57 protein-coding genes and 1 other RNA gene (1 of these 58 running past the window's edge) are annotated in these 57671 nt (G+C 41.5%); 34 read left to right on the forward strand and 24 right to left on the reverse strand.

Annotation, left to right across the window (positions count from 1 at the left end):
* The first annotated feature begins 356 nt into the window (after positions 1-356).
* Positions 357-1577, forward strand: coding sequence for an OmpP1/FadL family transporter (locus FTT71_RS10025; RefSeq protein ID WP_004975428.1), 1221 nt, complete (start codon positions 357-359; stop codon positions 1575-1577).
* Between the two features lie 72 nt (positions 1578-1649).
* On the opposite strand, the gene thrH is transcribed toward FTT71_RS10025, so the two are convergent.
* Complete coding sequence (gene thrH / locus FTT71_RS10030) at positions 1650-2267, reverse strand: bifunctional phosphoserine phosphatase/homoserine phosphotransferase ThrH (protein WP_136143847.1); 618 nt, start codon at positions 2265-2267, stop codon at positions 1650-1652.
* 193 nt (positions 2268-2460) lie between these two features.
* On the opposite strand from thrH, the gene FTT71_RS10035 reads away from it, so the two are divergent.
* Together FTT71_RS10035 and FTT71_RS10040 are read left to right on the forward strand one after the other, a co-directional pair.
* Entirely contained in the window at positions 2461-3192 is a 732-nt protein-coding gene (locus tag FTT71_RS10035; RefSeq protein WP_136143848.1) for a phosphoadenylyl-sulfate reductase, read from the forward strand.
* A 191-nt stretch (positions 3193-3383) separates the two neighbouring features.
* Positions 3384-4763 carry a wax ester/triacylglycerol synthase family O-acyltransferase gene (locus FTT71_RS10040; protein ID WP_179994820.1) on the forward strand — a complete coding sequence of 460 codons (1380 nt, stop codon included), beginning with the start codon at positions 3384-3386 and terminating at the stop codon, positions 4761-4763.
* Positions 4764-4822: 59 nt separating this feature from the next.
* Here FTT71_RS10040 and FTT71_RS10045 read toward each other — a convergent pair whose 3' ends face one another.
* The 6 genes from FTT71_RS10045 to FTT71_RS10070 all read right to left on the reverse strand — a co-directional run bounded on the left by FTT71_RS10045 (position 4823) and on the right by FTT71_RS10070 (position 9584).
* Complete coding sequence (locus tag FTT71_RS10045) at positions 4823-4993, reverse strand: PA1571 family protein (protein ID WP_004975418.1); 171 nt, start codon at positions 4991-4993, stop codon at positions 4823-4825.
* Positions 4994-5122: 129 nt separating this feature from the next.
* On the reverse strand, positions 5123-6577 hold the full coding sequence (gene rng / locus FTT71_RS10050) for a ribonuclease G (RefSeq protein WP_104852376.1): 1455 nt from the start codon (positions 6575-6577) through the stop codon (positions 5123-5125).
* 39 nt (positions 6578-6616) lie between these two features.
* Complete coding sequence (locus FTT71_RS10055; RefSeq protein WP_004975413.1) at positions 6617-7183, reverse strand: Maf-like protein; 567 nt, start codon at positions 7181-7183, stop codon at positions 6617-6619.
* Positions 7171-7677, reverse strand: a complete 507-nt coding sequence (mreD, locus tag FTT71_RS10060; protein ID WP_154320436.1) for a rod shape-determining protein MreD — start codon at positions 7675-7677, stop codon at positions 7171-7173. Before mreD ends, FTT71_RS10055 begins: the two co-directional genes overlap by 13 nt.
* Entirely contained in the window at positions 7664-8521 is an 858-nt protein-coding gene (mreC, locus tag FTT71_RS10065) for a rod shape-determining protein MreC (protein ID WP_167846190.1), read from the reverse strand. Before mreC ends, mreD begins: the two co-directional genes overlap by 14 nt.
* A 16-nt stretch (positions 8522-8537) precedes the next feature.
* The gene (locus FTT71_RS10070) at positions 8538-9584 is read right to left on the reverse strand and encodes a rod shape-determining protein (RefSeq protein ID WP_004975408.1); all 1047 of its coding nucleotides are present in this window, start codon (positions 9582-9584) and stop codon (positions 8538-8540) included.
* A gap of 137 nt (positions 9585-9721) precedes the next feature.
* Between FTT71_RS10070 and gatC the strand changes: the two genes are divergently transcribed.
* The 5 genes from gatC to FTT71_RS10095 all read left to right on the forward strand — a co-directional run bounded on the left by gatC (position 9722) and on the right by FTT71_RS10095 (position 14827).
* Positions 9722-10036: an Asp-tRNA(Asn)/Glu-tRNA(Gln) amidotransferase subunit GatC gene (gene gatC / locus FTT71_RS10075; protein ID WP_004975405.1), complete on the forward strand. Its 315-nt coding sequence runs from the start codon at positions 9722-9724 to the stop codon at positions 10034-10036.
* A gap of 52 nt (positions 10037-10088) precedes the next feature.
* Positions 10089-11567 (forward strand): Asp-tRNA(Asn)/Glu-tRNA(Gln) amidotransferase subunit GatA, encoded by a 1479-nt coding sequence (gatA, locus tag FTT71_RS10080; protein WP_180060373.1) that lies wholly within the window; start codon positions 10089-10091, stop codon positions 11565-11567.
* On the forward strand, positions 11567-13042 hold the full coding sequence (gatB, locus tag FTT71_RS10085) for an Asp-tRNA(Asn)/Glu-tRNA(Gln) amidotransferase subunit GatB (protein ID WP_180160923.1): 1476 nt from the start codon (positions 11567-11569) through the stop codon (positions 13040-13042). The genes gatA and gatB overlap by 1 nt, the downstream gene beginning before the upstream one ends.
* A gap of 72 nt (positions 13043-13114) precedes the next feature.
* Positions 13115-13897: a hypothetical protein gene (locus tag FTT71_RS10090; RefSeq protein ID WP_019838362.1), complete on the forward strand. Its 783-nt coding sequence runs from the start codon at positions 13115-13117 to the stop codon at positions 13895-13897.
* Positions 13898-14026: 129 nt separating this feature from the next.
* Positions 14027-14827, forward strand: a complete 801-nt coding sequence (locus FTT71_RS10095; RefSeq protein WP_019838361.1) for an NYN domain-containing protein — start codon at positions 14027-14029, stop codon at positions 14825-14827.
* A gap of 34 nt (positions 14828-14861) precedes the next feature.
* Here the strand turns inward: FTT71_RS10095 and FTT71_RS10100 are convergent, their stop codons facing one another.
* Entirely contained in the window at positions 14862-15827 is a 966-nt protein-coding gene (locus FTT71_RS10100) for a hypothetical protein (RefSeq protein WP_154320431.1), read from the reverse strand.
* A 279-nt stretch (positions 15828-16106) separates the two neighbouring features.
* Positions 16107-17303: a peptide antibiotic transporter SbmA gene (gene sbmA / locus FTT71_RS10105; RefSeq protein WP_180160924.1), complete on the reverse strand. Its 1197-nt coding sequence runs from the start codon at positions 17301-17303 to the stop codon at positions 16107-16109.
* 395 nt (positions 17304-17698) lie between these two features.
* Here sbmA and FTT71_RS10110 point away from each other — a divergent pair, with 395 nt between their 5' ends.
* Both FTT71_RS10110 and FTT71_RS10115 read left to right on the forward strand, forming a co-directional pair.
* On the forward strand, positions 17699-17905 hold the full coding sequence (locus tag FTT71_RS10110; protein ID WP_004975391.1) for a hypothetical protein: 207 nt from the start codon (positions 17699-17701) through the stop codon (positions 17903-17905).
* Between the two features lie 664 nt (positions 17906-18569).
* On the forward strand, positions 18570-19928 hold the full coding sequence (locus FTT71_RS10115) for an NAD(P)-binding domain-containing protein (RefSeq protein ID WP_136144449.1): 1359 nt from the start codon (positions 18570-18572) through the stop codon (positions 19926-19928).
* A 119-nt stretch (positions 19929-20047) separates the two neighbouring features.
* On the opposite strand, the gene glpK is transcribed toward FTT71_RS10115, so the two are convergent.
* Positions 20048-21532 carry a glycerol kinase GlpK gene (glpK, locus tag FTT71_RS10120; RefSeq protein ID WP_180160925.1) on the reverse strand — a complete coding sequence of 495 codons (1485 nt, stop codon included), beginning with the start codon at positions 21530-21532 and terminating at the stop codon, positions 20048-20050.
* Between the two features lie 130 nt (positions 21533-21662).
* On the opposite strand from glpK, the gene ssrA reads away from it, so the two are divergent.
* The 15 genes from ssrA to FTT71_RS10190 all read left to right on the forward strand — a co-directional run bounded on the left by ssrA (position 21663) and on the right by FTT71_RS10190 (position 34448).
* Positions 21663-22022: a transfer-messenger RNA gene (gene ssrA / locus FTT71_RS10125) on the forward strand.
* 179 nt (positions 22023-22201) lie between these two features.
* Positions 22202-23431 carry a tyrosine-type recombinase/integrase gene (locus FTT71_RS10130; protein ID WP_180044283.1) on the forward strand — a complete coding sequence of 410 codons (1230 nt, stop codon included), beginning with the start codon at positions 22202-22204 and terminating at the stop codon, positions 23429-23431.
* Between the two features lie 158 nt (positions 23432-23589).
* The gene (locus FTT71_RS10135; protein ID WP_180044281.1) at positions 23590-24534 is read left to right on the forward strand and encodes a hypothetical protein; all 945 of its coding nucleotides are present in this window, start codon (positions 23590-23592) and stop codon (positions 24532-24534) included.
* Between the two features lie 102 nt (positions 24535-24636).
* Positions 24637-24852: a transcriptional regulator gene (locus FTT71_RS10140; RefSeq protein WP_180044279.1), complete on the forward strand. Its 216-nt coding sequence runs from the start codon at positions 24637-24639 to the stop codon at positions 24850-24852.
* A gap of 3 nt (positions 24853-24855) precedes the next feature.
* Complete coding sequence (locus tag FTT71_RS10145; protein ID WP_019837972.1) at positions 24856-25074, forward strand: helix-turn-helix domain-containing protein; 219 nt, start codon at positions 24856-24858, stop codon at positions 25072-25074.
* Complete coding sequence (locus tag FTT71_RS10150; protein WP_180044277.1) at positions 25071-25439, forward strand: hypothetical protein; 369 nt, start codon at positions 25071-25073, stop codon at positions 25437-25439. The genes FTT71_RS10145 and FTT71_RS10150 overlap by 4 nt, the downstream gene beginning before the upstream one ends.
* 8 nt (positions 25440-25447) lie before the next feature.
* Complete coding sequence (locus tag FTT71_RS10155; protein ID WP_257221927.1) at positions 25448-25834, forward strand: hypothetical protein; 387 nt, start codon at positions 25448-25450, stop codon at positions 25832-25834.
* Complete coding sequence (locus tag FTT71_RS10160; RefSeq protein ID WP_180044275.1) at positions 25827-26132, forward strand: hypothetical protein; 306 nt, start codon at positions 25827-25829, stop codon at positions 26130-26132. Before FTT71_RS10155 ends, FTT71_RS10160 begins: the two co-directional genes overlap by 8 nt.
* Positions 26129-28225, forward strand: a complete 2097-nt coding sequence (locus FTT71_RS10165; protein ID WP_257221926.1) for a YfjI family protein — start codon at positions 26129-26131, stop codon at positions 28223-28225. The genes FTT71_RS10160 and FTT71_RS10165 overlap by 4 nt, the downstream gene beginning before the upstream one ends.
* Positions 28226-28463: 238 nt before the next feature.
* Entirely contained in the window at positions 28464-28790 is a 327-nt protein-coding gene (ssb, locus tag FTT71_RS10170; RefSeq protein ID WP_180044273.1) for a single-stranded DNA-binding protein, read from the forward strand.
* A 545-nt stretch (positions 28791-29335) separates the two neighbouring features.
* On the forward strand, positions 29336-29464 hold the full coding sequence (locus FTT71_RS13355) for a hypothetical protein (protein WP_257221924.1): 129 nt from the start codon (positions 29336-29338) through the stop codon (positions 29462-29464).
* A 1490-nt stretch (positions 29465-30954) separates the two neighbouring features.
* Positions 30955-31197 (forward strand): hypothetical protein, encoded by a 243-nt coding sequence (locus FTT71_RS10175; RefSeq protein ID WP_004975383.1) that lies wholly within the window; start codon positions 30955-30957, stop codon positions 31195-31197.
* 185 nt (positions 31198-31382) lie between these two features.
* Positions 31383-32534, forward strand: a complete 1152-nt coding sequence (locus tag FTT71_RS10180) for an efflux RND transporter periplasmic adaptor subunit (RefSeq protein WP_019383618.1) — start codon at positions 31383-31385, stop codon at positions 32532-32534.
* Positions 32531-33739: an ABC transporter permease gene (locus FTT71_RS10185; protein WP_180044271.1), complete on the forward strand. Its 1209-nt coding sequence runs from the start codon at positions 32531-32533 to the stop codon at positions 33737-33739. Before FTT71_RS10180 ends, FTT71_RS10185 begins: the two co-directional genes overlap by 4 nt.
* Before the next feature lies 1 nt (position 33740).
* Positions 33741-34448 carry an ABC transporter ATP-binding protein gene (locus FTT71_RS10190; RefSeq protein WP_179996024.1) on the forward strand — a complete coding sequence of 236 codons (708 nt, stop codon included), beginning with the start codon at positions 33741-33743 and terminating at the stop codon, positions 34446-34448.
* Between the two features lie 139 nt (positions 34449-34587).
* On the opposite strand, the gene FTT71_RS10195 is transcribed toward FTT71_RS10190, so the two are convergent.
* From FTT71_RS10195 to FTT71_RS10205, 3 genes are all read right to left on the reverse strand, one after another.
* Positions 34588-34905, reverse strand: coding sequence for a hypothetical protein (locus FTT71_RS10195; RefSeq protein ID WP_004975369.1), 318 nt, complete (start codon positions 34903-34905; stop codon positions 34588-34590).
* 140 nt (positions 34906-35045) lie between these two features.
* The gene (locus FTT71_RS10200; protein ID WP_154320426.1) at positions 35046-35828 is read right to left on the reverse strand and encodes a sulfite exporter TauE/SafE family protein; all 783 of its coding nucleotides are present in this window, start codon (positions 35826-35828) and stop codon (positions 35046-35048) included.
* 44 nt (positions 35829-35872) lie between these two features.
* A complete protein-coding gene (locus FTT71_RS10205; RefSeq protein ID WP_136144181.1) occupies positions 35873-36556 on the reverse strand; it encodes an MBL fold metallo-hydrolase in 684 nt (227 codons plus the stop codon).
* A 193-nt stretch (positions 36557-36749) separates the two neighbouring features.
* On the opposite strand from FTT71_RS10205, the gene FTT71_RS10210 reads away from it, so the two are divergent.
* Positions 36750-38087 (forward strand): sigma-54-dependent Fis family transcriptional regulator, encoded by a 1338-nt coding sequence (locus FTT71_RS10210; protein ID WP_096902278.1) that lies wholly within the window; start codon positions 36750-36752, stop codon positions 38085-38087.
* On the opposite strand, the gene FTT71_RS10215 is transcribed toward FTT71_RS10210, so the two are convergent.
* From FTT71_RS10215 to FTT71_RS10235, 5 genes are all read right to left on the reverse strand, one after another.
* Positions 38082-38915 (reverse strand): SDR family oxidoreductase, encoded by an 834-nt coding sequence (locus FTT71_RS10215; protein ID WP_096902277.1) that lies wholly within the window; start codon positions 38913-38915, stop codon positions 38082-38084. The genes FTT71_RS10210 and FTT71_RS10215 overlap by 6 nt on opposite strands.
* A gap of 40 nt (positions 38916-38955) precedes the next feature.
* Positions 38956-39810 carry a TauD/TfdA family dioxygenase gene (locus tag FTT71_RS10220; RefSeq protein ID WP_180061206.1) on the reverse strand — a complete coding sequence of 285 codons (855 nt, stop codon included), beginning with the start codon at positions 39808-39810 and terminating at the stop codon, positions 38956-38958.
* On the reverse strand, positions 39764-41455 hold the full coding sequence (locus FTT71_RS10225) for an AMP-binding protein (protein ID WP_180160926.1): 1692 nt from the start codon (positions 41453-41455) through the stop codon (positions 39764-39766). Before FTT71_RS10225 ends, FTT71_RS10220 begins: the two co-directional genes overlap by 47 nt.
* A gap of 28 nt (positions 41456-41483) precedes the next feature.
* Complete coding sequence (locus FTT71_RS10230) at positions 41484-42278, reverse strand: thermostable hemolysin (RefSeq protein WP_180044265.1); 795 nt, start codon at positions 42276-42278, stop codon at positions 41484-41486.
* Positions 42279-42498: 220 nt separating this feature from the next.
* Positions 42499-42996, reverse strand: coding sequence for a thioesterase family protein (locus FTT71_RS10235; RefSeq protein WP_096902274.1), 498 nt, complete (start codon positions 42994-42996; stop codon positions 42499-42501).
* A gap of 120 nt (positions 42997-43116) precedes the next feature.
* On the opposite strand from FTT71_RS10235, the gene hemB reads away from it, so the two are divergent.
* Both hemB and thiO read left to right on the forward strand, forming a co-directional pair.
* Positions 43117-44130, forward strand: a complete 1014-nt coding sequence (gene hemB / locus FTT71_RS10240) for a porphobilinogen synthase (protein WP_004975342.1) — start codon at positions 43117-43119, stop codon at positions 44128-44130.
* Positions 44131-44143: 13 nt separating this feature from the next.
* Positions 44144-45262, forward strand: a complete 1119-nt coding sequence (gene thiO, locus FTT71_RS10245; RefSeq protein ID WP_180160927.1) for a glycine oxidase ThiO — start codon at positions 44144-44146, stop codon at positions 45260-45262.
* A 32-nt stretch (positions 45263-45294) separates the two neighbouring features.
* On the opposite strand, the gene FTT71_RS10250 is transcribed toward thiO, so the two are convergent.
* Entirely contained in the window at positions 45295-46200 is a 906-nt protein-coding gene (locus FTT71_RS10250; RefSeq protein WP_180061203.1) for a TIGR01777 family oxidoreductase, read from the reverse strand.
* A 136-nt stretch (positions 46201-46336) separates the two neighbouring features.
* The gene (locus FTT71_RS10255; protein ID WP_004975337.1) at positions 46337-46783 is read right to left on the reverse strand and encodes an ABZJ_00895 family protein; all 447 of its coding nucleotides are present in this window, start codon (positions 46781-46783) and stop codon (positions 46337-46339) included.
* A 481-nt stretch (positions 46784-47264) separates the two neighbouring features.
* Between FTT71_RS10255 and FTT71_RS10260 the strand changes: the two genes are divergently transcribed.
* The 3 genes from FTT71_RS10260 to FTT71_RS10270 all read left to right on the forward strand — a co-directional run bounded on the left by FTT71_RS10260 (position 47265) and on the right by FTT71_RS10270 (position 52551).
* On the forward strand, positions 47265-48515 hold the full coding sequence (locus FTT71_RS10260) for an exonuclease SbcCD subunit D C-terminal domain-containing protein (protein ID WP_154320420.1): 1251 nt from the start codon (positions 47265-47267) through the stop codon (positions 48513-48515).
* A gap of 9 nt (positions 48516-48524) precedes the next feature.
* The gene (locus FTT71_RS10265) at positions 48525-52136 is read left to right on the forward strand and encodes an AAA family ATPase (protein WP_180044260.1); all 3612 of its coding nucleotides are present in this window, start codon (positions 48525-48527) and stop codon (positions 52134-52136) included.
* A gap of 139 nt (positions 52137-52275) precedes the next feature.
* Positions 52276-52551: a hypothetical protein gene (locus tag FTT71_RS10270; RefSeq protein WP_004975329.1), complete on the forward strand. Its 276-nt coding sequence runs from the start codon at positions 52276-52278 to the stop codon at positions 52549-52551.
* Positions 52552-52911: 360 nt separating this feature from the next.
* Here FTT71_RS10270 and FTT71_RS10275 read toward each other — a convergent pair whose 3' ends face one another.
* Positions 52912-53601 carry a YggS family pyridoxal phosphate-dependent enzyme gene (locus tag FTT71_RS10275; protein ID WP_180044258.1) on the reverse strand — a complete coding sequence of 230 codons (690 nt, stop codon included), beginning with the start codon at positions 53599-53601 and terminating at the stop codon, positions 52912-52914.
* A 124-nt stretch (positions 53602-53725) separates the two neighbouring features.
* Here FTT71_RS10275 and FTT71_RS10280 point away from each other — a divergent pair, with 124 nt between their 5' ends.
* Together FTT71_RS10280 and FTT71_RS10285 are read left to right on the forward strand one after the other, a co-directional pair.
* Positions 53726-54763 (forward strand): type IV pilus twitching motility protein PilT, encoded by a 1038-nt coding sequence (locus tag FTT71_RS10280; RefSeq protein WP_004975327.1) that lies wholly within the window; start codon positions 53726-53728, stop codon positions 54761-54763.
* A 21-nt stretch (positions 54764-54784) separates the two neighbouring features.
* Complete coding sequence (locus tag FTT71_RS10285; RefSeq protein ID WP_104852406.1) at positions 54785-55903, forward strand: PilT/PilU family type 4a pilus ATPase; 1119 nt, start codon at positions 54785-54787, stop codon at positions 55901-55903.
* 72 nt (positions 55904-55975) lie between these two features.
* Here FTT71_RS10285 and fur read toward each other — a convergent pair whose 3' ends face one another.
* A complete protein-coding gene (gene fur / locus FTT71_RS10290) occupies positions 55976-56413 on the reverse strand; it encodes a ferric iron uptake transcriptional regulator (RefSeq protein ID WP_004975325.1) in 438 nt (145 codons plus the stop codon).
* Between the two features lie 118 nt (positions 56414-56531).
* Between fur and FTT71_RS10295 the strand changes: the two genes are divergently transcribed.
* Complete coding sequence (locus FTT71_RS10295) at positions 56532-56930, forward strand: outer membrane protein assembly factor BamE (protein ID WP_004975323.1); 399 nt, start codon at positions 56532-56534, stop codon at positions 56928-56930.
* Between the two features lie 56 nt (positions 56931-56986).
* Here the strand turns inward: FTT71_RS10295 and FTT71_RS10300 are convergent, their stop codons facing one another.
* Together FTT71_RS10300 and FTT71_RS10305 are read right to left on the reverse strand one after the other, a co-directional pair.
* Positions 56987-57307, reverse strand: a complete 321-nt coding sequence (locus tag FTT71_RS10300; RefSeq protein WP_180160928.1) for an RnfH family protein — start codon at positions 57305-57307, stop codon at positions 56987-56989.
* Positions 57304-57671: the final stretch of a hypothetical protein gene (locus FTT71_RS10305; RefSeq protein WP_096902264.1), read on the reverse strand. 718 nt of this gene lie beyond the right edge of the window; only the last 368 of its 1086 coding nucleotides appear in the window; its start codon lies off the right edge, out of view — the gene reads right to left on this strand; the stop codon is at positions 57304-57306. The genes FTT71_RS10300 and FTT71_RS10305 overlap by 4 nt, the downstream gene beginning before the upstream one ends.

The following is a 57671-nucleotide window of genomic DNA, read 5'->3' on the forward strand; positions in this document are numbered from 1 at the left end:
TCAACAATACAAAAAATTTCTGTAAAATCGTACATGGTAGTTAGAGCCTTTGGGTTGTGTCGTAACTTTCTAAATGGCTCTAACTACCTTTTTTTCAAGGGCTTTTCTTATCCGTAATTCGGGTTAACTAATGTTTAAATTTAAAGCAATTAAACTCATATTTACCCAAACATCACCCTAATAAATTATTTAATAAAATTCATTTACTTAAGACTTTAAAATAGTACTTTTACTCTAATCAACTGCTATTTATAACTTATTCAGTTCATTTATTCTGCGAAATTGAGCATTTACTCTTTTTTCAAATGTGTTACTTTTCCTGCACTTTTTGTTACATAAAGCATCAGGGAACGACCATGAAGCTCAATAGAATTTATTCGGCTATTTTACTTAGCACTCTCCCACTTACACCTGCGCTTGCTGCTGGTTTAGACCGTTCCGGTCAATCTATTGCTGCATTTTTACAACCGGGTAATTATGCAGAAGCAGGTATTTCTATTTTAGATCCAAATGTATCTGGTCAAGACAAAGATAAACACCAAGCAGATGACATGGCAGGTGATTATTACTTCCCACACGCTGCATTAAAAGTTCAAGCAACTAACAAAGTGTCGATTGGTTTAATTTACGATCAACCTTTTGGCGCCGATGCTGAATATTTTGGGAACAATAATTTTGTTGAAAGTAGACCTGTACCATTTCAAGGCAGTACTTCTGTTGTGGTTGATACCCAAAATTTAAACCTGTTAGTGGGTTATCAACCTAATGAAAATTGGAATCTATATGCTGGTGCTGTATATCAGACAGTAGATGGTACTGTTATTTTACGTGGTACTGCATATTCAGCCTTTAATGGTTATGATTTTAAAACAGGTGAAGATGAGTCTGTGGGTTGGTTAGCGGGTGTTGCTTATCAAATCCCTGAAATCGCACTTAAAGCTTCTGTTACTTACCGCTCTGAAATTGAGCATGAAATGACTGCTTATGAAAACTTTGGTGCAATAGGATTTACCCAAATCCCTACACTAGATGCAACTATGACGCAAATTAGTTCTACTACAGGTAAAACACAACTAACAACACCACAATCTGTCAATCTAGATTTCCAAACGGGAATTATGGCGAACACCGTTGCATTTGCAAACCTTCGCTGGGTGGACTGGTCAAATTTTAAAGTACAACCATACAAATTTGGCAAGCTTACTCAAATATTAGGCCAAGCTGGTTATGTACCCACCAAACCCAATGGATTTAACCTTATTGACTATAAAGATGACCAAATTTCTGCAACTGTTGGTGTAGGACGTAAGTTCAATGATCGTTGGGGTGGTAATGTATCTGTAGGCTGGGATTCTGGTGCCGGCAACCCTGTTACGACCTTAGGTCCAACTGAAGGCTACTGGAGTGTGGGTACAGGTGTTCGCTACTCACCTACCGAAAATTATTTCATTGGTGCAGGATTTAAATACTTCTGGTTAGGTGATGCTGATGCCGTCACAGGTGCACACACGGAAGCAGGCAAGTTTGAAAATAATTACGCTGTTGCATATGGATTAAATATTGGCTACCGCTTCTAAATCAATGCACTGTTAATATTGCATAAAAACAAAGGGCATCAAATGATGCCCTTTATTGTATTCAGCTTCAGATTAAGCAGGAATATCTCGTACCGAAGCACCACGAATTGCTTCTTTTAATGCTGCATAACCATGAATTGCAGGGAATTGTGGGAATTCTGCGATCACATTATCAGGTGCATCAAATAAGAAACCTTTGTCCGCTTCACCTAGCATCGTTGTATCGTTATACGAATCACCTGCAGCAATTACACGGAAATTTAAACCGTGTAATGCTTTAACCGCCTGGCGCTTTTGGTCGGGTTGACGCAATTTGTATGCTGTAATCATGCCATTTTCATCTGTTTCTAATTTGTGACAGAAAATTGTTGGCCAGCCCAATTGCTGCATCAACGGATGTGCAAACTCATAGAACGTGTCTGAAAGAATAATCAATTGGAAGTGTGTGCTCACCCACTCTACAAACTCTTTCGCGCCTGGGAATGGCCCCATGTCTGCAATCACGGCCTGAATATCATTTAAGCCCAAGCCATGCTGCTTTAAAATATTTAAACGCTGAGTCATCAACACATCGTAGTCTGGAATATCACGTGTAGTTGCTTCTAGTTCTTTAATTCCAGTTTTTTTAGCAAAGTTGATCCAAATTTCTGGAACTAACACACCTTCAAGATCAAGACATACGATTTCCATGGGTTCTCCCAAAATACCAATAAAAATTTTCACTATCATAGCCGAAGATTCGGTTTTTGCCTTGTTCTTTTTTAAATCTATTTAGTTCATAAGCATTTATTTTTTAGTGATAATAGAGTTTTGACAATTCTATTAAAATAAGCGCTTAATTCAGTAAGATTAGCTTCTCCAAGCCGAATGCTAGGAACATATAATGACCACCATTCCAACTATAGATATCGTTGATGCACTCGCAACCGAATATGCAGACAAATCGCCTAGCGAGATTTTAAAACTTGCTTTGAACCAGCAGGGTGAAGTTGCAATTTCTTTTTCTGGCGCAGAAGATGTGGTACTGATTGATATGGCGTCTAATTTAGGTTTGCCATTTCGTGTATTTAGTTTAGATACAGGACGTTTGCATCCTGAAACCTATCAATTTTTAGAAACTGTACGCAAATATTATAATATTGAGATCGAAATTTGCTTTCCTGAAACCGAAGCAGTCCAACAATTGGTACAAGAAAAAGGCTTATTTAGCTTTTTTGAAGATGGGCATCAAGAATGTTGTGGGATTCGTAAAGTTCAACCTTTACGTAAAAAACTGGCAACACTAGATGGCTGGATTACAGGTCAACGTAAAGACCAAAGTCCAGGTACACGCCAAGATATTCCTGTCGTACAAGCAGATGCAGGATTTTCAGGTCCAGATAAACAATTAATCAAATACAATCCACTGGCAAACTGGTCAAGCAGTGACGTATGGAATTACATTCGCATGATGGAAATTCCATACAATCGTTTGCATGAAGAAGGTTTTATTTCAATTGGCTGTGAACCTTGCACCCGCCCTGTGTTGCCAAATCAACATGAACGCGAAGGTCGTTGGTGGTGGGAAGAAGCAACGCACAAAGAATGCGGTCTGCATGCAGGAAATCTCAAATAATCTCCACCCTATTACCCTATTAAGGTCAATAAAAATCACCCACCTACTGTGATTTTTATTGACGGATGATGGCGCAAAAATCACTATATTTGTTTGATAAAAAAGATATACTGAAATTAAATCTTATATAACTCTAAAAAGCCTATTCAGCAAAGAACAGGCGTAGAAATTGCAGTGAGGCAATCCAGAATATGCGACCATTACACCCTATTGATTTTATTTTCCTGTCACTCGAAAAACGTCAACAGCCCATGCATGTGGGTGGATTATTCCTATTCCAAATTCCAGAACATGCGCCAGACACTTTTATTCAAGACTTGGTTGCCGATATTCGCAATTCAAAGTCAATGCCTATTGCACCATTTAACAATAAGCTCAATGGTCTATTTTGGGATGAAGATGAAGAGTTCGATCTCGATCATCACTTCCGTCATATTGCCTTGCCAAAACCAGGTCGCATTCGTGAATTATTAACGTATATTTCACAAGAACACAGTTCACTGATTGATCGTGCCAAACCTTTATGGACTTGCCATATTATTGAAGGCATTGAAGATAATCGTTTTGCAATGTTCTTTAAAATTCATCATGCCATGGTAGATGGTATTGCTGGCATGCGTTTGGTGGAAAAATCCCTTTCGCACGACGAAAATGCAAAAAGAATTGTACCGCCTTGGTGTGTGGAAGGTCCGCGTGCTAAACGCCTGAAAGAACCGAAAGTCAGCCGTTTAAAGAAAATTTTTGGTGGGGTTAAAGGTCAGTTTGAAGCAACCCCTCGCGCAGTTTATGAAGTATCACAAACTGTTGCCAAAGATATGGGACGTAATCCTGATTATGTCTCCAGCTTCCAAGCACCAAGCACCATCTTAAACCAACGTGTGAGCGCCTCACGTCGTTTTGCCGCTCAATCTTTTGAGTTTGCACGTTTGCACCGTATTGCCAAAGCTTTAGGCGTAACCATTAATGATGTGGTGCTGGCAATTTGCTCAGGCGCATTGCGTGAGTACTTACTCAGCCAATATGCATTACCTAAAAAACCTCTTATTGCAATGGTGCCTGCCTCTATTCGTGATGACGATTCTGAAGTATCCAATCGAATCACCATGATTTTAGCCAACTTAGGTACGCACAAAGAAGATCCGCTTGAGCGTTTAAAAATTGTGCGCCGCAGTGTACAAAATGCCAAGCAGCGTTTTAAGCGCATGAATGCCAATCAAATTATGAACTATAGTGCTTTTGTTTACGGCGCTGCTGGTTTAAATATTTTGTCAGGCATTATGCCAAAACGTCAGGCCTTTAACTTGGTTATTTCCAATGTACCTGGCCCACGTGAACCTTTGTATTGGAATGGTGCAAAGCTAGATGCACTATACCCTGCTTCAATCGTGTTAGATGGACAGGCTTTAAACATTACCATGACCAGCTATTTAGACAAATTAGAAGTTGGTTTAACTGCTTGTCGTCATGCCTTACCGAAAATGCAAAACTTATTGCAACACTTAGAAGATGAAATTCAGCGCTTTGAACAGATTATTGATGCGCCTGAAGGGGTCAATAAAATCGTGGATTGATACGTCAATCCATCAGAAAAATAATTCAATAGAATCAATTAAGGGGCAATTGCTGCCCCTTATTTTTGAATAGTACGACACTGTTTTAATAATTGCTGACAAACTGCGCTAACCATTGCAGTGGTAATTTGAGTTTCTTTACCTTGCTCATCCACAATATAACCGTTATGTGTCACTTTACGATCTAATACTTTTAAACTCTTTTGAATCACAACTTTACTCATACCCATGACATACCTCATTTGCTAAACCGAGGGAGATGTTCGGCTTTGGCTACTCTGTATGCTTAGTATTGAGAATTCACTCAAAAAAGTAAAATTTCAGATGTAACAACTGTTTAGCGATATCCTGTTACAATTTCAGCTCAGAATGATATCGTATTGCTCTTGCGTATATAAATTTTCCACCTGAAATTTAATCACACGGCTGACAAAGTGCTCTAAATCCGCCACTGCTGGCGCTTCGGCAGTTAACAATCGGTCAATCACCGATGGGTGTGCAACGACAGTAAAGCCACGTTGTGATTCAAATGCGCGTGCATATCTTAAAATTTCTCGAAAAATTTCGTAACACACTGACTCTGCTGTTTTGACATATCCCCGCCCCTGACAAGTTGGACAGGCTTCACAAAGTAAATGTTCTAATGATTCACGGGTGCGTTTACGGGTCATCTCGACCAAGCCCAGTTCAGACACTTGGGTAATTTTGGTCTTGGCATGATCTCGTTCAAGCATACGCTCAAACTGACTCAAGACTTCATCACGATGCTGTACTTCTTGCATATCAATGAAGTCGATAATGATGATGCCACCCAAATTACGCAAACGTAACTGGCGGGCAATGACCTGTGTCGCTTCCATATTGGTTTTAAAAACAGTGTCTTCTAAAGTCCGACCACCGACATAAGAACCCGTATTCACATCAATGGTGGTCATGGCTTCGGTCTGATCAATCATCAGATAACCGCCTGACTTTAATGCCACACGGGTTTGCAACGCTTTTTGAATATCTTCTTCGACATTGTATAAATCGAACAGTGGGCGCTCGCCTGGGTAATGAATCAGGCGATTGTGCATATTGGGCACAAACTCATCCACAAATTCTTTTAATTTGGCGTGAATTTCACGAGAATCGACATAAATTTTGGCGGTGTTATCATTCGCCAAATCACGAATTACGCGTTGCGGTAACGGCAACTCTTCAAAAATCAAAGAAGGCACAGCAATGCTTTTTTGTTTACGCTGAATGTATTCCCACAATTTTGCCAAGTAACACATATCTTGCACTAAGGCCGCTTCATCGACGCCTTCGGCTGCTGTGCGTACAATCACTGAGCCTGGCAGTTTATGCTCAGCCTGAATGGTTTCAATGATCCCGCGTAGACGCTCACGTTCTTCACTCGATTCAATACGTTGTGATACGCCAATATGACTACCGTACGGCATTAACACTAAATAACGCGAAGGAATGGAAAGATCAGTACTCAGTCGTGCACCTTTAGTACCGAGCATATCTTTCATAACTTGCACGGTCAGAATTTGCCCAGGCTGCAATAATTCAAAGACATTCGGTGTAGGTTGGCTGCGCGGCCAAATCATGTCATTGATATGTAAAAAAGCAGTACGCGATAAGCCAATATCGACAAAAGCGGCTTGCATGCCTGGCAGCACGCGCACCACTTTGCCTTTATAAATATTGCCCACCAAACCACGCTTGGCTGTACGCTCAACGAATAGTTCATTGACCGTGCCGTTTTGAATTAACGCCACCCGACACTCCATCGGTGTGACGTTAATCAACAACTCGTCAGACATAATAAAACTCAAAACATTATAAAAATTTTTGTGCAGCAGTTAATTTAGTGCCTTAACTGTCTGTAATAACTGTACGGTTTCATAGAGTGGCAGGCCGACAACATTGCTATAACTGCCCTCAATACGCGGAATATAACGTGCTGCGATGCCCTGAATCGCATAAGCACCCGCTTTTCCAATCGGCTCACCTGTTGCCCAGTAGCTTTCCATATCATCTAGGCTAAGCGATTGAAATTCAACCTGTGTACGTACCACTATACTGGATTTTTTCTGTTTTGTACGCACACAAACCCCTGAAAAAACATCATGTTTTCGACCAGAAAGTTGTGACCAAATGGCAAAGGCATGTGCTTTGGATTCTGGCTTGCCCAAAATCTGCCCATCTACGCCTAGACTGGTATCGGCAGCAATCACAATAGCATCAGGAAATAGCCGTAAAACCGCATCGGCTTTGGCACATGCCAACCGCTCAACATACGCGGCAACATCTTCGCCCGCTAAAATAGATTCATCGATGTCTGGACTGTAAATTTCAAATTCCAGCCCAAGCTGTTGCAGGAGTTCCCGACGGCGCGGTGAACTTGAGGCAAGAATTAAATGCGCCATTTTCGCAAGAAATAATACAGCACAGGCCAGAGCAAAATACTACTCAGCAAAGGTTGCCAATGACGGGCAAATGGGAACTGAATCCCACCCATGACTTGCATCACCCAAATCAGGGCGAGGTGAGCCAAAATTGCGATTACACTAATGACCCATAAATTCGCAAACGTCATAATACGGCGCTCACGAGTCAGGAAACGCGCCACAAAAGTAATCACCACAAAACTCAAGGCATTCATGCCCAAAGGTGCATCGAGGAGCAAGTCTGCAAACAAGCCTGTACCAAAGGCAAACCAAATACCACACCAAGTTGGTTGCCCAAGCACCCAAAACAAGGTCACCATCAACATAAACAATGGTCGCCAACCCGAGCCTGTATAAGACAGCGGATACACCATGAGTACAGATGCAGCAATTACAGAAAAAATAATCGGAAATAGTGGATCTTTATTCTTGTTTTGTCCGAGTCGGGTTTGTCCAATTTTAGCGATTGGCATTTGGCTGCTCCTTCGCTAAAGATTCTGAGAACAGCACCACCACATGATGACCACCCGCCAATTGTGCTGCAGGCATCACATCAATTTGTGCAAACTCACCAGAATTATGTCGGCTGATTTTGGCAATGCTTCCAACCAAATATCCTGCAGGGAAATGCTCGCCCAAGCCTGAGCTATAGACTTTCTCTCCAACCTGAATATTGGCACTGGTCGGTACATATTCCATTTTCAAACGCCCTAAATCGCCCGTACCCGACACAATGGCTCGCATGCCTGTATGTTCCAAACGCACTGAAAGTGAGTGTTCTTTGTCAGAAAGCAACATGACACGGCTACTGTGTGGATACACAGCAATGATCTGCCCCATAATGCCTTTATCATCCAAAACGGTTTGCCCGACTTTGAGCTGATTTTGTGAACCACGGTTAATCACAATAATGTGGCGCAAAGGATCGGCATCGGTACCAATTACTTCAGCAATTTCCATGCGTCCATCAATGATTAGAGGCGTATCGAGTAGACCACGCAGGCGGGTATTTTCTGCAGAGAGTTCAGACAATTTTTGCAAACGGACTTGAGCCTGTAATAGCTCTGCCTGCATCGCGGTATTTTCACGACGCAATTGAGCCTCAGACTTACTTTGTTGACTTAGCCATTCTCGCGACAATACAGGATAGCTTGCAAGGGCATAAATTGGATTATATGCCGCATACAAAACATCACGTGCAGGTTGAATTACATGCGGGACACGCCAGTTAAAGAACAGGATGACCAAGCAAGTAATGACCGCAATTATAAAAGAGCGAAAAGATGGCGGTTGTCTGGAAAACAGATTTGTTTGCACCGCCGAATCCTATGTATTAGCCAACAAATAACATATCGTGGTTTGGATTATCAAAGAATTCCAAGACCTTGCCACCACCACGGGTAACGCAAGTTAATGGTTCTTCTGCGACTACCACAGGCAAGCCAGTTTCTTGTGCCAAAAGCTTGTCTAGGTTACGCAATAACGCACCGCCACCGGTGAGCACAATTCCACGCTCTGCAATATCGGAAGAAAGTTCTGGTGGAGTTTGTTCCAGTGCAGATTTTACTGCCGATACAATGCTTTGTAACGGATCAGAAATAGCTTGGGTAATTTCATCAGAAGTTACAGTAATGGCACGTGGCACACCTTCTGCCAAGTTACGACCACGCACTTCAATTTCCAGTGGTTTAGCACCTTCATCTGGCAATGCCATGCCAACTTCTTTCTTAATAGTTTCTGCTGTGGTTTCACCAATCACACAACCATGTGCCTTGCGCACGTAGTTAATGATTTGCTCATCAAACACATCGCCACCAATACGCAATGAATCTGAATAAACACAACCTTGTAATGAAATAATCGCGATTTCTGTCGTGCCACCACCAACATCTACCACCATTGAGCCACAAGCTTGCTCGACAGGCATACCTGCACCAATTGCTGCTGCCATTGGCTCTTCAATTAAACGTACATCACGTGCGCCCGCATTAAACACGGCTTCACGAATGGCACGGCGCTCTACCAAAGTAGATTTGCATGGTACACACACCACTACACGCGGTGCAGGTGGGAATAAACGTTTTTCATGCACTTTGCCAATAAATTGGTTCAGCATGGTTTCAGTCACTTCAAAATCAGCGATAACACCATCTTTCATTGGGCGAATTGCAGAAATGTTTGCAGGGGTACGACCCAACATTTGTTTGGCATCAAGACCGACTGCGGCAACAATTTTCTGTGAACCGCTGTGACGAATTGCCACAACTGTCGGTTCATTTAATATAATGCCTCGTCCTGGCGCATAAATAAGTGTATTTGCTGTACCTAAATCAATGGCTAGGTCTGGCGAAAACAAGCCAATTAGTCGTTTTAGAATCACGGAGTCGTTCTCGATTAAACTTTATGTGGACGCAAGTTGGCAACTTTAACTAAATGTGGTGCGTTGAACAAGTCAATCGCTTATTATAACGCACGATATTTTGAAATTTTTTATTAATACTGATTTTAGGTGATGTTATGTCTACCTCGGATGCTCAGCATTCTGCAGATTTAAATGCACAAACAGTTTCAGCAATTGCCCATCTTGCTCGTCTTAAACTCAATGATACGCAATCTGCTGAGTATGCTCAAAGTCTAAATAAAATTTTAGGCATGATGGAAAGCTTAAAAGGCATAAATACCGATGACGTTGAGCCTTTAAAAAGCCCATTTGACCACCCTCAACCATTACGTGAAGACGTCGTAACCGAACAGAATCATCGTGAGCAATATCAAGCTGTTGCCCCTGCAGTTCAGGATGGCTTGTACCTTGTTCCACGTGTGATTGAATAATTTATTCGGCTGTTACATTTTGACTTCATAAAAAGGTAAAAGAATTTTTCTCATGACAGATTTACATCGCTTATCGATTCGTGAAATCTCTGAGGGTTTAGCGGCAGCCAAATTCTCCTCTCGCGAACTAACAGAACATTATTTAAAACGTATTGCCAAAATTGATCCGCAAGTGCGCTCTTATGTCACCGTGACCAATGAAGTAGCACTGGCACAGGCGGATGCAGCCGATGCATTACGTCAGGCGGGTCAAGCGACAGCACTGACAGGTATTCCTGTTGCACATAAAGATATTTTTTGTACCCAAGGCATTAAAACCTCTGCGGGTTCAAAAATGCTGGACAATTTTATCTCGCCTTATGACGCAACTGTGGTGGCACAAGGTAAAAATGCAGGTTTGGTCACTTTGGGTAAAGTGAACATGGACGAATTCGCAATGGGTTCAACCTCTGAAAGTTCGTTCTATGGCGCGACCAAAAACCCATGGGCACTTGACCATGTACCGGGTGGTTCGTCAGGTGGTTCTGCTGCTGTCGTGGCGGCTGACCTTGCACCATTTGCTACAGGTACAGATACAGGTGGTTCAATCCGTCAGCCTGCGTCTTTCTGTGGTTTGACTGGTCTCAAACCAACTTACGGACGTGTTTCACGTTACGGCATCATCGCTTATGCATCATCTTTAGATCAGGCAGGCCCAATGGCACGCTCTGCAGAAGACTGCGCATATTTAATGAATGTAATGGCTGGTCATGACGCCAAAGACTCAACCTCTATGGATAAAGCGGTTGAAGATTATGTGGCGAACCTGAATGCAACAACGCTCAAAGGCTTACGCATTGGTATTCCGAAACAATACTTCAATGTGGCTGGTTTAGATGCTGCGGTGAAAGCACGTGTTGAAGAATCACTAAAAAAATTAGAAGAATTGGGCGCAGTATTGGTTGAGATTGATCTCAACATGACTGAAAGCTACGTGCCAACTTACTATCTGATTGCCCCTGCAGAAGCATCATCTAACCTTTCTCGTTACGATGGTGTGCGTTATGGCTACCGTGCAGAAAATCCTCAAGATATTTTAGACCTCTACAAACGCTCGCGTTCTGAAGGTTTTGGTGCAGAAGTACAACGTCGTATCTTGATTGGTACTTATGCCCTTTCTGCAGGTTATTACGATGCCTATTACGTGAAAGCGCAAAAGGTGCGTCGTTTAATTCAGCAAGACTTCTTAAAAGCCTTTGAACAGGTAGATGTAATTGCTGCACCGACTGCACCAACCACTGCATATAAAATTGGCGCATCTTTAGACCCTGTTGAAATGTATTTGGGCGATATTTACACCATTGCGGTGAACTTGGCAGGCTTACCAGCAATTAGTGCGCCTGTTGGTTTTGACCAAGACAACTTGCCTGTTGGTTTACAACTGATTGGCAACTACTGGTCTGAATCACAACTGCTATCTGTGGTACATCAATACCAACAAGCGACAGACTGGCATAGCAAACGCGCGGCAATTGCTGAGGAGAATGCATAATGGCGAGCAATCAAAAGAAAGCGAAATCAAACCTGATTGATGGCTGGGAAGTCGTAATTGGGATTGAAATTCACACGCAACTTGCAACCAATTCTAAAATCTTCTCAGGTTCATCAACCGAATTTGGTCAAGACCCAAATACGCAAGCCAGCCTTGTTGATTTAGCTATGCCGGGCGTCTTGCCTGTGTTGAATAAAGAAGTGGTGGATTTGGCAATCCGTTTTGGTTTAGGTATTGATGCCTACATCGACCAAGCGTCTGTGTTTGCGCGTAAAAACTACTTCTACCCTGACTCGCCTAAAGGCTACCAAATTAGCCAGATGGACAACCCCATTGTCGGTTTGGGTCATATCGACATCCAACTTGAAGATGGCACGACCAAACGCATTGGCGTAACCCGTGCACACCTTGAAGAAGATGCGGGTAAGTCGATTCATGATCAATTTGAAGGCATGTCAGGTATTGACCTCAACCGTGCAGGTACGCCTTTGCTTGAAATTGTATCTGAACCCGATATGCGTTCGGTTGAAGAAGCCGTAGCTTATATTAAAGCGATTCATACACTGGTACGTTGGTTAGGTATTTCTGACGGTAACATGGCTGAAGGTTCATTCCGTGCCGACTGTAACGTGTCATTACGCCGTCCGGGACAACCTTTCGGTACACGTTGTGAATTGAAAAACCTGAACTCATTCCGTTTCATTGAACAGGCAATCAATGTTGAAATTGAACGTCAAATGGAAATCTTGGAATGGGATGGCACCATTGATCAGGAAACACGTTTGTTTGACCCTGTGAAGATGGAAACGCGTTCAATGCGTTCGAAGGAAGAAGCGAACGATTACCGCTACTTCCCTGATCCAGATTTGTTGCCTGTGGTTATTCCAGATGCGCAAATTGAAGCAATTAAAGCCACTATGCCTGAATTGCCTGCGGCACGTCGTGCACGTTTTGTAGCAGACTTTGCTGTGACTGAATACGATGCTCACGTTTTAACGCTTACTCGTGAAATGTCTGAATTTTACGAAGCTGTGGTTGCTGCAGCAGGTGGTGCGGCACACGGTAAAATTGCAGCAAACTGGGTAATGGGTGAATTCTCAGGTGCTTTGAACAAAGCAGGCTTAGATTTGGCTGATTCTCCTGTATCTGCGGAAAAACTTGGCGGTATGATCGCGCGTATTGTGGACAACACAATTAACGGTAAGATCGCGAAGCAAGTATTCGGCTTTATGTGGGAAGAAGGCAAATCTGCGGACGAAATCATTGCTGAAAAAGGCTTAAAGCAGGAAACAGATACAGGCGCAATTGAAGCAATTATTAAAGACGTACTTGCTGCGAACGAGAAGATGGTTGAAGAGTATAAATCTGGTAAAGAGAAAGCCTTTAACGGTCTTGTTGGTCAGGTAATGAAAGCTGCGAAAGGCAAAGCCAACCCTGCACAAGTAAATGAGTTGATGAAGAAATTGATTGGTTGATTAATTGACTAATTCGTTGTTTTTATGAGATAAAAACCCTACATTATGTAGGGTTTTTTTACGGTTAATAAAATGAAAATAGAAAAATTCAGTCCAGAAGTCTGTGAAAATCTTAAATGGTATGTTTATCGATTAGTCGATCCAAGAGATGGTTCGACCTTTTACATCGGTCGTGGACTTAACAATCGTATATTTGATCATGTAAATGGGCTACTAACTGATAAAGATGCAGAAGAAGATCTTCTTAGTTTAAAAATGAAACAGATCAGAGATATTCAATTATCGGGTTTAGATGTTATCCATATTATTCATCGCCATGCTTTAGAAAGCAAAAATATGGCTGAAGTTGTTGAGGCTTCATTAATTGATGCTTATTCAGGTCTAACAAATATTATGAATGGCAAAGGTAGTAATGAATATGGAGTAGCTAATATTCATGAAATTGTTACAGCATATCAAACTGAAACCGTAGAAATTACAGATGATGCTCTATTGATTTCAATTAATAGAACTGCTTTAGAACGTGGCGTATATGATGCAGTTAGATTTGCATGGAAACTTACTCCTTCAGAAGCCAATAAAGCAAAAATAATTTTAGCCACGGTACAAGGTGTGATCAAAGGCGTATTTGTGGCTGAACAATGGTTAGAAGCCACACAAGAAAACTTCCCGAACTTTATGCTGTTGGGTGAGGATGTCTATAATCACGAAACACGCTCAAAAAGATATGGGTTCACTGGGAAAAATGCACCTCCAGAATTTCAGACCAAGTATTTAGGCAAAAGAATTCCTGAAAAGTTCAGAAAAAAAGGGGCTAGTAACCCTATAAAGTACTCATGGAAAGCCAAAGATTAAGTTTGTCGGATTCCCCTACACAGGTGAATAAATTGATGAAGAATATGATTGGTTGATTAATTGACTAATTCTTTGTTTTTATGAGATAAAGACCCTACCTTGTGTAGGGTTTTATTTTTAGAGAAAATAATGGTTTTAAAAACGATCTTTAATGTTTCAGAAGAAAAAACAGCAAAATTAGCAGTATTAATTGATGCAGATAATGCTTCTGCAAAAGATATTGAAAATATTTTAAATGAGATCACTCAATACGGTGAGGCAACGGTAAAACGTATTTATGGTAACTTTGTCAGTCAAAATGGTAGTTGGAAGCAAGCTATTAATAATTTAGCGATTAAACCTATGCAGCAATTTGCTTATACAACAGGTAAAAATGCAACCGATGGTTTTATGATTATTGATGCAATGGATTTACTTTATACAGACCGTTTTGATGGCTTCTGCCTTGTATCAAGTGACAGTGACTTTACAGCCTTAGCAATACGCATTAAAGAGCAAGGGGCCACCGTTTATGGATTTGGCAAGAAACAAACGCCCGAAGCCTTCCGAAATGCTTGTTCTCACTTCACCTATGTCGAGAACCTAAGTGGATATGAAGAACCTCAAATTAAAGAACTCCCTTTGATTGAAACGAAGAAAGAACAGCATCCTCAACCCTCTAGTAAAACTGAAGTCTTAAACAACACCACTTCAGCGCAGAAACTACCACTACATATTATTAAACAAATTTTTGACAATCATGATACTGAATGGATTCCTGCTTCTTCATTCACATCGCAATGGAAACTTTTACAAAATGACTTTGATCCCAGAAACTATGGCTTTAAAAAAGTTGTTGATTTGATTAAAAGTCATACAAATATTTTTGACTATGACGAACGTATTTTTGATAGTGGACATAAACAAATTTACATAAAATTAAAAATTTAAAATTAAAAGTTGGCTTTGCAAGTGAGAGTTACCCTCACTTCATGCCTCTTAACATATTCTTAGCCCCTGCATGATTATAATTATTGGCTAAATTCTGCAAAATACGTTTTGCCTGTGCATCTGAATTTGGAAAACGACTCCGATAACTCGAAACACCCGTTAAACAACGTGCCACCAACATACCAGATTCTGTATAAATACGTGTACCCTCTGCGCCCTGTAACTTGCCATAGTTATAAGCACGTTGTGCATTATTACAGGCATTAATCTGATTACGCCCACTATTTAAATCACGACGCGCAGCGACATATAAACGTGTCTGTTGCTGTTGTGGTGTTTCAACCACACGTGGTGGAGCTGTTTTTAATGATGCAACTACAGGCTCTTTTTTCTCTTCAGGTTTTTCTTTCACTTCAGCAACTTTAGTTGCATTTGTTGTTTTTGGATTACTTGGAGCTGCTTTAGGTGCAGTCTTTGCAGATGTAGAAACCGCTCGGTAAAAACGTCGCGCTTCATCTTCAGACATTATTTTAGTGACCAAACTCACCACTCGCGCTTCACCACGCTGTTCCGACTGGCGCTCTGCCACAGGCTCAATTGAGACAATCCAACTATCACCCTGACTACCTACACAGCGGTATGCCCCAATCCCCTGTTTTACATCTCGATAAGTATTGAGTAGTTTTTTAGACCATGCATTTTTGACTAAACTCATTGAGCTTTTATAGGCCAGCGTTAAGCGTCCATTTTGTGACTGACAATAGCTGCCCATATATTTACGTGGAATCATAGATTCAGCAGGCTGATCTTTGCGCTGTGGCCCCCAATAATAGACATATTCTTTAGCAGCACCACTGGGCTGATTTAAGTTTTTTTGAACAATCAGTTCTTGTGCAGATGCAAAATGCTTCACCGAATTTGGGCTAAATTGATCAACTGTTGCACAACCAAATAATAGGCTGCCAATTCCCCCAATCAAGAGTAATTTTTTGCAGGTCACGTCTCAATTCTCAATTGTTTTTATATCAATGAAAATATATGAATTGGGGCAAAATAACAAATACAACACCTTGATTTTATAGTTAATTAATCATAATTTTATTTGAATCAAGTTTGATATTTTTATAAAACAATCCAATTCATCACAGTTTTTTATGATTTTGAACACTAGCACCAGTATTATTTTTATACAACTGTTCAGATCAATTTATATTTGGCAGTCACCACTCTAAACATTCGAACGCGACATCCACAACACTTATGAATGTCGCCATCAAAACTATTGATCCAAGGTCGATTCAAATGCTTTTAAACGCTTATGAATAGACAAGAGCTCAATAATAGTCGGCCAAGACGCGATGAGGTACTGGAACGACTCACGGACTTTGCCAAATACGTTGGCGATTTGCATCATCAAGCCCAAGGTAATTGCCCCTGCGGCAATGCTTGGGAATAACACAAATAAGCCGTAAATATTGTCTAATTGCATATACCAAATACGCACCAAGTTAAAATAGGCGTAGTGGAAATATAGACGGAAATAATTAAAGCGCACCTTGCTAAACAGTTCTTTTAAACTCAGCGGATCGGCACGTTCTGGATGATCTTCACCATAAACCAGTTCTTTACGATATGCAGCTTCGACTTTTTGGTTGTTAAATTCCAAACCTGGAAGTTTTGCACCCACCACCATCAACACCACCGTACCAAATACTGCCCAGCCAACAGCCGCCCACACTAAGGCATACGGAATTTCCCCAATTATAGGCAAGGCTTTGACATGCACAGACAAACTAAACAGCACAGGTAAAAATGCCAACAAAGTCATTAGGGCTTCGACTAAATTCACCCCTAAAGTTTCCATGGTTCTGGCAAAACGCATGGTATCTTCTTGAATACGCTGTGATGCACCTTCAATATGTCTGAGTTTTTCCCAATGTGCGGTGTAATAATTATTCATTGCCGTACGCCAACGGAAGACATAGTGACTGACAAAAAACAAGTTCAAAACCATTAAGGTCACAGCCACCATGGCGATGTATAAAAAGGTCAGCACGCCTGTATAGAGCTCATTGACATCTCCACCACCACTACTGAGCATTTTTTGAATCAGGTCATAAAATGGGTTGTACCAAGCATTCACCACAACATTGACTTGTACCCCAAACCAAATATTGAACAGGATGAATGCCGATCCCCATACCGACCAACGCTGCCACGGGTTATTAGATTTAAATTTCCAAAAGGTGGCAAAAATAGTGGTTGATACAAAAAACCAGAAATAAAACCATAAAAATGCAGGTGACCAAAAACGACTGACATCAATGGGTAATGTTGCTTCGGCATAACCTTGTGGGAAGCCAATCCAACTGCCCCATGCGCTACCGCCTGAATACCACAAAGCCAGATTAATGGTGAACCAAACAAGCAATGAAATAAAAAACCACTTTGGATTTGGAAAAAATGACTTAAACATGCAGACAAAAAGCCTTTATTTTTTAAATTGGAATGTAAAACCCAGTGCCTTCACCACTTAAAAAAGCGTGAATGGATACTTTAACTTTTATACTTTATACGCTGTTTTTTCAGCAATAATTTTATTTTTATACTGAAAACTGTAAATTTCATCAATCGGCTATATTTTACTGCGCTGTTCATTTGCCATTCATCTAAGAAATTACATCAAATTTCAATTTCTTATATTTTTAAAATGTCAAATTATGAAGTATTGGGCAAATTTATTGCGATTTTTTGACCAACAATTCAAGTACAAAATATTTAAACCCGACACAAATTTACGATTTTGTGTAGATTATTCATCAATTTACTATATAATACAGTTGATTAAAAATAACTCATTTAGGGTGCGGTATGGAATCTCCAACAGAAAACATTGCTATTGAGCTACTTGAACCTATTGTTCTACGTAAAGAAAACTGCGCACCAATTGAATTCGAGCAAGGTACAATTTTAAAAGTTTTATTGGTTAATCCTAACTCCTACTTGGTTACCGTAGACGACGAATTTAACTTTACTGTCTCTTTAGAAGATGAAAATAAGGTGTGGCGTAAACTTTAATTACTGAGTCGCCACAAACTTTAATGATTGAATGTACGCAAAGCACATTCAATCATTAGATAAAGCTTGATAAATACGCTACTGCTTTCATGGCTTATAAAAACTAAACTTTCATTACACCTATCAATCACAGCATCCTTTTAATTTTTCAGAAGTCCACTTCGGGTATGGCTCTCTGAAAATGTTGCCTAAGATTCAGTTTTCAATCCTCTGTATATCATTGTAGATTTTGCAACAATCTCATCAAAATCACCTTTATATTGGGCAAAATGAGATAAAAATTAGCTTTAAATTTTCATCTTATTTTCTCTATAAAAATCAATAAAATATACCAATTGATCAAACCAAAACAACAACAGCAATGACTTTAAATTCACTTTTACAACTAAGCAAAACCAAAATTAATCAAAAATTATGATAAGATCATGCTTCTTGTAAAACACATTTTTTTATAAAGATGAGTTGCTTAAGCAATTTTTACTGTCTTTAGTGTGTTTTATTTTTTCTATTTTTTTAATTCACATCCTATTTTGACAAGATCTACTTGATCTCTAAATTTAGGATTGTATTTGCTTATTTTTATAATGCGGATATTTAAAATCCTGAATTGTGTCACTCAAAATTGGAGAAGTAATTAAGAACTCAAAAACTAATGGAGATAGCAATGGATCGAATTGCAATTATTGGCGCTGGCCCAAGCGGCATGGCCCAATTAAGAGCGTTTCAGTCAGCAAAGGCCAAAGGTCTACAAGTTCCTGAAATTGTATGTTTCGAAAAACAAAATGATTGGGGTGGACTCTGGAACTATACTTGGCGCACAGGTATAGATGAACATGGCGAACCTGTCCACGGCAGTATGTACCGTTATTTATGGTCAAATGGCCCTAAAGAAGCGCTAGAATTTGCCGATTATACTTTTGATGAACACTTCAAAAAACCAATCGCGTCTTATCCGCCACGCGCAGTGTTGTGGGATTATATTCAAGGTCGTGCAGAAAAAGCACAGGTGAAAGACTTAGTCCGCTTTAATACCGCCGTTCAGCATATTCATTATGATGATGCGACGCAAAAATTTACGGTTGATGTCGAAGATTACGCACAGCAACGTCATTATTCAGAACAGTTTGATTATGTTGTGGTGGCCTCTGGGCACTTTTCTACCCCGCGTGTCCCTGTTTATGAAGGCTTTGATCAATTCCATGGTCGTATTTTACACGCGCATGATTTCCGTGATGCACTGGAATTTAAAGGTAAATCAGTGCTGTTGGTGGGCAGCAGCTACTCTGCCGAAGACATTGGTTCGCAATGTTATAAATACGGCGCCAAACAAATTTACAGTTGCTATCGCAGTAAAGCCATGGGCTTTAAGTGGCCCAAAAACTGGTCTGAAAAACCACAATTACTGCGTGTAGATGAAAATACTGCTTATTTTGGTGATGGAACATCGGCCAAAATTGATGCCATTATTTTATGTACGGGCTATTTACACCACTTCCCGTTTATTGAAGATGGCTTGCGCCTCAGAACGCATAACTGCCTTTATCCACTAGGTTTATATCAAGGTGTGGTTTGGGAAAAGAATCCACGTTTGTTCTATTTGGGTATGCAAGATCAATGGTACACCTTCAATATGTTCGATGCGCAGGCATGGTTTGTCCGCGATGTGATTTTGGGCAAAATTGCGTTGCCAAGCATAGAGGAAATGCAAAGCCATACCCAAACCTTGCATGAAAAAGAACAACGCTTAATGAGCGATGAACAATCTGCACGTTTTCAAGGGGATTACATCAAACGCCTGATTGCGCAGACCGACTATCCATCTTTCAATATTGATGCAGTACACGATATTTTCATGCAATGGAAAAAGCATAAAAAAGAAAATATTATGGGCTTTAGAGATAAAGTTTATCGCTCAGTGATGACAGGAAAAATGGCTAAACCGCATCACACACCATGGCTTTATGCACTAGATGATTCTTTGGAAAGTTATCTAGAAGATGAAGCTCAACGTGAGGCAATGTAAGGCGTAATCTAAAAGATCAAAGTAACGAAAAAACAGCTACAAGCCTCAAAAGTTTTGCTGATGAGGCTTGTGGTTTAAAGATTTATTTCAACTTAGCGTTATTTTAGAAATAGCGCTGATTATAAGTCTGACTTAGCACGTTTTAAGGCTTGTTGCCAACGCGCTAAATGTTCTGCACGCTCTGCTTCATTCATTTGGGGTTCAAATACCCGATCTAACTGCCAAGATGCTGAAATTTCAGATAAGTCAGAAAATACACCCGCCTTTAAACCTGCCATAGCTGCTGCTCCCCAAGCGGTTGATTCCAACATTTTAGGACGTAACACAGGCACATTTAAAATATCGGCTTGGAATTGCATCAACATATCATTTTGACTAGCACCACCATCGACTCGAAGCTCTTTCAGTGGATGATCTAAATCGGATTGCATCGCAGTGAGTACATCCGACACCTGAAATGCAATGGATTCCAAGGCAGCACGGGCAATATGTGCCTTGTTGGTGCCACGTGACATTCCACATAAAAGCGCTCGCGCTTCACTGTCCCAATGTGGCGCACCAAGCCCTGTAAATGCAGGAACTAGCACTACACCATCGCTAGAAGTTACACTATTGGCAAGTTGTTCCACATCGCTGCTTTTTTGGATAATACCCAAACCATCGCGCAGCCATTGCACTACAGCACCTGCCATAAAAACACTGCCTTCAAGGGCAAAATGGGTTTGATTTTGACATTGCCACGCCAAAGTAGTGAGTAACTTATTTTGGCTAAATTGCACCTGATTGCCTGTATTAAACAACATAAAACAGCCTGTGCCGTAGGTATTTTTTGCTGTACCAACTTCAAAGCACGATTGCCCAAACAACGCCGCCTGCTGATCGCCTAAAATACCTGTAATTGGGATATTCGCCCCCAATAAACCCGTTGCGGTATCTGCAATATAGCTGTCGGATGCAATAATTTTAGGTAAAACTGATGCGGAAATTTGAAATAATTCCAGCAATTCTTCATCCCAAGTTTGGTGATGTAAATTCATCAACATCGTTCTTGAAGCATTACTCGCTTCAATGACATGCTCTGCGCCTTGGGTCAAATTCCAGATTAACCAACTGTCGATGGTGCCAAAAGCCACATGCCCCTGCTGTGCCAATGCTTTTAATCCATCGACATGCTCAAGCAGCCACACCAGTTTGCCTGCACTAAAATACGGATCGATACGCAGACCTGTTTTTTGTTGAATCAATTGCATCTGGTTATTTTGAATCAGGTGATGACACCAATCTGCAGCACGACGATCTTGCCAAATTATTGCGGGCGCTAGAGGTTTGCCTGTGCGTTTATCCCACACTACTGTGGTTTCACGTTGATTGGTTACTCCAATTGCGCAAATGTCTTTGGCCAAAATATCTGCAGTTGCCAATGCCTGTTGCACCACTGCAATTTGATTTGACCAGATTTCTTTGGCATCTTGTTCCACCCAACCTGAATGTGGGGTCTGAATATGGGTTTCTCGTTGTGCCGTTGCCTGAACTTGTCCGTGTTCATTGAAGATGATGGCGCGACTAGAAGTTGTGCCTTGATCGAGTGCCAGTAAATAACTCATATTTTTTATTGTGTTTGACTTGAAAAATAAAATATTAGCGCAATTATGTAACTAAGCGCATCGAAATGTGTAATTGTGCAGAAAATACATCGTAATTTTTGCCAGCTATGCTATGATTGCGCTGTGATATGGGGGTGTTATTGGCTTCGACGCTGATGATGAAGCTCATAGATGCATGCCGAGAGCGCATTTTCTCTCGTAAATCAAATTTGCATTAAAATAGTCGCAAACGACGAATCTTACGCTCTAGCTGCCTAAGGGCCGCTTGTCCGCTTCACTGAATACTTGTGGTCAGTGAACCCGACTGAAGCGCACGCACACAAGTCCGTATAGAGTTGAGCCTCGGGACTTTATACCAAACTTAGAGGATCGCACTTTAAACCCTGTTCGTCGGGTCTTAGAGTGTTAAAACAATAGACGATATCTAAGCATGTAGTATTCTCGAGTGTAGTGTTGGCGGACGCGGGTTCAACTCCCGCCACCTCCACCATATACCTAACAAAACATGGCAAAATATGCCAAGTTTTAAAAGATAAAGGCTTGATTCTAAAGGGATTGAGCCTTTTTTCTTGCCTAAACATAACCAAATATAACTAGCCATAGGGATACATGCCATGTATCCTAGCGTGTATCCCCTCATATTTATTGAACTGGCAGGGATACAAGAAAATGAAACGAACAGACATAAAACGCAGACCACTAGCAGACACCGTACTTGCAACCCTTGAGCCTGAATTAAAAGAATATCGGGAGCTAGACGGCAACGGCTTATATTTCCGTGTCAAACCTGATGGTAATAAATCGTGGCAACTACGATATAAAAAAGCTGATGGTAAATGGTCATGGTTAGGTATTGGTGGCTATCCTGAAATATCAGGACAGTTAGCACGTAAAAAAGCGCAAGAACTTTTAAGTGACATTTCAAAAGGTGATAACCCCATCATCACCAAACAAGAACGCAAGCGAAAAGAGCTTGAGCAGAATAATGCTACCTTTGAAGTCTTAGCCCGAGAATGGTTAGACACAAAAAAGGAATCATGGGTACAGGACACCATGACCCGAAATAAAGGCGCACTGGAAAAACATATATTCCCAATTTTTGGGAAACGCTTGTACACCACCATAAAGCCTATTGAATGGATGAACTTGTTAAAAAGTATTCAGCAAGAGAAAGGTATTTTTGAGCAAGTGAACCGTATGCGCTCGATGTGTCGTGACATTTACGACTTTGCAAAAGTCACTGGACGTATGGACTACAACCCAGTTGAGGGCATTCAAAAATACTTACAGCAAGGCAAGAAGCAAAACATGCTGCATGTGAGCGAACTTGAGTTACCCCCACTGTTAAGAGCTATCAATAATTATCCGACTATGGATGTGCGTATAGGCTTGCAACTTTTAGCTATGTTGTTTTGCCGACCAACTGAACTAAGACAAGCCAAGTGGCAAGAATTTGATTTAGAGCAAGGCTTATGGAATATCCCTGCTGAACGTATGAAGAAACGCCGTGAGCATCTTGTACCGTTGCCAACTCAAGCCACTACCCTATTAAAAGAATTGCAAAGCTATGAAACCAATTCTGAATACTTATTTCCGAGCAGATCGGACAAGAGCAAGCCAAAGTCAGACACAGTTTTCATTATGGCTTTGCGCCGTATGGGTTATGAGGGCAGACAAACCCCACACGGATTTAGACATATTGCGAGTACCTTGTTAAACAATCGTGGCTTTGATGAACGCCATATTGAAGCAGCACTGGCACACGTAAAGGACGGTGTGGCGGGCGTATATAACAAGGCTCAATATTTAGATGACAGAGCAAGTATGATGCAATGGTACGCCAATCATTTAGAAGAAGTTGCAGATCAGAGCATTATTCAGTTTAAAAAAGCACAGTGACAAGGCTTGTCGCACTACTAGCCAATAGATGCACAAATATAGGTAAATATAGATTATATTCAGATTGCTAAGTCTAGGTTAGCTCCCGAAAGTCGGACACCCATCCGATTGGCTTAGCAGCTTTTTTTTGGGGGATGCTGTGGGAGGCATGAATAACAATGAATGATATTAAAAATCCAGCACCTTTTTACACCCTTAAGCAAGCAGCCAAAGAATTAAATAGAATATTAAAAGTTGACTACTACGATAGAAAGAAACTGTTATCTATAGCTTTGGTTTATGACTTAAAACTACATGCTTACTTTAGTGGCGACATAAGCGTATTTGTTGATATAAATTTTTATTTTCTAAATAAACGCGAACTGGGTACGACCATTAAAGAAATTACTGAGGAAATAATTAATTTTGAAATAATAGGTGGAGCATTACTTGAACTCAATACTTATTCAATAGAAAAAATTTACCACTTCGGGCAATCTGATGTGAATAATTATGGGCTTGAAAACATTACCAACTTAAATGCAGATGCTGCTAATCAGTCTCATTTCCTAAGTTATTCACCTCTAAAACAAAAATATCTAAAATATATTAGCGAGCAAGAAATTAAAGAAATAGAGATTCTAGGCATTTTCCCAATTCGCAATACAATTACCAAAGAAAACCCCACCAGACCGCGCAAATACTCTACTTATCGTAATGAAGATAACGAGGACATATATCACCCAATTATTACAAGGGAGGATATTTTTTTAACACATACCCAATTAACTAGAGTTGCGGACGGAGTGCTAGCTATTCGTGAAGCCAATTCCCATGACACCCGAAAGGAAACATCAAACTCATACAAGAATCGAAAGCCACAAGGAAAAAGCAGAGCAAAAGAACACGCTCAAATAGCAGCAAAGACCTTAGCTAATTTTCTGTGGAATCAAGACAAAGATAATCAAATTAAAATCAAGGAAATGGCTATCACAGTGCATGCTGAGCTATACCAAACTGAACATCGTGAGCAATTACCAAATCATTCAGTATCATTAAAAGATTGGATTAAAGATATTGCCCCCGAATATGCTAGAGAGGCTGGCAGACCAAAAGAAATGTAGAGTAAGTGACTCTTAATGTATAGCAAGTAGCACTTACCACCTATTTCCCATTAAAAAACAAAAACATACTTAACCCATACTTTTTCATGTATGGGTTTTTTTATGACTATTCAACCAATCCGTGTTCAATTCAAAACAGCTTGCCAAATTCTTGATGTAAGCCGTGAATCATTGCGCCATATCGTGCGTACAGATGCCACATTTCCCCGACCTATTAAGACTGGCGACACCAAACAAGCACCAGTCTATTTCGACTATACAGAGCTTGTAGAGTGGCACAACAAGCAGCGTTTAAGCCTTGCAACTATGGAGGTTTAATCAATGAATAACACTCAATTAAAACAAGTCCTAGCACACCTTAAACAAGGCAAAACCCTCTCCCAAGCTGAGGCTATCGACCTATTCAACTGCTATCGACTGAGCGCAATTATTCAGCGTTTACGAAATGCAGGTTATGACATTGTGACCCATAACGAGCGCAATAAGTCAGGCATTGGCAGACATGCACGTTATGAACTTATTAAGCAGGTGGCAGCATGAATAAGCATATTGACCCTGAATTTTTTAAAGCCTTTGACCACTACAAAGCAATGGTGAAGCAATACGGAGATGACCACCCCATCACCGAGCAGGCACTCATTTTAACAATGCACTACACGCCTGAGCATATCAAAGAGGAAATGCACCAAAAGGCTAAGGAATTAAACCTATTGCCACCGCCAAGCGGTTACACGGATGACGGCGAACCCATGTACCGCCTAGAGGACATTGCAAAGCACTTTGGCATTAGCTTTGAGGAAGCAGAGCAGCATTTATTACAGATGATGGATAACCGCCAAAAGGTCGGATTATCAAATGATGGGGTTTTGATTAATCCCAACACCAATTTTAACCGTGTGCAGTAGGTGGAAGCATGAAAGAGCTATTTTTAGAAATGTTTAGAGGACTACTTTTGGGTATGTGCTTTGTTTTGTTTTGCTTTGTTATTGCAACTCTAAGCCGTTCTGTTTATGCTGTAGACCTCTCAAAAAATATCAGCGTCACCCCACAGCGTCATTGTGGTTTTATTGTGCCCAAGTTTTGCAAAGCCTCTCAAGCTGCGCAGAAAACAAGCGCAAGCGTTTCAGCTACGCCAACAAGGCTGCAATCCCTCTATGAGGGGATGACACAACAAAATAAGTCAGCAATGGCGAATATGTTGGGCGGTACTGATATACCGAGAGTGAATCCCCTCACCAGTTTTAAACATGGTGAAATCTCTCAAAACTCAAAAATATCAGGAGGCAATCATCATGCCTAATCAAAATGCTAAAGCTATCCCTCACCAATACCATGCTGGCGATATGCAAGACGTAAATGCACTGGCAGCAGAGGGTTTAAGTTGGGCAGCAATGGGACTGCATGACCTAAACCTACACATTAAGAAAATCAAAGCTGAATTAGACAAGATTGGAGTAGAAACAGAGTATCGCTTCATGCAGCTTGATGAAATCTTAGGTATGCACCAATACCTTGCTGAACACCGTGCAAATTGCCACAAAGAACAAGCTGAACACTACCGTGAGGAATGGGAAAGAATAAAAGGGGGTGAAGTATGAATGCAAAACACCCTGATATTTTAAATAAGCCAACGCCTATAGTGGTGAATATCGACCCAGTAACAGGGCATCGGGTAGAGTTTTTTCAGCTAGAAGATTTTGCGCCAAATTGTATTGATGAGCGCAATTTCAAAGTTAAGCCTGAGAGCTATATTTGTTCTAAATTGCCTAGTTATAACTGTGAAAATTGCGAAGCCTACACGCTCATAAATCCAACCGAATTGAGCGAGGTTATAGGCTATGCAATCAGAGGTACAGCAAGAAAATACGACACCACCACAACACCATTTAAAGAAATAGACAGCCAACAAGTGTCATTCATTATTGGTAAAAAAGGATTGTTTGCAAGTGGTTTAAATAAACCTCATTTATCGTATGTAGTCGGTACAAATGATATGGATTTATTTATTCAACTTGCTAAGGCAGGCAAAGCGGTTTTGCTGCATCAAAGTTTAGATGAAGCGTACAAGATTTTAAACAGTGGTATGCCTGAAAATGTTTTTAGATTGATTGCAGGCAAGTCTACCCCAGTAAACAACGCTGATTTATTTGTTCAAGTTGATGACTCTTTTAGAGCGTTTACCTCTCAACAAATAGAAACGTTTTTTCTTGAGAAACGGAAGCAAATTATTGAATCAGGTGCATTCAATCAAGATGCAGATTCTCAACACTGGGGCGAGTTGCTGCCACTACAACAAGAGGAATCAGCAGCAAGCAACCCTTACCCTATTGATGCACTGCCCTTATTGGCAAAAGAAGCGGTTTTGGCTATTTCCGAGCATGTGCAATCACCCATAGCCATGACTGCTCAATGTGTTATTGGTGCAATGTCACATATTGCCCAAGCTAAAGTAAATGCACCCGATAGATTCAAAGCACACGGCGAGCCATGCAGCCTATTTTTACTCACAGAGGGGCAAAGTGGCAGCCGTAAGAGTACAAGCAAAAATCTAGCAGATCGGGCGATTTTGGAATATGAGCGCAAGCAGTACGAAATATATCGAACCGAGTTAGAGCAATGGAAAAGTGGGCAAGCAGGATTGCCAAAAAAAGACCGTGAGGCGTACTGTGCAGAGAATCCACCACCGAATGACCCAAGCACCCTATACAGTGACATTACCCTTGAATCTATTGCAGGATTGTTTATTGATGGAATCTTGCAAAATGCTTCAATCTCAAGTGATGAAGCAGGGCAATTTTTCGGTGGGCATACCATGAAAGCCGATACACGTAACCAAGCATTAGGCGGTTATACAAAATTGTTTGATGATGGATATGTGGAACGTACACGCTCAAAGTCAAACCTCAATGGCAGTGGTCGGGCGCATGACGTTCGAGTGACGTTTAATCTACAAGGGCAGCGTGAAGTTTTAGACAATGCCTTAAAAGACCCAGTGCTAAGAGGACAAGGCTTTTTGCCTAGATTCATCTTAACTATTCCTGAAAACTTGGCAGGCACACGCCTACAAAATGCAGCATATCGCAACAAAAACGCCAACAAAGACCACAGGCTTATTGCTTATTGGACACGGTGCGAATCATTGCTCGATAGCTGCCCACAGGTGCAGACAGAGCATGAGTTGCATAATGGGCGGTATGTCATCCCTATGAATGAGGAAGCCATAGCGATTGATACGGAGTTTTATAACGTCATTGAGTCGCTACAACGTGTAGGAAAGCGTTTTGAGTACCTACAAGCGTTTGCGAGCCGTGCAAGCCAATTGGCACGCCGTTTAGCAACGGTATTTTCTTATTTTGAGGGATTGCAACAGATTGATGGTAAAACCCTAAAAGGAGCTTGTGAGGTCGTCAAACATTCATTAAATGAATGGGCAATGTATGCAGAAATTGAGGTTAAAGCGGAAAGTGATGCTGAAAAGCTGATTAAGTGGATTGTCGGTAAATGTGTGCAGCAAAAAACAGACAGACTTACTTACTCATATATACAAACCTCATGCCCTAGACCTATGCAGAAAAACAAAAACCTTTTGGAAATGGTTATTCAGCAACTAGAGGATTCACACCACATCAAGATTGAATCACTAGGGCGTACTCGATACGTTGTAATTAACCCTTTATTACTGGAATCGTGACTAAGTGACTAAGTTAAGCTGTAAGCCTTACAGGGCAAGGCTTTTCACTTAGCAGTCAGCAAAAATGGCTTTGACTAAATGACTAAGTGGATGACTAAAAACTATATTCATTTAGTCACTTAGTCATTGCGTTATTTAGTGACTACTGAACGCAAAGCCTTATATATAAAGGCATACAGAGCAATTTAGTCATTTAGTCAGCTTTTTAGATAAATGAAATATATTTGAGAATTGAACAATGCCAAACGTGAACAAAGCAATCGTAATGGGTGTATTAGGTCGTGACCCTGAAACTAAGAATTTCCCCAACGGCGGTAGCGTTACCAATTTTAGCGTTGCAACTACTGACCACTGGAAAGACAAGACCACTGGAGAGCGCAAAGAGGCTACAGAATGGCACAGAATCAGCACTAACAACCGATTAGCCGAGATTGCTAGTAAGTACCTAAAGAAAGGCAGCAAGGTTTATATTGAGGGCAGCATGAGAACAAGGAAGTGGAAAGACCAAAGCGGTGCAGATCGGGAAGTCACAGAGATAAAAGCCGATGTTCTGCAATTGCTGTGATGCACTTCACTTTCCGACCAACAGCAAAGCAAGTGAGCAGTAAACTGTTTTATAATTGATGTAGAAAAATCGCTGTAGTTTTTAGTTTTGCCCATACTCCCCAGTATGGGTATTTTTTTGGCTGTAATTCAGTATTCAAGTATTACTTGATAACTGGGCATCTTAGACCGCATTAGATCGGCAAAGTCTAATTAGACAAAACCTAGACCATGATTGCCAACCTAAATCATTAGTGAAATCTCATATTGAAAACACTGTAAAATGACTGAAACACAGAGTACATAAGGCATTGAGCCTGATTTAATACCTATCAATTAAAGCGAGGTTATCAATGGAAAAAACACACGGTCAAATTGAAGATTGTTTGAACTTGGACAGCCGAGTCATGGCTCGATATAAGGTATTTGATGGTGGAGGAAGTAACTCATGGGCATGGCGAAAAGGCGACTCTCAAGAAGTATTTTCATCTATAACATATCACTACGATAACGGCGGTTTAACATTAAGCTACACATGCAACGAGCAGCAGCACCGCTATTTAGTGGATGTTGTCACCACACCATGCAACTACGGTGGAAAGCGATATTGGTTTAATTGCCCAAAGTGTTCTAAGCGAGTTGCAAAGCTATACCTACGCAATTCAATGTTTTTCTGTAGAACTTGCCACAAACTGAACTACAGCACACAGCAGAGTTGCAAACTAGAAAGCACCCGAATCGGCATGTATAAAATCAGGAATAAACTTAACTGGCAGTATGACACCGCATTCATGAAGTCGTGGCATAAATTGAAGCCTAAAGGGATGCACCATTCAACCTATAACAGATTGGTACAGAGGCATGACGAACTAGAGCGAAAGTCAGAGCAATATTGCATTGCAAACTTTCATGCCTTTATGAATAGACATGGTTTAAAACCATCATGGGATTAAACAGGACTTGCACAGTGCTACACCCTTACAGATGCGATAGCAGCAGGCTTGCACCCTTTTTTATAGAGTGCAAGTAGTGTTGATTGTTCTATCAATAATTTATTGTTTTCTAAGGTAAACGCAAAAATACGTTGGCTAACCATCGGGGGGCGGTGAATAGCTGTACCATGATTCAAAACCTAGACCGCAGCCAATCGCACGTATAAAAAAATTTCTGTTTTTGTTAAAAAGTTAACTTTTTGTTAACTGCTACGGCGTTCTAAATGTGAGGTTTTGTGAGGTTGTGAACTTAGGATTACTTAGGATTTACGCAGTAGTCCGAAAAACTAACATTTACTGACAGTAGGACTAGCGCAATTTTGCATTTCGTAACAACTACGCGCGCGCACGCGAGGGAGCGAGTTAAAGTGTGGTTTTGACCTTTAAAATCCCAATAGAGTTACAGTGTGATTATTCGGGCGGTTTACTGCTACAAATAGCCTGAACATAGGACTACCCCCCACTGGGGGATATGCTCAAATTTGAGCGCATCCAAACAACCAAGTGCCTTTCGGCAATCACCGAAACGATAGTGGAAATGCTTAAAGATAGTTAGTGAGTAACTGAGTAACTTAAAGTAACTCACAATGGATAAGATTCTAAATCTAATCCCACCTGAGCCACCAATAAGGTGAGCAGCTTAAATACTTAGGTTTTCGTTCCACCAAAAAGAGGAGCGAAAAAACACAGCAAACAATTGTTGAAGTGCTAGAGAATTAAAAAAAAGCGTGGGCGTACGAGCGAGTTTAAATCCTGAGTTGGACTCCCCTTTTCCCCACCAAACCCGACAAGAAAACAGCCTAGCAGCACATAATTTGTATCCCAGTTTGTATCCCTAACTTTTTAATAATATTTTTATTATTTATAAACAATAACTTATTAAGTTTGTTCAATTGACGCCACCCCACCAAATTCTTAAATTCATATGAAGTTACATAACTAAATATGACTAAAAAAGCCTTAAACATCAGTGTTTAAGGCTTTTTCTATGGGTTTTGCGTCCAATGCTATCCAGAACAAATTGACCCAAATTTGAATAAATTGGGTCAAAATTGCGTCAATTTGACCCACAACATTTAGATCTATAATGACCTGAAGCGAAGTACATCTCTCAAACAACCCTTGTCATAAATTTGTAATGTTTGTTGCTTATAAATTCTTAGAAATTTCAACTTTATATTTTAAGGTTCAGGAATGTCAGCAAACATCAGCTTAAAGTATCTAAATTCATTGATCAGTGATGCTCAGACTAAAGGCAATAAAATTGAGAAAATATTATTGGGCTATAAGGCTTATTATTTTTTCATGTCAGATAGTGATTTCCATAAGGCAGTGACTAGCTCTGCACTCTCGCCAAGCAAACGTAAATATAAAGACCATAAAATTAAAGTGACCCAAGACGACTATCAAATTGAGGTAAAACTTCACGAAAAATGATCAGGATTGCTCACTTTTGCACAATACAGGTTCAAATCCACTTTTAGGATTTAAGCCTTTTTATTGGACGGTTTATTCATCTCCAAACATTTTTCGCTTTCATCCCCCAAACCGAATAACTCTCCCGCACAATAACAAAATAGATTATATTCTCCTTAATTGATAAAAAATTATGCGGAGTACACATGCAGGTATTTCCCTTAGGCAAGCGAACGATTTCCGTGATTGTGGTCATTGTAGCTTTGGTTTTATTGTTAATTTACGTAGTCTTACGCACAGGCCCATTTGCCCCTGTCAACGTCACCCTCACGCAAGCCAAATATCAATCCATTCAACCTAGCCTGTTTGGCATAGCTACCGTTGAAGCGCGTTATAACTATAAAATTGGCCCAACTGCAGCAGGTCGCTTAAAAAACTTAAAAGTAGATATTGGCGATAACGTACAAGCAGGACAACTGTTAGGCGAAATGGATCCTGTCGATTTGGAAGATCGTTTATTGGCTCAACGTGCGATAATCCAAAAAATTACCGCTCAGCAACAAGACACTCAAATCCGTCAAAATTTTGCGCAGCAACAAGTCAAGCGTTATCAACAACTGGCCAAAATCAATGCCACCAGCCAAGAATCTTTAGCCATTAAACAACAAGAGCTCGATTTGGCAACGGCGGCACTCAGCGCGATGCAACAAGAACTCAATAAAGCACGCGCAGACTTAAACACCTTACAAGCACAGCGCGATAATTTAAATTTAGTGGCCACAGCCGCAGGTGTCGTCACTGCACGTTATGCAGAACCGGGTTCAACAGTCGTGGCAGGTCAAACAGTACTAGAAATTGTCGATCCTAACTCCATTTGGATGAATGCCCGTTTCGATCAATCCAGTGCGATTGGTTTAGCTGCAGGTTTACCTGCTCAAATTCATTTACGTTCACGGCAAAATAATGCTTTGGCAGGTCATGTGTTATGGGTAGAACCCCGTGCCGATGCCATTACCGAAGAAATTTTAGCCAAGGTGGTTTTTAATCAACCACCAACGCCTCTTCCGCCTTTGGGTGAGTTAGCAGAAGTCACCATCAGCCTCGCACCATTGGCACGCAGTTTAACCATTCCCAATGCGGCAGTTCACCGTATCGATAACCAAGTGGGGGTGTGGAAAGTTGCAGCAGAAAAACCACAATTTGTTGAAGTTCAATTGGGACGTTCAAATTTAGCGGGCGATGTGCAAGTGCTCGCAGGCTTATCTGAAAATGATCAAGTGGTACTGTATAGCGAAAAACCACTGCATGCCAAAAACCGTTTACGGGTTGTGAAGCAACTTGCAGGAGCAGCTAAATGATTAGTCTAGCAGGTCGTGATATTTTCCATTCATGGGGTAAATTTGTATTTACTGGCTTTGGACTCGGCTTGCTGATTGGTGTGACCTTAATTATGGCTGGTGTGTATCGCGGCATGGTAGATGATGCCAAAGCCCTGCTGAATAACAGTGGTGCTGACCTATGGGTTGTACAGCAAGATACGCTTGGTCCTTATGCAGAACCTTCAAGTGTACGTGATGATTTATATCGTAGTGTGATGAATATGCCTGGGGTGGCGCATGCTTCAAATATTACTTATTTGACCATGCAAGTGCATCATCAAGACAAAGATATTCGCTCGATGGTGGTCGGGATTCAAACAGGTGAACATGCGTGGAATAACTTGGGGTGGCCACCACACTTGTTGGCAGGACGTCAATTGACTCGTGGACACTATGAAGCTGTAGCCGACATTAGTACGGGATTAAAGTTGGGTGATCGTATTAAAATCCGTCGTAACACCTTTACCGTGGTGGGTTTAACCCGACGCATGGTGTCTTCGGGTGGTGACCCGATGATTTTTATTCCGCTGAAAGATGCACAACAGGCGCAATTCCAAAAGGACAATGCTGCCATTTTACAAGACCGTAGACGAACTGCAGAAAACCCGATTTATAATCGCCCTGCTTATCCTGACTTGCTTGAAAGCGTACTCAATGCACAAAGCAGCAACCGTTATGTAAACGCCATTTTAGTCCGTTTAAATGCAGGCGCTTCGGCTGAAGAAACAGCTGCCCATATTCAGCGTTGGCAACAACTGACAGTCTATACCCGCCTGCAGATGGAATACATTTTAATCAGCAAAATGATTGCCACATCTGCCAAACAAATTGCCATGTTTTTAGTGATTTTGGCCTTGGTCAGCGCCGCGATTGTGGCATTTATTATTTATACCCTGACTATGGACAAAATTCGTGAAATTGCGGTCTTAAAATTAATCGGCACACGCAATCGCACAATCGCTTGGATGATCTTGCAACAAGCACTCGCGCTGGGATTAATTGGATTTGCTGTCGGTAAAATCAGTTCAACTTTTGCAGCACCATATTTCCCCAAATATGTCTTATTGGTTCCACAAGATTCGATTTTCGGATTTTTTGCGGTGATGCTGATTTGCATGTTAGCCAGTTTGGTTGCAATTCGGATGGCACTGCGTATTGACCCTGCCGAAGCAATTGGGGGATAACATGACACACGGCATTTTAATTGAAGGTTTAAAAAAGCGTTTTGGACAAGGTGACAATGCCTTTTATGCCTTAAAAGATGTCAATATGCAGGTTGCGCCCGGTGAAGTAGTTGGGCTGATTGGCCCCTCAGGTTCGGGCAAAAGTACCTTACTCAAATGTTTAGGTGCAGTGATTGATCCTACCGAAGGACGCATGACTTTGGGCGATGAGGTGATTTTTGATCAACGTTGGTTAGTCAAAGACTTAAGTGCCTTACGCCGCGACAAAATTGGTTTTATGTTCCAAACCCCGTACTTAATTCCTTTTTTAAATGTTTTGGATAATGTAGCGCTGCTGCCAATGTTGGCAGGCATAGCCAATGACATTGCTCGCGCCCGCGCATTGGAAATTTTAACGGCGCTCGATGTGCAGCATCGGGTACATGCTATGCCTGGACAATTGTCTGGTGGTGAACAGCAGCGTGTCGCCATTGCACGTGGCTTGATTAATCAACCGCCTGTGATTTTAGCCGATGAACCCACTGCACCATTGGATAGTGTACGCGCGATGACCGTGATTCGCTTATTACACGAAATGGCAGAAAAATTTCAAACTGCAATTATTGTAGTCACACATGACGATAAAATCATCCCTACCTTTAAACGCTTGTACCACATTCGAGATGGTGTGACTTATGAAGAACAAGGCGAAGGACGTCCTTTTAAGTAGGCTCTAAAGTTTTCAGCGCTGGAAACTGATGTTTTAGCTCAATATAAAAACCGCGCTTAAATCATTCAAACGCGGTTTTTTAAATATTCACAGGTCAGTAAACTGAACCCATCGGCATCTTATTCAGCCAACATTTTACTCAGTATTCATAGCCATTGTTGATAGACCATTGCTGCAATTTGCCATAATAGATTTCATCGTTGAACAGTAGGTCTGCTTTAGAGGCAGCATTACTTTCTTCAGTTGGGCAGAAACCATCATCACAATCGGCATCGACAACCCAGCAACCACGAACGAACAATACTTTATTGCCTTCTTGCTCCAGTTGTTTCTGAACGCGATCAATCGCTTCATGTAAGTCATCTGCGCCTAAATATGCGGTCAAATACGCATAAGAGCCTGTTTCATCGGATGCTTTGCGGAACTCGACACCCACACAAAATAAATGTTTTTTCATTCTTGGCTCCTTGTCATCTTATACAGCTAAACTAATCTTTAATTTGGTCTAGGTCTAGTGCTTTTTCTTACACTTAACAATACGTTACCTATTCACAATACTGCAGTTCAAAGTAAAAACATAGTATCCAAATATTAGACTTAAGCCATAATCGCTGTATAAATGAGGTAGAACGCAACACCAATGACTGTTGTAGCAAATACCTTTTGTACAGTATTGCTATTCATGCGATGTACCAAAGTACGTCCAAGTAACATCCCGACAATACACGCCAGAACAAAGGTGATGGTGACTGCCATTGGGTACTGAAAGCCATCTAAAACGTGTGCTGAAATACTCACGCCACCAATCAGGAAAATAATCATCAAAGAGGTTGCGACGATACTGCGCATATCCAAATCGGTAAATTTACGCAATAACGGCACAATAATAAAACCACCGCCCACACCCAACAAACCCGTCAGCAAGCCTGCAATTACACCAACACCACCAAGCAAAGACGCCGTTTTAACATTCCAAATTAAGCGTCCTGTGTTTTGGTTTACCTTACACGGTGGATTAATTTGGTCGTTGACTTTATTAAAGAAAATACGATACGCCACAATAAACATGACCAGACTGAACGCCAGTGTTAACCAAATGGGCGGGACAATACCTGCCAAATGCACCCCATAACGTGCAGATGGAATACTGATTAAGGCAATCCACAATGCAGCACGATAACGCACAATACGTTTGAACAAGCCTTCAACTGTGCCAACCAAAGCTGCCAAAGTGACTGCCAATAAACCCACGGGTGCAGCCTGCGCCACAGTCCAGCCTTGGCTTGCCATAAGAGCAGGAACGGCAAGAATACCGCCCCCTGCCCCAGTTAAACCCAGCAAAGTACCAATCGCCAAGCCTTCTAGGATTAACATCCACATGCGTATTTCCCCCTATTCCATCACTATGTTGTGCTGTGCAAACATCACTTGCCACAAACTTTGTTGGCAGGCAAAGCCACATCAATATGTTTTGGATAAGGCAGGTTTAAATTCTGCATGAGGGTAATAAATTCCGCTTTGGTGCGCCCTTGTCCTAAACGCGAGTTATTGCGTTTTTCCTGCCCAACGGTAGAAGACACACGCCCTTTGTAGTCATGCCCTGGGTACACCAAAGTGTCATCAGGTAAGCTAAAAATTTGTAGATGAATGCTGTCATATAAAGTCGCTGGGTTGCCTTCCTGAAAGTCAGTACGACCACAACCATCAATTAACAACGCATCGCCAGTGAATACCATGCCATTGACCACATAGCTGGTACAGGCGTTGGTATGACCCGGGGTATAACGTGCTTCAATCAATAATTCACCCACACGAATGGCGCTGCCATCGGTAATGAAAATATCGCCACACACCACACCTGAATTACGATGTAATACAGTTTTACAACCAAAACGTGTTCTGAGTTCGTTGGCAGCAGTAATATGGTCAGCGTGTACGTGCGTATCTAAGCTATACACCAATTGCAAATCATGCTGTTCTAGAAAAGCAGCATATTGCTCAACCTCTGAAATTACAGGGTCAATCAGCACCGCTTCACGGGTTTGTTCAGATGCCAATAAGTAAGTATAGGTCGAGCTGTCAGCTTCAAAAAATTGATGAAAGATCATGAGATAGATACTGAGTTTTATATTTTGTTATTCTTAATTTTGCAAATATAGTGCCAACTTAATCTCTTTTAAATATATTAATAAAATACAATATATTAAGAGATATTGTTTAATTTAGATCATCCTCCATGTTTCACATCTGTTGCATTTTGTGTTTCAATTGAATCAATAATGAAACAAAAGATGAAACATCATGAATGCGATACATGACTTTGAACAACAAGCCAGTCTTGAAAGCTTTTTGTTTCATTTACAACAACTTTGTCCAGACAGTTTGCTCTATGTTTATGACGACATTGCTCAAACATGGATTTATGAATATGCACAAGATGCTTCTGTTTCTGCAGCTACGGGTAAAACATTAAAAAACCAATTATTGAAATTAAAACTACAATCACAATCAGCATCACAACCACAGACAGGTCTGCTGCAACTCCCGAATAGTGCTAAGGCATGGCACTACCACAGCTTAAATATTCGTGTCCATACAGCCGATTTCACAGGATGTTTATTCTTTCTGCAGCCTAGCGTTGCAACAGTGTCATCACAAACACTCACCCCATCTGCCCAAGCACAAAATAGTTTGGCGGAGTTTTTCCATAGTGATTCGCCACAAATGCAGCATATGTATTCCATTATTGAACGGGTAGCGATTACTGAGTTTCCTGTTTTGGTGCGTGGTGAATCTGGTAGTGGTAAAGAGTTGGTGGCGCAAGCAGTACATGCACGCAGCCAACGGCATGCACAAGTCTTTATTGCGATTAACTGCGCGGCTTTAAATGCCAATATTTTAGAAAGTGAATTGTTTGGGCATGTGAAAGGTGCATTTACAGGGGCAATTCGTGAGCATAAAGGTGTGTTTGAACGTGCTGCAGGTGGTACTTTATTTTTAGATGAAATTGCAGAAATTCCACTGGAACTGCAAGCCAAATTATTGCGAGTATTAGAAACGGGCGAATTCACCCCTTTGGGCGGTGAAAAAGCGATTAAATCGAATGTCAGAATTATTACCGCAACCCATCGCGCTTTACGTGAAGAAGCGCGTTTAGGCAGATTTCGCCAAGATTTACTTTATCGTTTACGGGTGATTCCAATTTTTGTGCCACCACTACGTGAACGTAAACAAGATATCCCTAAAATTGCAGCATTTATTTTGCAACAACAAGCCCAGTTTCAGGTCACGCCACATTTGACCGAGCAAGCACTGAAGGTATTAATCAATTACGACTGGCCGGGCAACGTGCGTGAATTAAAGAATACCTTGCTGTATGCATTGACCATGTCAGCAGGTAAAACGGAAATTGATCAACACGATTTACCCGATGAAATTGTGCATGCTAGTTTGAAACTCGCCACAGCTACCCCAACGCCACAACCTATTGAGCTGCCCATCAAAACCAACAATAAAGTAGATAAAGACACACTGCAGGATTTACTGGAAAAATATCAGGGGCAAACTGAATTGGTGGCACAAGCCTTGGGCATTAGCCGAACCACCTTATGGCGTTATCGAAAAAAATATCATTTATGAGGCGGAAGTTTGCTGAATAAAGGACGCTTTGCTTTGATCTGCATATTCATAAATGGTGTCTAAATCTTTTTGAATGGCAGCTGCGACTCGGCTAGGCATCAACTGATTCAGTTTGACAAAGACTTTTTCAGGATAACCGACCTGATAGGATTGACGGTCTGTTTGTAAAAATTGATACAGTTCTTGTGCCACAAATTCAGGTGAATCCACTTTTGTACCCATTTTGATATTCATTTCAATCACATCGGGATTGTTCATACTGGTATTGGTCGCGCGTGGGGAGAAATATCTAAAACGAATGGCAGTCTGACAATACTCTCGCGCCAACGCTTCAGTTGCACCACGCAAGGCAAACTTACTGGCGCAATAACTCACATAGCCAGGATAGCCGATGCTGCCAAAAGTCGAGCCAATATTGATGATCTGACTCGGCTGACTGTCCGACATATATGGAATCACATCCTGAATCAGTTGCAGCGGATAAGCCACATTGACCAACATCATTTGCTCAATGGTATCCTGTGATTGCTGCGCAAACAGACGAAAATCATTCATGCCTGCATTGTTAATATAGTAATGAATCGGCTGTTTTAATGCGGCAAGTGCCTGAATAAAATCATGACGACTGCTGGCATCAATTAAATCACAACGCAGACTGTGTAATTGCAACTGAGGATACTGCTGCGCCAGACTTTGCTCTAGTTGTTGCAAGGTGTCTTGCTTACGCCCAACCAAAATTAAGTTTAAGCCTTTTTCAGCAAAATGATGCGCAATCGCATGACCAATCCCGCCTGTTGCCCCGAAAATCACCGCAGTTAAATTTGACATAAAAGATACTCTCAATTTTAAGATATTCGATACAACTCAATTATAAAAATGCAGGATTCAGTCCCAAGCCCATACAAATATAGAGTTTACGATCTTCTAATGGCACCAATATTTCACGTCTGCCATGCATAAAGCGCTTGTTATCAATGAGCACCACATCACCATCTTGCCAGTCAATTTCTGAGGTTTCACGCTCGCATCGCTCTGCCAATTCTTCCAATAATTCTGCTTGGATTTCGCTGCCATCGGCAAAGTAAAAACGCTGCTTTTCGTAATTATAAGAAGGCCCCAACAAGGTGTTGGCAAAGGCAGGCACAGCTTTTAAATTGTCATGGCGAATCATCGGCATGCTTAAATCGTACTGTACGCCTTCATCATGCGCAGGGCGAATCCGTTGTCTAGGAATCATCTCAATAAAATGAGCGAGTTCCTGCTGCCCGACCTGTACGGCATCGGCAATATTGAGTGCTGTCGCCACATACTTTTGCCACATCGCTTTGGGTAAGTAACGGCTGATGGTCATCGGTTCAGCAAATTTCTGCTTCAGTGTGTCAGGCAGTTTTTGCCATACCTCATGTCCATCACATAAAGTAGTCTGCGAACCACGCGAAGCACTTTTTTCACTAAAAAAAGCAATAATATCAGGCGGCATTGGGGTTGAACCATTTTCTATATGCAGTCCCATTGCCTGCGTACCTGCATCTACTTTTTGCGATTGTCGGGTCACATTTTCACGTGCAGGGTCATAGGTCAGCTTTTGGCAAATATTGCTCATCAGCCCACTAAACGCATTCACATCATAATGTTCATTTCTAAGTAAAACCCAACCGTGCTCCACCAAACGATCTTTAATTTGTTGTGGGGAATGTTTGAATTGCTGTTGTGCAATATTCATGTGATTTCTCTCTATCTCTATTGATGACTGACAGGTTGATGTCTATCTGTGAAACATCTCCAAGATCAGCCATTAAATACGTTGTAGGATGTGCCAAAGCTGTCTGATACTGTTGCTGAATGACTGCTCTACGCAATTTTCCGTTATCGGTTAACATCTGATTATTTAAAGAAAAAGGTTGTTCAGCACGGCACCAGTGTTTAATTTGGGCATAATCAGGCATACGGGTATTGGCACGATAAATCGCGGCTGCCAATTGCGCATCTGAACGATGTTCCTCGGCATAAATCACTGCAGATAATGACGGCTGCGCTTCACCAAACACGGCAATCTGTTGAATTTCAGGCTCACTCAAACTGTTCGATTCAACCCATTCTGGTGAAATATTGCGCCCAAAACTGCTGACAATAATTTGCTTGATACGCCCCGTGATATATAAATAGCCATCTTCATCAAAATAACCTGCATCGCCTGTGTGAATATCGGCTGATACCGCATCCTGCTCACGCCCAAGTTCATGCATATATCCCAACATGGCATTGCCCTTGACCACCACTTCTTGATTGGCAGCAATTTCGACTTGAACATGCGGTAATACGCGGCCAACACTGCCAATTCTGCGAGCTTCAGGCAGGTTTAAACTCACGACCGATGCACATTCAGACAGACCATAACCTTCATAAACAGGTAAATTGAATTGCTGACACTGCTTGAGTAAATCTGCAGACACCTTGACACCACCCACGGCAATAAACTGCAAAGTGCGCAAGCCCAAATCGCCGTGTTGATGGATATATTCCACAATCGCTTTGAGCATTTGCGGCAATAAAATCACGCTTTCAATGCGATATTGCTGCACGGCATCGACAAAGCGTGAAACATCAAACTCATAGTTGGACAGCAAACCGAACTGGCTGACTTCACCCACCACCACTGCACGTCCCATGTGAAAAGGCACATACACGCCTGCGATATTTTCAAGCAATGTTGCAAATGGAATTAGACACAAATGCCGCCCAAGCTGGCTACTTTGTAATGCCTGACTTAAAGAGTGTGTAATTGAATTGATGGTGGCTTCTGCCAAACACACACTTTTGGGTGTACCTGTACTGCCCGAGGTATAAGTAATTTTTGTAGGCTGCTCAGCAGAATTTGGGGATAAATGCGGTTGTGCTGTTTCAACGCTTAGACGAAACAACTGCCCTTGATATAAATCTGATGGTGGCAAAACCTGTGCCTGAACTGCATCAATCATCTCCAACAAAGCTTCTGGAATAGCAGTATTTCCAATAGCCGAGTTAACATTGGACGGAGTATCGCTTTGTGCAGTATCCGTCAAAATACACAGCAACTCCGCTTGGCTGTCTTGCAGTAAATGTTGCACTTGTGCAGCAGTAAAAAATAAAGGCACAGGAATGACTGTCATTGCAGCTTTACGTGCGGCTAAATCGACCACAATCCAATCGGCCTGATTCACACCCCACAACGCCAAACGCTGTACTTGATAAGTTGCCAATTCTGCACTGAGCAACTCAACCCGTTGCTGTAATGTGGCATAACTCAGTATGGTTTGTGCCGTCACAATTGCTTCACGCTCAGGGTCTGTTTGGGCATAGTGATTCAGGTTTTCAAATAACTCATTCATCTTTCAATTTCCGCCTTTCTGCATGACCTTAGGCATAAAAACAATATTGCTGTTGCGTGACCGCCAACGCTGCTGCAACGTCAATCGCCAGTACATAAGGCTTCTGTTGGTAATAACTGCCCCATTGATGCTGTGCATCGCCCAAGGCTTCGGGGTTGGCTTTTTCTAGTACCTGAAAATGCAAACCCATTTGCTGTAACACATAGCGCACTGCTGCTGTTCCTGTGCAAACTGCCCACGACACATTGTTCTGCGATAAGTGAAAGACCAAAAAAGCCACCATCAATTTGGCTTTGCTCATGTCTTGCGCTGCCAAGTTGCCAATTTCAACAATCTGCGCGCGCGTTACAGGCACTTGGCTCAATTGGGTTAAAATGGTTTCAATGGGTGCACCTAAATACTGTTCCAAAAAGGCTTGGTTTGCGCCCAATGGTTGCATGCCAATCACCACTTGCATGTCGTGGTTTACATAGCCTGCAAACAAGGTATCTGAAAAAGTATTTATGGATGCCTGATGGACTTTTTGGTATTTATCTCGAATAAAATGCTCTAATGCCAAGCGTTGTTCGCTAGCATCTCGGGTCACAGTTGTCACATTTAAATGTTGTGCTGTTGTGTGTGCTTGAATCACCGAGGCATAGCTGTGTAATACATCTAAATGTGGCTGTTCTAGGTTCAACTGTTTTGGGTTCGTTTGTGGTTTATACGGCTGCGCTACAGATGCATACCCGCTGAATTGTTTTTTATTTTTTTGCTGATGAAAATTCGCATCCAGAAAATGCGTTTGACTGGATGATTGAGCATCAAAATTAAATTTGATCATGTGCATCACATTGGATAGAAAATAACTCAATGCTCAAGATAGAAATCTAAACTTAAAGAAAACTTAAGTCGCTACAAACTGTCACAATTCATAAAGTTGTTTATGCACACAAAAAAGGAGCTGATCACTCAACTCCTTATATGTCTAAAACAATAAACTAATCAAAATAAACAGTCATCCAATTAGGCAAAACACAATTGTTCGCGCCCTACCTTAGATTTTAATAGGCATAAGACGCAATTGCCGTTGCAATTGGTTTATCTTCATCATTGACCATCGTCATGCGCATGGTGCAGCCTTTACGCCCTAAACGTAAAGTTTCCGCACGGGCAATAAAATACTTACCGCGTCCCGGTGCTAAGTAATCCACCCGCATATCTACGGTAGCCAAACGGGTGACTTTTTTTATGGTATCGGGCAAGTCGTCAGGTTCAGTTCTTTTATATAACTCACCCATCGCCACAATACCGCCCACACTGTCCAAAATGGTTGCAGCAACACCACCATGTAAAATTTGGAAAGCCACGTTGCCCACCATATACGGTTGCATCTCAATATAGGCTTCAATTTGACCATCGACCACACGCATGCTCATGCCATTGTGTTGAAAAAATGGCGATCCATTAAATGCATTGACCAATTGTCTTAGCACGACATCAATATCGACTTTCGCGCCTAAATGTATATTCCCAGTCCAATTTTTCTCTGCATTACTCATAACGTGCCCAAAAGTCCAAACAACTCAATTTACCAACAATAAAAACAGCCAATGTATGCCCAAATGAAATTTAAGGGGCTACAATAGTCGTCTAGTTTAATACTGATCAGTGAGATTTTTATGACCTATACGTTCAATCGTCCTGCATTTCCTGCCACTCGTATGCGTCGTATCCGTAAAAATGATCAATTACGCGCCATGGTTCGCGAAACTCACTTAACCACAGATCACTTGATTTATCCTGTATTTGTTTTACCGGGACAAAATCAAACCCAAGATATTCCAAGCATGCCCAATATTCAGCGTTTATCGGCAGACTTATTACTCAAAAAAGCCGAGCGTTTAATGCAGCTGGGTGTGTCTAAACTGGCATTGTTTCCAGTCACGCCACAAGAAGATAAAAGCCTGACCGCAGAAGCAGCATGGCGTGAAGATGGCTTGGTGCAAAACACACTACGCCTGCTGAAAAAAGAATTGCCAGAGATGGTACTTATTACCGATGGCGCACTCGACCCGTACACCACTCATGGTCAAGATGGCATTATTGATGACACAGGCTATGTCCTGAATGATGAAACGGTTGAATGTCTAATTAAACAGGCTTTAAGTCATGCCGAAGCGGGTGCAGATGTGGTTGCGCCAAGTGACATGATGGATGGCCGTATTGGTGCGATTCGTCAGGCGTTGGAAAGCAACGGGCATATCTATACCTCTATCATGGCTTATTCAGCCAAATATGCCTCTAGCTTTTACGGTCCTTTCCGTGATGCAGTCGGTTCTGCCAGCAACCTAAAAGGCGGCAACAAATACAATTATCAAATGGATATTGGCAACCGTGCCGAAGCCTTGCATGAAATTGCACTGGATATTCAAGAAGGTGCAGACATGGTGATTGTAAAACCAGGCATGCCTTATTTAGACATTGTACGTGAAGTGAAAGATAACTTTGGTGTGCCAACCTTTGTCTATCAAGTGAGTGGTGAATACGCCATGCTTGCTGCCGCGATTCAAAATGGCTGGTTGTCGGACAGTGTGATTATTGAATCGCTAATGAGTTGCCGCCGTGCAGGTGCAGATGGTATTTGGACATATTTTGCCGAAGAAGCAGCACTCAAACTTAAAGATATGGCATAAACAGGCGACTTTCATGCACATCGCAATCATTGGTGCAGGCATCAGCGGTTTGTTGTCTGCACTCGAACTGGTAGAGCAGGGCTGCTCTATCAGTATTTTTGATCAACAACAAGCAGCACAAGCGGCATCATGGGCAGGTGGTGGAATTCTTTCTCCCATGTATCCGTGGCGTTATCCTCAAGCGGTCAATGACTTAGCCCAATTTGCCAAACCGCAGTACCAAGCATGGAATGAAAAACTCAAACCTATTACAGGCATTGATTTTGAAATCCATGAAACAGGCATGTTGATTTTTGATGAAGATGATTTTGAGATTGGTTTAAATTATGCCGAACGTCATCATGAACCGATGCAGCAAGCTGAATATCTGAATCGGGAACAACTCGAACAAATTAACCCGCATATCCATCCCAAATTTAAACAAGCCCTGTATTTCTCACAACTTGCCAATGTGCGCAATCCGCGTTTATTACAATCGCTCACGCAATATTTGAAACAACATCCGCGCGTGCGATTTTTTGAACACTGCCCAATTCAGAAATTTCAGATCACTGAAGATCGTATTCAAGCCATTCAATCTGCCGATGGTCGCTTGCATCGTGCAGATCATATCGTGCTTGCGACAGGTGCATGGTCACAGCACTGGGCGGCACAACTGGGTTTAGAGATTCCTGTACAGCCTGTACAAGGGCAAATTGTGTTATTTAAAACCCCTGCACAATGGTTGCCAAGCATGTGCATGAACAAGGTGATGTACTTGATTCCACGTCAAGATGGGCATGTGCTATGCGGTTCCAGTATGCGTCACGTTGGTTTTGACACCACACCAAACCCGCAAACCCAACAAGATATTTTAACGGCTTGTTTTGAAATGGTGCCTGAATTGGCACAGTTCCCCATTGTGAAACAATGGGCTGGTTTACGTCCAGGCTCGCCTACAGGTGTGCCGTATATCGGCAAAGTGCCAAGCCTAAATAATGTATGGATGAATTTCGGACACTTCCGTAATGGCTTATGTATGGGCACTGCTTCAGCGCAGTTATTAAGACAGCTCATGCTTGGGCAAGAAACGATTGTTGATCCTGCCGCTTATGATCCAAAGCAGTTACAGCCCACCTCAATCTGTGCATAACACTCAGCAGCATCCTCTGTTTAAGTAGAGGATCATGCACCCAGACAAGCCGCTAGCGCCTGTTCAAGTTTTGGATATTGAAAGCAATAGCCTGCTTGTTCTAACGCTTGTGGTTTAACATATTGCCCATTCAGCACCAATTGCGATTGCTCGCCCAATAACCAACGCAAGACAAAAGCAGGTAACACCAAAAATGGACGACGTTTTAAAAGCCGAGCTGCGGTTTCGGCAAAGTCTTGCTGACTGGTTTTTTCAGGTGCAACCACATTCAAAATTTTGGCGTCTACAGGTTGCGTCATTAACCAGTGAATGGCCTGTAAAACATCTTGTATATGCACCCATGCAACAGGCTGCCGTCCATGCCCAATCCGCCCGACGGCATTTAAACGAATTGGTAATAACATTTGCGGTAAAATGCCACCACCGCGCCCAAACACCACGCCCAAGCGCATAATTTTAGTATTTTGCTGGCTGAAGCTTAACGCAGCCTGTTCCCATTGCTGGCACAACTGCGACATAAAAATATCTTGTGCTGCACTGTGTTCGGTACATACTGCTGACCATTGTTCCTGCGGGTCAATTCCGTAATACCCCACTGCCGAGCCTGAAATAATACACTTGGGGAAAATACGGCGCTTTTCAAGATATTGATATAAGTGCAGTGTGGTCTGAACTCGACTATCAAGCAATTTTTGTTTGCGTGCTGCTGTCCATCTGCCCTGCCCAATACTTTCTCCCGCCAAATTAATCACATAATCAATTTGGTCGGTGTCGAGTTCATCTAACTGCTGAATCCAGCGTAATTGTGGATGTTTGGATACTCGATTGGGCTGTCGGGTTAGCCCCACCACCCGATAATCCTGTTGCAATAAAAACGGCAACAATTGTGAACCAATAAAACCACTTGCCCCTGTTACCAGTACCAAAGGTTTATGCATCTTCCAATCTCAGCATGATGAAAAATATAGTTTTAGCTATACGTGATTTAGACTGAATGTTCAAGTCTAAGCAAATCATCATCACATAACTGATCATGTATATTTGAAGAAAATCAGATATTAACAACTTCTTTTATCAGCCAAACATTTTAACTGCCATACGCTGTGCCTGTTTACCATAAAACCAATAGGTCAGCAGATACAATGGAATTGCGATCAACAAGAACATGATCACCACCACACTCATAAATTGTGGCTGTTGCAAATACTGTAAAAAATCTTGCCAAATGCTTGGGTTTTGGCGAGAAAATATCGCCAAACCTAATAATAAAAACGCCAAGTTATAGCCCCAAAAAATCAGGCTAAATCCTAAAGTAAATGTCTTGCGTTCCTTGTCATTCGGCGCACGGCGTTGTTGTTTTAAAAACTTATACAGCACTAAAATCATGGCAACCAAATAAGGCACCGCAGTTAAAATCCCGCCTACACCCGCAGGTAATAATGCAGCCAATACGCCACAAATACAGGTCATCACAAAGCAATACAAGAAAAACCAGATAAAATAACGGCTTAGCGATACCATAAAGATGACTCAGACAAAAGATTCAGCCTAGTATAAAAAAAATTGATTTTTTTTTCATGAAATTGTCAACCGAATACAAAAGCCTGACGTTATATAGGCTACAAGGTCACAACAACCGTTAATGTGTATGGCATCCACAATATTTTCGGTGACCTGACTAAAGCAATAAATCGCATACAGTCATGCTTTGAACATCAGCCAAAGCTTTACTGTATCGCAAGTTTTTCTTTGACCGACGATTTCATCATCACTCGAATCGTCGGTCTTTATTTTTTAAGGTCTTTTTTTAGCCTTTCTAACATCAGTATTTTAACTCTCTATATTTTTCTATACAGATCACGACAGATTTTACTTTCCCTTCTCTTTAAAATCTCTGCGACCTAAATTGTCGCTTTAAAAGCAGAAAACTGGTTTTTTGCCGCAGTGTTGCGCTCAGTTATGTTAAGTTATCCCATAATTCAACATCAAGATTGGAACACGCATGGCTGTTCATTTTTTACATACGTCTGATTGGCATTTGGGGCAATTTTTCCATCACCATGAACGTGAATATGAACATACTGAATTTTTAAATTGGCTCTTAACTCAAATTAAAAGCAAACAGCCGAATGCCCTGCTCATAGCAGGCGATATTTTTGATGTGGTCAATCCTGCTTCGAGCGCTCAGAAACAACTCTATCAATTCCTTACCGATGCGCATGTGCTTGCTCCACACATGCAAACCTTAATGATTGCAGGCAATCATGACTCTGGGTATCGCATTGAGCAAGTTGAACCCTTTTTAGACCGCTTCAACGCCAAAGCTGTGGGCGTGATTGGTAAAACAGCCGAGCAAAAATTAGATTTAGATAAACTCCTAGTGCCTATTTATGACGCTGCGCAAAATATTGTGGCATGGTGTCTGACCCTGCCCTATTTACGCAGTGCAGAAATTACAGGTTTAAATGAACATAGCAGTGACAATCAATCTGCGGTTGCTTACTTACATCAACAACTGATTGCAGAAGCCAAAGCCCGTAAACAACCCGATCAAGCCCTGATTTTAATGTCACATGCACACATGCAAGGTGGCGAAACTTCCGACTCAGAACGCCCAATTGTAGTGGGGAATGAAGAAGCCTTATCGACTGCGCTGTTTGATGAGGTGATTGACTATGTCGCACTCGGACACTTACACAAACCGCAACAGGTCGGACAGCCACACATTCGCTATAGCGGCTCACCCATCCCTTTATCATTTAGCGAGCTGAATTATAAACACCAAGTCCTTGAAGTTAGGATTGATCCATTACAGGCTGATGCACAGCGTTTCCAATATGAAAGCTTGCTTATTCCACGTACGGTAGAGCTGCTTCGGATTCGCTGTGAACTTTCTGAATTAATCACCGAACTGAATAAATTGCCAAAAGATGAAATTGCAGAAGTTTGCGCACGGCATTTTTTAGAAATTGAATATATCAGCGATGCCCCGCCACCCATTGATTTACGCCAACAAATTGAACAAGCACTGCCTGCCAACCGCTATCGTTTACTGCGCATTGCACGACGCTTTCAAAACTGTGAAAACTCGAACGTGCAACAATCAAAAATTGATTTAGAGCCGCCTACGCCTGAAAAATTATTTTTAGATTTATGGGAAAAAATGGGCTATCAACCTGACCCAGAAGTGAGCCAAGATTTTTTACAGCTTTTGGCCGAAGCCCAACAAGAACTTGATCAGAATAAAGCTTAAGGATTTGCCATGAAAATTTTACGTTTAAGTTTAAATAATTTGGCATCTTTGGCAGGCACGCATGTCATCAATTTTGAAGATGAGCCACTGGCACAGGCAGGTTTAATTGCAATTACGGGCAAAACTGGTGCAGGCAAATCGACTTTGCTGGATGCCATGTGTTTGGCACTTTATGACGAAATTCCACGTTTGAGAGGTGCTACAGGCAGTCTGACCGATACCGCAGGCAAAGAAATTTCCTTAAAAGACTCTAAACATATTTTACGTCGTGGTACGACTTCTGGCTTTGCAGAACTTGAATTTATCGCGCTCGATCAAAAACGCTATTCGGCACGTTGGCAAATTCGCCGTGCACATAACAAAGTGGATGGAAACTTAAAAGTTGAACGTGCCATTACCTGCCTAGATGAGCAACGGGTTTTAAATCAAAGAATTTCTGAAGCTACGCCAATTGTAGAGCAGTTGATTGGCCTTAGTTTTGAGCAATTCACACGCGCAGTATTATTGGCACAATCGGAAGTTGGGGCATTTTTAAAAGCCAAAGACCATGAACGGGCAGATTTACTTGAATATTTAACCAATTCGCAAATTTTTACCGAAGTCAGCAAACGTGCAGCCGTTAAATTTAGTGAAATTAAACAAAAGCGAACAGATCTTGAAAATGTCATGGGGCATGTGGTGCTCCTCAGCGATGAAGCACTAAAAGACTTAGAAACCCAACAACATGACCTAAGTCAACAATTAGCTTTGCTGACCCAAACCGAAAAACTGTATGAAAATGATGTGAAATGGCACAAAGATTGCCATGAACTCTATGCCAGCACCCAAGCTAAAAAAGAAATATATGATGTTCAAGTCGATGCCGATCTTAAACTCGCCTCTCAAAAACAATTGCTCAAACATTTAGATGAATTTCAAACCATCCGCGAGCAATTTGTCTTGCGTCAGCAAGCAGATACCGAGCTAAAAAATCTGAATCAGCAGCTTTTGAAATTTGAACCAAACTTGCAACAAGCGGAATACGCACAACAGCAAGCGATTAGTCAGCAACAGCAAGCGGAAAAAGACCTTCAGGCATGGCAGCAGCATGTTGAACAATTGAAACCACAACTTGAAATTGCGGCACAGTTACAACATGAAATTTCTAGCAAACTTCAACAATATACCGCTTTGGATGCTGCACAAAAATTATTTGCAGAGCAGCAAATTCAGCCTGTGCAAAATAATTTGAAGCAACTGACGACTCAACTTGCAACCGAGCAACAACAACAGCAACATTTACAACAGCAATTCAAACAGACTGCGGCATGGGCAAATTTTGATGATAATTTAGCCCTTACGTTGCAACGTCTGCAAGATTATTTGCAGCTTGAACAGCAACTACGTCAGCAAAACCCTACGCTGTTCCAATCTGCATTAGATACTTTAATTGAGCAACAACAACATACACAGCAACAACTGTTGGTTTGGGAAAAACAATATCAACATCCTGAACAACTTGAGCAGCAACTCACGGCAGAGCAACAGCAATTACAACATGCTTTAAAGAGTGTGCATGTTTTAGAGCGCTTGCAACAGGCACTTGAACAATGGCAACAACAGACCACCCTATTTGAGCAGTTACAACAGCGTCAGCAAGAAACTTTAAGTCTGCAACAGCAGACACAGACTCAAATTCAAACCCAACAGCAGCAAGTGCAAATTACTGAACAAGCCTTGCAACAATTACAGCAGATCTTTGAACAGCAGCGTTTATTGCAGCATCAAAGTGTGCAGGATTTACGTGCCCAATTAAAACCGAATGAAGCCTGTATGGTCTGCGGCAGCCATGAACATCCGTTTATTCAGCATGAAAATTTACTCAGTGACGCTTTAAACCAATTGCAGGATCAGCAATTGCAGCAGGCCAAAACTGAATTTGAGCATGCGCAAAAACAGCTACAACAATTGGAGCGTGCTCGCAGTCAATACGATGCAACTTATCATCAACAACAACAACGCAGTCTTGAACTGCAACAGCAACTTGAACAACAACAGACATTGGTGCAACAGCTTGCAACATCCTTATCTTTAGATTTGGATGCAGCGCTGCCTGTTGCAAAGCAAATTGAACACGTACAGCAACATTGGGCAACAACACATCAATCCACTCAACACTTGCAGCAGAGTATTCAACAAGCAAACGATACCCTGAAACAATGGCGCAATGCTGCACAGCAGGCAGAACAACTCAAATATGCTATTCAACAACGCCAAGACCTCGCTCAGCGTTTACAGCCTATTTTGTCGCTTTTAGATGCAGAACAAAGACACGCTTGGCTCAATCAACCGATTGAATACTATCAAAATGCCTTACAACAGTTAGAGCAACGTCATCACTTGCAGCAGCAGCAAGTTCAACTGAGCAAAACGATTGAACAACTGACTCAACAACAGCAGCAAGTGCAAGAAAAGTTGCTATTTTTACAACAGCAACATGCAGAGAAAACCCTACAACTGCAGCAGATTAAAACTGCAGGAAGTGAGCTGCGTGATCAAATTAAGCAGCTTACAAGAACTCATGCGGGATGTGAATATCAGACCTATCAAGAATGGCAGCAGGCTTTAGATCAGCAACAACAGCAACTCAATCTTGCACTTAGCACACAACGAACTGTACTTAATCAAGCAGAACAGGTGTTAAAAGACTTACAACTGCAAAAACATGGTTTGGATAGTAGAATTCAACAGCGCATGCAGCAACACACTGAATGTCAGCAACACATTGCAACGTGGCAAGCGACACACACGCATTTTCAAGCCAGCATCATTGATAAATGTTTACAGATTTCTTATGCCGAACATCAGCAAATACGCAACATGCTGCAGCAACAACAAAACAGTTTGGAGAGTGCTAAAACGGCTTGGCAAACATTGGAAGAGCAATATCAAAAACACTTAAAGCAACAGCCACAACTGAGTTTTGACGAGGTCACCACGCAACTGGCAGCGCTGCAAACAGACAAAGCCAAACAACAGCAAAACTATAATGAGATTGAGGCACAGCTACGCCTGAATAGCACCAATCAAGGGATTTTTGCTACCTATCAAACTCAAATTGAAAATATCAAAGCTGAAGAATATCGTTGGGGACGTATTTACGATTTAATTGGGCATAAAGAAGGGACAAAATTTAAGAAAATTGCCCAAGAACATCACTTGGATATTTTGGTGGAATACGCCAATCAGCAATTGCTACCACTGAGTTCGCGTTATCAATTGCATCGTATTCCAGACAGTTTGGGGTTAGCGATTATTGATTTAGACATGAACAGTGAAATTCGCCCTGTTCTGTCTTTATCGGGTGGCGAAACCTTTTTGGTTTCTTTAGCTTTGGCACTGGCAATTGCCAATATGGCATCTGGCTCAATGAAACTGGAATCGCTATTTATTGATGAAGGCTTTGGCACTCTCGACCCGACTTCCTTGCACATGGTGATGAATGCCTTAGACCATCTGCAAAGTCAGGGACGTAAAGTGGTGCTGATTTCGCATATTCAGGAAATGCACGAACGAATTCCTGTGCAAATTCAAGTCAAACCAGTGGGTGCAGGGGCAAGTGAAATCAATGTGGTGGGTTAAAGCCAATACTGCCTAAAATCTGAAGATTATTTGTCGATTGAAGAATTATTGAGATGACTGTGAGATTTCAGATTTTAGGCTTCCATGAAGTTGTATTGAATTTATTTTAAAATCACACACACTTTAAGTACTTAATTTTATGGATATAAAAACGATTATTCTCTTTGCTGTATTGCCCAGTTTAAGTATTATTTTTCTCACATGGTTAATACGTTTCCCTAAACCTTGGGTTTTTAAAGCGGTTTTAATTTTTGAAATCATTCTCACCGTCTGCACTTTAGTCATTGAGTTGGATGCAAGAAAAACACCTGGAAATAGCGGTTGGACCATCATTTTCACAGGCTTCTTTCAGTTCTGTTTTTTGCTATTTTTACTGATTGCCCGTATTCGAATCTGGATAGAAAATAAATCTTGAATGTCTACTTCACCTATTTACTGGACGGGAGTGGCGCTTTCTAAAAATAGTGAAGGTTATTAAAAATAATCTACACAAGCCAAAACTTTGACAGCTTTACAGCATACATAACTAAAAAAGCCTCGACATCCTGTCGAGGCTTTCTAGATTCAGTTTTTGGTATAACTCCTGTCGTACCAAGCACTTCCGTGTTGTTCTATTTCTTATTCTTCTTATTTAGGAAACTCCCTGATTCCCGATAAGTTCATATTAAGAAAATCCAACCTTCAGCACTAGCCGCAAAATTCCGCATTTCATGTCAGCCAAAACGTACAAGATAATGTTTGCAAAATCTTGGCAGATTCTTTGTTCATCTAGCAATTAAGCCTTGGAATAGTCACGTGCGCCAAACAATGCTGTACCAATCCGTACCATAGTTGAACCTGCTGCAATTGCGGCATTTAAATCGCCCGACATCCCCATACTCAAAGTATCCCAATCTTCAGGTTGTGCATGTTGTGCTTTCACTGCATCAAACAATTGTTTGGCATCTTGAAAAGCTTGAGGATGATCAGGTGCAGGAATCACCATCAAACCGCGTAGTTTTAAATGCGGTAATTGGCTGATCTGTCGGACTAATTCTGCAACTTCGCTCGGCTGACAACCATCCTTCGTGTCTTGCGCATCAATATTTACTTGTAAACAAATATTCAGGGACACTTGTTGAGCATCGCGCTGATTCGATAAACGCTCGGCAATAATCAAACGATCTACCCCATGCACCCATGCAAATTTTTCTGCCAAATGTTTGGTTTTATTGCGCTGCACATGCCCAATAAAGTGCCATTCAATTTCTAAATCACTCAGGGCCTGCATTTTATCCAAAGCTTCTTGCAAATAATTTTCGCCAAAAGCGCGCTGCCCTGTCACATACATTTCACGCAAGGCTTCACTCGGATGAGTCTTAGATACTGCCAACAATTGCACCGTATTTGGCTCGCGCTGTGCCAACTGGCATGCCTGTTGAATTTGTTGCAAAACCTGAGTGCGCATAAGCTGCAGATTATTCATTGATGCATTTCTCATTTCATTCATCTTTTTTTACCTTGTCCAGCAACTAACAGTTGGTTAAGCTGATGGAAAGCCGTATTATTCTATCAAAATAATTAAGATTTAATTGATCTCGGGGACTTTCATGGATATTACAGAATTATTGGCGTTCTCCGCTAAAAACGGCGCTTCGGATTTACACTTATCTGCGGGCATGCCACCACTGATTCGTGTGGATGGTGAAATTCGTCGAATTAACTTACCAGCATTAGAACATAAAGAAGTACACAAATTAGTGTACGACATTATGAATGATAAACAACGTCGTGATTATGAAGAAAATCTAGAAACGGACTTTTCTTTTGAAGTCCCAGGCGTGGCTCGTTTCCGTGTGAACGCATTTAACCAAAACCGTGGTGCAGGTGCAGTATTCCGTACCATTCCTTCTAAAGTTTTGACCCTTGAAGATTTAGGCATGGGACAAATCTTTAAAGATATTTGTGAATATCCACGTGGTTTGGTATTGGTGACAGGCCCAACAGGTTCAGGTAAATCAACCACACTTGCCGCGATGATTGACTTTATTAATGACAATCGCTACGACCATATTCTGACCGTCGAAGACCCAATCGAATTTGTACACCAATCTAAAAAATGTTTGGTTAACCAACGAGAAGTACACCGTGATACGCATGGCTTTAACGAAGCATTACGTTCGGCACTGCGTGAAGACCCTGACATTATTCTAGTTGGTGAGATGCGTGACTTAGAAACCATTCGTTTGGCACTGACTGCTGCTGAAACGGGTCACTTGGTATTTGGTACGCTACACACCACCTCTGCAGCAAAAACCATTGACCGTGTGATTGACGTATTCCCTGCCGAAGAAAAAGACATGGTACGTGCCATGTTGTCTGAATCTTTACAAGCCGTCATTTCACAATCCCTGCTCAAGAAAAATGGTGGTGGTCGTGTAGCTGCGCATGAAATCATGATTGGTATTCCTGCAGTGCGTAACCTGATTCGTGAAAACAAAGTAGCTCAAATGTACTCGGCAATTCAGACTGGTGCCAACTACGGTATGACCACCCTTGACCAGAGTTTGAAAAACTTGGTATCGCGCGGTGTGATTAGCCCACAAACGGCTCGTACGGTTGCAAAACAGCCTGAATCATTCTTATAAGTTTAAAATTCGAGATACGCGATGGACTTTAATGATTTACTGAATTTAATGATTCAGCAAAAAGCGTCTGACTTGTTTATTACAGCCGATGTTGAACCTTCCATGAAAATTCATGGACAAATTGTGCCTGTAGCCAAAAGTAAACTTACAGGTGAAATTGTCGGTCAGCTGCTTAACTCAATTATGAGTGAAAAACAGCGCAAGGAATTTGCCGAAACCCGTGAATGTAACTTTGCGATTACCAACCGTGAAAAAACAGCACGTTTCCGTGTCAGCGCATTCCAACAACGTGATGAGCCGGGCATGGTACTCCGTCGGATTGAAACCAAAATCCCGACCATGGATGACTTGAAACTGCCACCTATTCTCAAAGATTTGGCGATGACCAAACGTGGCATCATCATTTTTGTAGGTGCGACTGGTACAGGTAAATCGACTTCTTTGGCGTCTATTATTGGTTACCGCAACCAAAACTCCAAAGGTCATATCATTACCATTGAAGACCCGATTGAATTTGTGCATGAACATGCGGGCTGTATTATTACCCAACGTGAAGTCGGGATTGATACCGACTCCTTTGAAATCGCATTAAAAAATACCTTGCGTCAAGCGCCTGATGTAATTCTGATTGGTGAGATTCGTTCCCGCGAAACCATGGATTATGCAATTGCCTTTGCCGAAACAGGTCACTTGGTATTTGCCACCCTACACGCCAACAACGCTAACCAAGCAATTGACCGTATTATTCACTTCTTTGAAGCAGACCGTCATAACCAGTTGTTCATGGATTTGTCGCTAAACCTGAAAGCAATTGTGGCACAGCAGTTAATTCCAACCATTGATGGCAACTCACGTCGTGCTGCGATTGAAATTTTAATTAACTCACCACTGATTGCAGATTTAATCCGTAAAGGTGATGTGCACGAAATTAAAGACCTGATGAAGCGTTCACGTGAGTTGGGTATGCAAACCTTTGACCAAGCGTTATACGATCTTTATAAAGCCAAACAAATTAGCTACAAAGATGCACTTAAACACGCCGACTCGCCAAACGATTTGCGTCTACAAATCAAACTTGCAGAAGAAGGTGGCGAGCGCTTGTTACATGCAACTTCGAATATTACCTTCGATGGGCAATAACATCACAACAACGCTTAAACACAAACAAAATAGGCTTCCATACGGAAGCCTATTTTTTATGCTTACAGCAAATTATTTCTTGCGTAAGGCTTCACGACATTCTGGCGCATCACAATAACCATATAAATTCAGCGAGTGCCCTGTGAGCTCAAAACCAAATTTTTCAGCTACATCATGCTGTTCTTTTTCAATGGTATCGTTAATAAATTCAACCACTTTGCTACAGTTCAAGCAAACCAAGTGGTCGTGGTGATCTTCCTGCATAATTTCAAACACAGAATGATTGTTCTCAAAATTATGACGCTCAATAATGCCTGCAGCTTCAAACTGTGTTAACACACGATACACAGTTGCTAAACCCACATCTTCACCCTGATCGAGTAAAGTTTTGTAGATATCTTCTGCACTTAAATGATGTTGTTTTGAATTTTCTAATAATTCTAAGATTTTAATTCGTGGAAGGGTAACTTTAAGTCCAGCTTTGCGTAATTCTTGATTTGAAATAGGCATGAAAAAAGGTCTCTCAACAAAATTAAAGTTGGAATATGCAACAAAGTTAAGATGCAGTATGATCTAACACTGGATCAAGATCAAATGCATCATAATTAATTTGGGATAGTGTAGCAAAATGCAAAAAATCATGTTGACGTTATTGGTCACTTCACTGCTCGCAGGCTGTTCGACCTTGGGCGTTTATAAAGTCGATATTCCACAGGGTACACCTTTAACCCAAGCTCAAGCGTCTAAAGTCCAAGTCGGTATGAGTCATCAACAAGTCCGCTTTTTGCTGGGCAGTCCTACCATCGCCGACCCGATGAATCCATTACGTTGGGACTACATTTACAACTATATCCCAGGAACTTATGCTAAAAAAGCCAAGATCCCTGCCGCGCATGGTCAGCATTTGAAAATCTTTTTCAATCAAAATGGTATTGTAGAAAAAGTTGAAGGATTGGAAACGATTCCAGAATCTCAACCAGGCCTACCAGGATCGAAAGAAGCGATTCTCAACGCGCCACCACTATAGCCGCTTTAGAATAAAAAGAAACCCCTCACTGAAATTCATCTGAGGGGTTTTTAAAATCATTGCAATTGTTTCAAGCGATTGCTTTTGGCATAACGCCCTACAGGGTTCTTTGCGGCACGTTTACGACGAATATCTTTCGGGTTAATGGTCAAAGCACGATAAATCTCAACCCTATCACCTGCTTGTAATACATGCTGCGGCTCAACCCGTACACCAAAAATACCCAGCATCAACGGTTCAGGTAAAGTCGTTGCTGTCACAAGTCCACTCTGCTGAATTGCATCCAGTACAGTCATGCCCTGCTGAAATGCGACAGCCACATGCCATTGTTGTTCGGGTGTGGCATACGCCACCCAAACCTGCTCCATTTGACTCATGCGATCCACTGTCCAATTAACGCCACCATCGCCACTACGATAGATACAGGTAACACCACACGTACCGCAATACGCCAAATGTTATAAAAGGCTTCACTGCTAAAGTTCATGGCTTTACGCAAATGGCTGATTTTCATAATCCAGCCTGCAAAAATTGCGTAAATCAAACAAATAACTAAGCCCCAAAGCAATAAGGCAAAATTAAATACAGGACCAATGGCAGGAATTGCCCAAACCAAAGTTGCTGCAATCAATACAATCCACTGAATCGCAACCGCCATTTGACGTTGTGCCAATTGTTCACGTGCCAATTGCAATAGAACCGCTGCTGCTGCAACAGTTGCCACCACCAAAGCCAACGCTG

The sequence above is a fragment of the Acinetobacter sp. YH01004 genome, assembly GCF_013420455.1.
GTDB classification, from domain to species: Bacteria; Pseudomonadota; Gammaproteobacteria; order Pseudomonadales; family Moraxellaceae; genus Acinetobacter; species Acinetobacter towneri.

What these genes read in the sequence shown, in the direction of transcription:
- ssb (WP_180044273.1), top strand. Translation starts at nt 28,464, where the DNA reads ATGCCAAACGTGAACAAAGCAATCGTAATGGGTGTATTAGGTCGTGAC.
- FTT71_RS10200 (WP_154320426.1), bottom strand. Translation starts at nt 35,828, where the DNA reads ATGTGGATGTTAATCCTAGAAGGCTTGGCGATTGGTACTTTGCTGGGT.
- FTT71_RS13355 (WP_257221924.1), top strand. Translation starts at nt 29,336, where the DNA reads ATGTTGTCACCACACCATGCAACTACGGTGGAAAGCGATATTGGTTTA.
- thiO (WP_180160927.1), top strand. Translation starts at nt 44,144, where the DNA reads ATGCACATCGCAATCATTGGTGCAGGCATCAGCGGTTTGTTGTCTGCA.
- gatC (WP_004975405.1), top strand. Translation starts at nt 9,722, where the DNA reads ATGTCTACCTCGGATGCTCAGCATTCTGCAGATTTAAATGCACAAACA.
- FTT71_RS10175 (WP_004975383.1), top strand. Translation starts at nt 30,955, where the DNA reads ATGTCAGCAAACATCAGCTTAAAGTATCTAAATTCATTGATCAGTGAT.
- FTT71_RS10235 (WP_096902274.1), bottom strand. Translation starts at nt 42,996, where the DNA reads ATGAGTAATGCAGAGAAAAATTGGACTGGGAATATACATTTAGGCGCG.
- hemB (WP_004975342.1), top strand. Translation starts at nt 43,117, where the DNA reads ATGACCTATACGTTCAATCGTCCTGCATTTCCTGCCACTCGTATGCGT.
- FTT71_RS10045 (WP_004975418.1), bottom strand. Translation starts at nt 4,993, where the DNA reads ATGGGTATGAGTAAAGTTGTGATTCAAAAGAGTTTAAAAGTATTAGAT.
- FTT71_RS10210 (WP_096902278.1), top strand. Translation starts at nt 36,750, where the DNA reads ATGAATGCGATACATGACTTTGAACAACAAGCCAGTCTTGAAAGCTTT.
- FTT71_RS10230 (WP_180044265.1), bottom strand. Translation starts at nt 42,278, where the DNA reads ATGATCAAATTTAATTTTGATGCTCAATCATCCAGTCAAACGCATTTT.
- gatA (WP_180060373.1), top strand. Translation starts at nt 10,089, where the DNA reads ATGACAGATTTACATCGCTTATCGATTCGTGAAATCTCTGAGGGTTTA.
- FTT71_RS10115 (WP_136144449.1), top strand. Translation starts at nt 18,570, where the DNA reads ATGGATCGAATTGCAATTATTGGCGCTGGCCCAAGCGGCATGGCCCAA.
- FTT71_RS10280 (WP_004975327.1), top strand. Translation starts at nt 53,726, where the DNA reads ATGGATATTACAGAATTATTGGCGTTCTCCGCTAAAAACGGCGCTTCG.
- FTT71_RS10300 (WP_180160928.1), bottom strand. Translation starts at nt 57,307, where the DNA reads ATGAGTCAAATGGAGCAGGTTTGGGTGGCGTATGCCACACCCGAACAA.
- FTT71_RS10150 (WP_180044277.1), top strand. Translation starts at nt 25,071, where the DNA reads ATGAATAAGCATATTGACCCTGAATTTTTTAAAGCCTTTGACCACTAC.
- FTT71_RS10275 (WP_180044258.1), bottom strand. Translation starts at nt 53,601, where the DNA reads ATGAATAATCTGCAGCTTATGCGCACTCAGGTTTTGCAACAAATTCAA.
- FTT71_RS10095 (WP_019838361.1), top strand. Translation starts at nt 14,027, where the DNA reads ATGGTTTTAAAAACGATCTTTAATGTTTCAGAAGAAAAAACAGCAAAA.
- gatB (WP_180160923.1), top strand. Translation starts at nt 11,567, where the DNA reads ATGGCGAGCAATCAAAAGAAAGCGAAATCAAACCTGATTGATGGCTGG.
- FTT71_RS10180 (WP_019383618.1), top strand. Translation starts at nt 31,383, where the DNA reads ATGCAGGTATTTCCCTTAGGCAAGCGAACGATTTCCGTGATTGTGGTC.
- FTT71_RS10145 (WP_019837972.1), top strand. Translation starts at nt 24,856, where the DNA reads ATGAATAACACTCAATTAAAACAAGTCCTAGCACACCTTAAACAAGGC.
- FTT71_RS10190 (WP_179996024.1), top strand. Translation starts at nt 33,741, where the DNA reads ATGACACACGGCATTTTAATTGAAGGTTTAAAAAAGCGTTTTGGACAA.
- sbmA (WP_180160924.1), bottom strand. Translation starts at nt 17,303, where the DNA reads ATGTTTAAGTCATTTTTTCCAAATCCAAAGTGGTTTTTTATTTCATTG.
- FTT71_RS10215 (WP_096902277.1), bottom strand. Translation starts at nt 38,915, where the DNA reads ATGTCAAATTTAACTGCGGTGATTTTCGGGGCAACAGGCGGGATTGGT.
- fur (WP_004975325.1), bottom strand. Translation starts at nt 56,413, where the DNA reads ATGCCTATTTCAAATCAAGAATTACGCAAAGCTGGACTTAAAGTTACC.
- FTT71_RS10135 (WP_180044281.1), top strand. Translation starts at nt 23,590, where the DNA reads ATGAATGATATTAAAAATCCAGCACCTTTTTACACCCTTAAGCAAGCA.
- rng (WP_104852376.1), bottom strand. Translation starts at nt 6,577, where the DNA reads ATGTCTGACGAGTTGTTGATTAACGTCACACCGATGGAGTGTCGGGTG.
- glpK (WP_180160925.1), bottom strand. Translation starts at nt 21,532, where the DNA reads ATGAGTTATTTACTGGCACTCGATCAAGGCACAACTTCTAGTCGCGCC.
- FTT71_RS10250 (WP_180061203.1), bottom strand. Translation starts at nt 46,200, where the DNA reads ATGCATAAACCTTTGGTACTGGTAACAGGGGCAAGTGGTTTTATTGGT.
- FTT71_RS10220 (WP_180061206.1), bottom strand. Translation starts at nt 39,810, where the DNA reads ATGAATATTGCACAACAGCAATTCAAACATTCCCCACAACAAATTAAA.
- FTT71_RS10225 (WP_180160926.1), bottom strand. Translation starts at nt 41,455, where the DNA reads ATGAATGAGTTATTTGAAAACCTGAATCACTATGCCCAAACAGACCCT.
- FTT71_RS10255 (WP_004975337.1), bottom strand. Translation starts at nt 46,783, where the DNA reads ATGGTATCGCTAAGCCGTTATTTTATCTGGTTTTTCTTGTATTGCTTT.
- FTT71_RS10265 (WP_180044260.1), top strand. Translation starts at nt 48,525, where the DNA reads ATGAAAATTTTACGTTTAAGTTTAAATAATTTGGCATCTTTGGCAGGC.
- mreD (WP_154320436.1), bottom strand. Translation starts at nt 7,677, where the DNA reads ATGCCAATCGCTAAAATTGGACAAACCCGACTCGGACAAAACAAGAAT.
- FTT71_RS10270 (WP_004975329.1), top strand. Translation starts at nt 52,276, where the DNA reads ATGGATATAAAAACGATTATTCTCTTTGCTGTATTGCCCAGTTTAAGT.
- FTT71_RS10160 (WP_180044275.1), top strand. Translation starts at nt 25,827, where the DNA reads ATGCCTAATCAAAATGCTAAAGCTATCCCTCACCAATACCATGCTGGC.
- FTT71_RS10295 (WP_004975323.1), top strand. Translation starts at nt 56,532, where the DNA reads ATGCAAAAAATCATGTTGACGTTATTGGTCACTTCACTGCTCGCAGGC.
- FTT71_RS10285 (WP_104852406.1), top strand. Translation starts at nt 54,785, where the DNA reads ATGGACTTTAATGATTTACTGAATTTAATGATTCAGCAAAAAGCGTCT.
- FTT71_RS10185 (WP_180044271.1), top strand. Translation starts at nt 32,531, where the DNA reads ATGATTAGTCTAGCAGGTCGTGATATTTTCCATTCATGGGGTAAATTT.
- FTT71_RS10140 (WP_180044279.1), top strand. Translation starts at nt 24,637, where the DNA reads ATGACTATTCAACCAATCCGTGTTCAATTCAAAACAGCTTGCCAAATT.
- FTT71_RS10155 (WP_257221927.1), top strand. Translation starts at nt 25,448, where the DNA reads ATGAAAGAGCTATTTTTAGAAATGTTTAGAGGACTACTTTTGGGTATG.
- thrH (WP_136143847.1), bottom strand. Translation starts at nt 2,267, where the DNA reads ATGGAAATCGTATGTCTTGATCTTGAAGGTGTGTTAGTTCCAGAAATT.
- FTT71_RS10040 (WP_179994820.1), top strand. Translation starts at nt 3,384, where the DNA reads ATGCGACCATTACACCCTATTGATTTTATTTTCCTGTCACTCGAAAAA.
- FTT71_RS10110 (WP_004975391.1), top strand. Translation starts at nt 17,699, where the DNA reads ATGGAATCTCCAACAGAAAACATTGCTATTGAGCTACTTGAACCTATT.
- FTT71_RS10035 (WP_136143848.1), top strand. Translation starts at nt 2,461, where the DNA reads ATGACCACCATTCCAACTATAGATATCGTTGATGCACTCGCAACCGAA.
- FTT71_RS10195 (WP_004975369.1), bottom strand. Translation starts at nt 34,905, where the DNA reads ATGAAAAAACATTTATTTTGTGTGGGTGTCGAGTTCCGCAAAGCATCC.
- FTT71_RS10130 (WP_180044283.1), top strand. Translation starts at nt 22,202, where the DNA reads ATGAAACGAACAGACATAAAACGCAGACCACTAGCAGACACCGTACTT.
- FTT71_RS10055 (WP_004975413.1), bottom strand. Translation starts at nt 7,183, where the DNA reads ATGGCGCATTTAATTCTTGCCTCAAGTTCACCGCGCCGTCGGGAACTC.
- FTT71_RS10090 (WP_019838362.1), top strand. Translation starts at nt 13,115, where the DNA reads ATGAAAATAGAAAAATTCAGTCCAGAAGTCTGTGAAAATCTTAAATGG.
- FTT71_RS10205 (WP_136144181.1), bottom strand. Translation starts at nt 36,556, where the DNA reads ATGATCTTTCATCAATTTTTTGAAGCTGACAGCTCGACCTATACTTAC.
- FTT71_RS10165 (WP_257221926.1), top strand. Translation starts at nt 26,129, where the DNA reads ATGAATGCAAAACACCCTGATATTTTAAATAAGCCAACGCCTATAGTG.
- FTT71_RS10260 (WP_154320420.1), top strand. Translation starts at nt 47,265, where the DNA reads ATGGCTGTTCATTTTTTACATACGTCTGATTGGCATTTGGGGCAATTT.
- FTT71_RS10025 (WP_004975428.1), top strand. Translation starts at nt 357, where the DNA reads ATGAAGCTCAATAGAATTTATTCGGCTATTTTACTTAGCACTCTCCCA.